54 protein-coding genes (1 of these 54 cut by a window edge) are annotated in these 56281 nt (G+C 64.9%); 23 read left to right on the plus strand and 31 right to left on the minus strand.

Translation table 11 applies throughout. The annotated features are described in order from the left end of the window. Window positions 1-278: 278 nt before the first annotated feature. Window positions 279-950 carry a response regulator transcription factor gene (locus AC0L3B_RS18975; RefSeq protein WP_204513207.1) on the minus strand — a complete coding sequence of 224 codons (672 nt, stop codon included), beginning with the start codon at window positions 948-950 and terminating at the stop codon, window positions 279-281. Between the two features lie 342 nt (window positions 951-1292). Here AC0L3B_RS18975 and AC0L3B_RS18980 point away from each other — a divergent pair, with 342 nt between their 5' ends. After that, a complete protein-coding gene (locus AC0L3B_RS18980; RefSeq protein WP_018459988.1) occupies window positions 1293-2918 on the plus strand; it encodes an MFS transporter in 1626 nt (541 codons plus the stop codon). 61 nt (window positions 2919-2979) lie between these two features. Here the strand turns inward: AC0L3B_RS18980 and AC0L3B_RS18985 are convergent, their stop codons facing one another. Together AC0L3B_RS18985 and AC0L3B_RS18990 are read right to left on the minus strand one after the other, a co-directional pair. Further along, on the minus strand, window positions 2980-3453 hold the full coding sequence (locus AC0L3B_RS18985) for a secondary thiamine-phosphate synthase enzyme YjbQ (RefSeq protein WP_026233919.1): 474 nt from the start codon (window positions 3451-3453) through the stop codon (window positions 2980-2982). A 133-nt stretch (window positions 3454-3586) separates the two neighbouring features. Beyond that, the gene (locus AC0L3B_RS18990; protein ID WP_085357799.1) at window positions 3587-4117 is read right to left on the minus strand and encodes a hypothetical protein; all 531 of its coding nucleotides are present in this window, start codon (window positions 4115-4117) and stop codon (window positions 3587-3589) included. Between the two features lie 390 nt (window positions 4118-4507). On the opposite strand from AC0L3B_RS18990, the gene AC0L3B_RS18995 reads away from it, so the two are divergent. The 5 genes from AC0L3B_RS18995 to AC0L3B_RS19015 all read left to right on the plus strand — a co-directional run bounded on the left by AC0L3B_RS18995 (window position 4508) and on the right by AC0L3B_RS19015 (window position 7145). Further along, window positions 4508-4882: an AtpZ/AtpI family protein gene (locus AC0L3B_RS18995; RefSeq protein ID WP_018459992.1), complete on the plus strand. Its 375-nt coding sequence runs from the start codon at window positions 4508-4510 to the stop codon at window positions 4880-4882. A 114-nt stretch (window positions 4883-4996) separates the two neighbouring features. After that, the gene (locus AC0L3B_RS19000) at window positions 4997-5746 is read left to right on the plus strand and encodes a F0F1 ATP synthase subunit A (protein WP_018459993.1); all 750 of its coding nucleotides are present in this window, start codon (window positions 4997-4999) and stop codon (window positions 5744-5746) included. A 53-nt stretch (window positions 5747-5799) separates the two neighbouring features. After that, window positions 5800-6030, plus strand: coding sequence for a F0F1 ATP synthase subunit C (locus AC0L3B_RS19005; RefSeq protein WP_007599451.1), 231 nt, complete (start codon window positions 5800-5802; stop codon window positions 6028-6030). Between the two features lie 60 nt (window positions 6031-6090). Then, entirely contained in the window at window positions 6091-6654 is a 564-nt protein-coding gene (locus AC0L3B_RS19010) for a F0F1 ATP synthase subunit B family protein (RefSeq protein WP_018459994.1), read from the plus strand. A gap of 5 nt (window positions 6655-6659) precedes the next feature. Next, the gene (locus AC0L3B_RS19015; RefSeq protein ID WP_473380892.1) at window positions 6660-7145 is read left to right on the plus strand and encodes a F0F1 ATP synthase subunit B family protein; all 486 of its coding nucleotides are present in this window, start codon (window positions 6660-6662) and stop codon (window positions 7143-7145) included. A gap of 200 nt (window positions 7146-7345) precedes the next feature. Here the strand turns inward: AC0L3B_RS19015 and AC0L3B_RS19020 are convergent, their stop codons facing one another. The 5 genes from AC0L3B_RS19020 to AC0L3B_RS19040 all read right to left on the minus strand — a co-directional run bounded on the left by AC0L3B_RS19020 (window position 7346) and on the right by AC0L3B_RS19040 (window position 12673). Further along, window positions 7346-8002, minus strand: coding sequence for a hypothetical protein (locus AC0L3B_RS19020; protein ID WP_018459996.1), 657 nt, complete (start codon window positions 8000-8002; stop codon window positions 7346-7348). A 121-nt stretch (window positions 8003-8123) separates the two neighbouring features. After that, window positions 8124-8711, minus strand: coding sequence for a GNAT family N-acetyltransferase (locus AC0L3B_RS19025; protein ID WP_007599447.1), 588 nt, complete (start codon window positions 8709-8711; stop codon window positions 8124-8126). Between the two features lie 39 nt (window positions 8712-8750). Continuing rightward, window positions 8751-10040, minus strand: coding sequence for a M16 family metallopeptidase (locus AC0L3B_RS19030; RefSeq protein ID WP_007599446.1), 1290 nt, complete (start codon window positions 10038-10040; stop codon window positions 8751-8753). After that, on the minus strand, window positions 10037-11455 hold the full coding sequence (thrC, locus tag AC0L3B_RS19035) for a threonine synthase (protein WP_377791511.1): 1419 nt from the start codon (window positions 11453-11455) through the stop codon (window positions 10037-10039). The genes AC0L3B_RS19030 and thrC overlap by 4 nt, the downstream gene beginning before the upstream one ends. A 573-nt stretch (window positions 11456-12028) precedes the next feature. Continuing rightward, entirely contained in the window at window positions 12029-12673 is a 645-nt protein-coding gene (locus AC0L3B_RS19040) for a response regulator transcription factor (RefSeq protein ID WP_018459998.1), read from the minus strand. Window positions 12674-12758: 85 nt separating this feature from the next. On the opposite strand from AC0L3B_RS19040, the gene AC0L3B_RS19045 reads away from it, so the two are divergent. Further along, the gene (locus AC0L3B_RS19045; RefSeq protein ID WP_377791513.1) at window positions 12759-14099 is read left to right on the plus strand and encodes a histidine kinase; all 1341 of its coding nucleotides are present in this window, start codon (window positions 12759-12761) and stop codon (window positions 14097-14099) included. A gap of 91 nt (window positions 14100-14190) precedes the next feature. Here AC0L3B_RS19045 and AC0L3B_RS19050 read toward each other — a convergent pair whose 3' ends face one another. The 9 genes from AC0L3B_RS19050 to coxB form a co-directional block, all read right to left on the minus strand. After that, entirely contained in the window at window positions 14191-14556 is a 366-nt protein-coding gene (locus AC0L3B_RS19050) for a nuclear transport factor 2 family protein (protein ID WP_026233921.1), read from the minus strand. Window positions 14557-14670: 114 nt separating this feature from the next. Next, window positions 14671-15423, minus strand: a complete 753-nt coding sequence (locus AC0L3B_RS19055; protein WP_473380893.1) for an SURF1 family protein — start codon at window positions 15421-15423, stop codon at window positions 14671-14673. Next, on the minus strand, window positions 15420-15821 hold the full coding sequence (locus AC0L3B_RS19060; RefSeq protein WP_085351972.1) for a DUF983 domain-containing protein: 402 nt from the start codon (window positions 15819-15821) through the stop codon (window positions 15420-15422). The genes AC0L3B_RS19055 and AC0L3B_RS19060 overlap by 4 nt, the downstream gene beginning before the upstream one ends. Window positions 15822-15919: 98 nt before the next feature. Then, window positions 15920-16816 (minus strand): cytochrome c oxidase subunit 3, encoded by an 897-nt coding sequence (locus tag AC0L3B_RS19065; protein ID WP_085351973.1) that lies wholly within the window; start codon window positions 16814-16816, stop codon window positions 15920-15922. Window positions 16817-16894: 78 nt separating this feature from the next. Then, the gene (locus AC0L3B_RS19070; protein WP_018460004.1) at window positions 16895-17545 is read right to left on the minus strand and encodes a cytochrome c oxidase assembly protein; all 651 of its coding nucleotides are present in this window, start codon (window positions 17543-17545) and stop codon (window positions 16895-16897) included. Between the two features lie 5 nt (window positions 17546-17550). Beyond that, window positions 17551-17727, minus strand: coding sequence for a hypothetical protein (locus AC0L3B_RS19075; RefSeq protein ID WP_026233922.1), 177 nt, complete (start codon window positions 17725-17727; stop codon window positions 17551-17553). Beyond that, window positions 17724-18668 (minus strand): heme o synthase, encoded by a 945-nt coding sequence (locus tag AC0L3B_RS19080; RefSeq protein WP_085357795.1) that lies wholly within the window; start codon window positions 18666-18668, stop codon window positions 17724-17726. The genes AC0L3B_RS19075 and AC0L3B_RS19080 overlap by 4 nt, the downstream gene beginning before the upstream one ends. Window positions 18669-18728: 60 nt before the next feature. Further along, window positions 18729-20354, minus strand: coding sequence for a cytochrome c oxidase subunit I (gene ctaD / locus AC0L3B_RS19085; protein WP_007605061.1), 1626 nt, complete (start codon window positions 20352-20354; stop codon window positions 18729-18731). Between the two features lie 87 nt (window positions 20355-20441). Beyond that, window positions 20442-21281: a cytochrome c oxidase subunit II gene (gene coxB, locus AC0L3B_RS19090; protein ID WP_018460007.1), complete on the minus strand. Its 840-nt coding sequence runs from the start codon at window positions 21279-21281 to the stop codon at window positions 20442-20444. A 449-nt stretch (window positions 21282-21730) separates the two neighbouring features. On the opposite strand from coxB, the gene AC0L3B_RS19095 reads away from it, so the two are divergent. From AC0L3B_RS19095 to AC0L3B_RS19115, 5 genes are all read left to right on the plus strand, one after another. Further along, complete coding sequence (locus AC0L3B_RS19095; protein ID WP_026233923.1) at window positions 21731-22276, plus strand: invasion associated locus B family protein; 546 nt, start codon at window positions 21731-21733, stop codon at window positions 22274-22276. A gap of 118 nt (window positions 22277-22394) precedes the next feature. After that, the gene (gene tldD / locus AC0L3B_RS19100; RefSeq protein ID WP_026233924.1) at window positions 22395-23822 is read left to right on the plus strand and encodes a metalloprotease TldD; all 1428 of its coding nucleotides are present in this window, start codon (window positions 22395-22397) and stop codon (window positions 23820-23822) included. After that, window positions 23819-24595: a signal peptidase I gene (gene lepB / locus AC0L3B_RS19105; RefSeq protein ID WP_018460010.1), complete on the plus strand. Its 777-nt coding sequence runs from the start codon at window positions 23819-23821 to the stop codon at window positions 24593-24595. Before tldD ends, lepB begins: the two co-directional genes overlap by 4 nt. Before the next feature lie 9 nt (window positions 24596-24604). Beyond that, window positions 24605-24952 (plus strand): MmcQ/YjbR family DNA-binding protein, encoded by a 348-nt coding sequence (locus tag AC0L3B_RS19110; protein ID WP_018460011.1) that lies wholly within the window; start codon window positions 24605-24607, stop codon window positions 24950-24952. 8 nt (window positions 24953-24960) lie between these two features. Beyond that, window positions 24961-25527, plus strand: coding sequence for a nucleotidyltransferase family protein (locus tag AC0L3B_RS19115; protein WP_085351978.1), 567 nt, complete (start codon window positions 24961-24963; stop codon window positions 25525-25527). A 6-nt stretch (window positions 25528-25533) separates the two neighbouring features. Here the strand turns inward: AC0L3B_RS19115 and AC0L3B_RS19120 are convergent, their stop codons facing one another. From AC0L3B_RS19120 to AC0L3B_RS19130, 3 genes are all read right to left on the minus strand, one after another. Beyond that, the gene (locus AC0L3B_RS19120) at window positions 25534-26106 is read right to left on the minus strand and encodes a PAN domain-containing protein (protein WP_473380894.1); all 573 of its coding nucleotides are present in this window, start codon (window positions 26104-26106) and stop codon (window positions 25534-25536) included. Between the two features lie 111 nt (window positions 26107-26217). Beyond that, entirely contained in the window at window positions 26218-27588 is a 1371-nt protein-coding gene (locus AC0L3B_RS19125) for a glutamate--cysteine ligase (protein WP_018460014.1), read from the minus strand. Window positions 27589-27687: 99 nt separating this feature from the next. Then, on the minus strand, window positions 27688-28182 hold the full coding sequence (locus tag AC0L3B_RS19130; RefSeq protein WP_007599417.1) for a MarR family winged helix-turn-helix transcriptional regulator: 495 nt from the start codon (window positions 28180-28182) through the stop codon (window positions 27688-27690). A gap of 126 nt (window positions 28183-28308) precedes the next feature. On the opposite strand from AC0L3B_RS19130, the gene gstA reads away from it, so the two are divergent. Then, window positions 28309-28923: a glutathione transferase GstA gene (gene gstA, locus AC0L3B_RS19135; protein ID WP_018460015.1), complete on the plus strand. Its 615-nt coding sequence runs from the start codon at window positions 28309-28311 to the stop codon at window positions 28921-28923. 71 nt (window positions 28924-28994) lie between these two features. On the opposite strand, the gene AC0L3B_RS19140 is transcribed toward gstA, so the two are convergent. The 4 genes from AC0L3B_RS19140 to AC0L3B_RS19155 are packed head-to-tail and all read right to left on the minus strand — an operon-like array spanning window position 28995 to window position 34708. Continuing rightward, complete coding sequence (locus tag AC0L3B_RS19140; protein WP_085351979.1) at window positions 28995-31208, minus strand: FAD-dependent oxidoreductase; 2214 nt, start codon at window positions 31206-31208, stop codon at window positions 28995-28997. Window positions 31209-31226: 18 nt separating this feature from the next. Further along, window positions 31227-32435 carry an acetyl-CoA C-acetyltransferase gene (locus AC0L3B_RS19145; protein WP_018460017.1) on the minus strand — a complete coding sequence of 403 codons (1209 nt, stop codon included), beginning with the start codon at window positions 32433-32435 and terminating at the stop codon, window positions 31227-31229. A 57-nt stretch (window positions 32436-32492) separates the two neighbouring features. Then, on the minus strand, window positions 32493-34283 hold the full coding sequence (locus AC0L3B_RS19150) for an acyl-CoA dehydrogenase C-terminal domain-containing protein (RefSeq protein ID WP_018460018.1): 1791 nt from the start codon (window positions 34281-34283) through the stop codon (window positions 32493-32495). 38 nt (window positions 34284-34321) lie between these two features. Then, on the minus strand, window positions 34322-34708 hold the full coding sequence (locus AC0L3B_RS19155) for a nuclear transport factor 2 family protein (protein ID WP_018460019.1): 387 nt from the start codon (window positions 34706-34708) through the stop codon (window positions 34322-34324). Window positions 34709-34908: 200 nt separating this feature from the next. On the opposite strand from AC0L3B_RS19155, the gene AC0L3B_RS19160 reads away from it, so the two are divergent. The 4 genes from AC0L3B_RS19160 (at window position 34909) to AC0L3B_RS19175 (ending at window position 41302) form a co-directional block, all read left to right on the plus strand. Then, a complete protein-coding gene (locus AC0L3B_RS19160) occupies window positions 34909-35499 on the plus strand; it encodes a PadR family transcriptional regulator (RefSeq protein ID WP_018460020.1) in 591 nt (196 codons plus the stop codon). 360 nt (window positions 35500-35859) lie between these two features. Next, the gene (locus AC0L3B_RS19165) at window positions 35860-39300 is read left to right on the plus strand and encodes a tetratricopeptide repeat protein (RefSeq protein WP_473380895.1); all 3441 of its coding nucleotides are present in this window, start codon (window positions 35860-35862) and stop codon (window positions 39298-39300) included. 317 nt (window positions 39301-39617) lie between these two features. Then, window positions 39618-40535 carry a sulfite exporter TauE/SafE family protein gene (locus AC0L3B_RS19170; protein ID WP_018460022.1) on the plus strand — a complete coding sequence of 306 codons (918 nt, stop codon included), beginning with the start codon at window positions 39618-39620 and terminating at the stop codon, window positions 40533-40535. After that, window positions 40532-41302: a TIGR02186 family protein gene (locus tag AC0L3B_RS19175; RefSeq protein WP_018460023.1), complete on the plus strand. Its 771-nt coding sequence runs from the start codon at window positions 40532-40534 to the stop codon at window positions 41300-41302. Before AC0L3B_RS19170 ends, AC0L3B_RS19175 begins: the two co-directional genes overlap by 4 nt. 143 nt (window positions 41303-41445) lie before the next feature. On the opposite strand, the gene AC0L3B_RS19180 is transcribed toward AC0L3B_RS19175, so the two are convergent. Both AC0L3B_RS19180 and AC0L3B_RS19185 read right to left on the minus strand, forming a co-directional pair. Further along, a complete protein-coding gene (locus AC0L3B_RS19180) occupies window positions 41446-42222 on the minus strand; it encodes an MBL fold metallo-hydrolase (protein WP_377791519.1) in 777 nt (258 codons plus the stop codon). 12 nt (window positions 42223-42234) lie between these two features. Then, the gene (locus AC0L3B_RS19185; protein WP_473380896.1) at window positions 42235-43146 is read right to left on the minus strand and encodes a DMT family transporter; all 912 of its coding nucleotides are present in this window, start codon (window positions 43144-43146) and stop codon (window positions 42235-42237) included. Between the two features lie 99 nt (window positions 43147-43245). On the opposite strand from AC0L3B_RS19185, the gene AC0L3B_RS19190 reads away from it, so the two are divergent. Continuing rightward, window positions 43246-44109 (plus strand): LysR family transcriptional regulator, encoded by an 864-nt coding sequence (locus AC0L3B_RS19190; protein WP_473380897.1) that lies wholly within the window; start codon window positions 43246-43248, stop codon window positions 44107-44109. Here AC0L3B_RS19190 and pdeM read toward each other — a convergent pair. The 4 genes from pdeM to AC0L3B_RS19210 all read right to left on the minus strand — a co-directional run bounded on the left by pdeM (window position 44106) and on the right by AC0L3B_RS19210 (window position 49820). Next, window positions 44106-44777 (minus strand): ligase-associated DNA damage response endonuclease PdeM, encoded by a 672-nt coding sequence (pdeM, locus tag AC0L3B_RS19195; RefSeq protein WP_018460027.1) that lies wholly within the window; start codon window positions 44775-44777, stop codon window positions 44106-44108. The two genes, AC0L3B_RS19190 and pdeM, sit on opposite strands and share 4 nt — an antisense overlap. Window positions 44778-44830: 53 nt before the next feature. Continuing rightward, window positions 44831-47407 carry a ligase-associated DNA damage response DEXH box helicase gene (locus AC0L3B_RS19200; RefSeq protein WP_473380898.1) on the minus strand — a complete coding sequence of 859 codons (2577 nt, stop codon included), beginning with the start codon at window positions 47405-47407 and terminating at the stop codon, window positions 44831-44833. 142 nt (window positions 47408-47549) lie between these two features. Next, on the minus strand, window positions 47550-48779 hold the full coding sequence (locus AC0L3B_RS19205; RefSeq protein WP_473380899.1) for an ABC transporter substrate-binding protein: 1230 nt from the start codon (window positions 48777-48779) through the stop codon (window positions 47550-47552). A 114-nt stretch (window positions 48780-48893) separates the two neighbouring features. After that, the gene (locus AC0L3B_RS19210) at window positions 48894-49820 is read right to left on the minus strand and encodes a methyltransferase domain-containing protein (protein ID WP_018460030.1); all 927 of its coding nucleotides are present in this window, start codon (window positions 49818-49820) and stop codon (window positions 48894-48896) included. A 65-nt stretch (window positions 49821-49885) separates the two neighbouring features. On the opposite strand from AC0L3B_RS19210, the gene AC0L3B_RS19215 reads away from it, so the two are divergent. From AC0L3B_RS19215 to AC0L3B_RS19235, 5 genes are all read left to right on the plus strand, one after another. Further along, window positions 49886-50923: a ligase-associated DNA damage response exonuclease gene (locus AC0L3B_RS19215; RefSeq protein ID WP_018460031.1), complete on the plus strand. Its 1038-nt coding sequence runs from the start codon at window positions 49886-49888 to the stop codon at window positions 50921-50923. After that, window positions 50920-52578, plus strand: a complete 1659-nt coding sequence (locus tag AC0L3B_RS19220; protein WP_473380900.1) for an ATP-dependent DNA ligase — start codon at window positions 50920-50922, stop codon at window positions 52576-52578. The genes AC0L3B_RS19215 and AC0L3B_RS19220 overlap by 4 nt, the downstream gene beginning before the upstream one ends. Window positions 52579-52697: 119 nt before the next feature. Next, a complete protein-coding gene (locus AC0L3B_RS19225; protein ID WP_018460033.1) occupies window positions 52698-53000 on the plus strand; it encodes a DUF6460 domain-containing protein in 303 nt (100 codons plus the stop codon). Window positions 53001-53021: 21 nt separating this feature from the next. Continuing rightward, entirely contained in the window at window positions 53022-53756 is a 735-nt protein-coding gene (locus tag AC0L3B_RS19230) for an MBL fold metallo-hydrolase (RefSeq protein ID WP_018460034.1), read from the plus strand. A gap of 1 nt (window position 53757) precedes the next feature. Next, complete coding sequence (locus AC0L3B_RS19235) at window positions 53758-55083, plus strand: MATE family efflux transporter (protein ID WP_473380901.1); 1326 nt, start codon at window positions 53758-53760, stop codon at window positions 55081-55083. Between the two features lie 132 nt (window positions 55084-55215). Here the strand turns inward: AC0L3B_RS19235 and AC0L3B_RS19240 are convergent, their stop codons facing one another. Beyond that, a protein-coding gene (locus tag AC0L3B_RS19240; protein WP_018460036.1) for a quinone-dependent dihydroorotate dehydrogenase crosses the window boundary here: on the minus strand, window positions 55216-56281 show its 3' portion. Its footprint extends 32 nt past the window's final position; only the last 1066 of its 1098 coding nucleotides appear in the window; the start codon falls outside the window, past its right edge — the gene reads right to left on this strand; its stop codon occupies window positions 55216-55218.

Here is a 56281-nt window from a genome sequence, read left to right on the forward strand (position 1 = left end):
ACGCTGCCGCGTCCACCGCAAGCCCGGCTCGCGAACATGACGACCACAAGATCGCCCCTCAAGGATGAGCCGGGATGCGCGACACATACGCCATTTCCGAATTTCGGTAAAGTGGAATATTTTTGCGGCGGCGGATTGACGGGGGCGACACAGAGGAGGTCCGGTAGCCCGGATGAGCGAAGCTATATCCGGGGTTTTCGCTAGCTAGCCGCACTAGCGGTCCCGGATGTCGCTTCGCTCATCCGGGCTACAGGCTGCGAGAGGCGCTCGCTACAGGCTCACCCCGTCGGGGTACCCTGCTTCCATTGGCCGCCGGCGATTTTCGCGGCGGCGATCACGGCTTGGGTCCGACTTTCGACGCCGAGCTTTTGCAGGATCGCCGAGACATGCGCCTTGATGGTGGCCTCGGAGACGCCGAGCTCATAGGCGATCTGCTTGTTGAGCAATCCCTCCGACAGCATCATCAGAACCCGGACCTGCTGCGGCGTCAGCGTCACCAGCCGGTCGCGCAGGCGCGTCATGTCGGGGTCGGCGACTGCCGACAGATCAGTGTCGGCGGGAACCCAGACGTCGCCCTCCATTACCTTGAGGATCGCGTCGCGCAAGGTGTCGACGCCGAAGCGCTTCGGGATGAACCCGGAGGCGCCGAAGTCGAGCGAGCGGCGGATGGTGGCGCTGTCGTCGGACGCCGAGACGATCACCACCGGAATAGCCGGATATTGCGCGCGCAGATAGATCAGGCCGGAAAAGCCGGAGATCCCGGGCATCGACAGGTCGAGCAGGATCAGGTCGACGTCGGAGGTCTGTTCCAAAAGCTTGGTCAGATCCTCGAACGATCCAGCCTCGTCGATCCTGGCCGAGCTCAGGACGCCCGTCACCGCCTGCCGCAACGCGTCGCGGAACAATGGGTGGTCATCGGCAATGACGAGATGGGTCGAGGGAGCGTTCATCGTTCTCTTGCTGGCAATCGCACCGGGCCAGTAAGCCGGCGCGGGGCCCTGGTCAATTCTTTCCCGACCAGCCGTGGCATGCAAGTGGACATTATCCCTTTGCGGCAACGGGGTTAATTCACAGGCCGGCCCTATGCTGCCGGATGGAAGGCTCGCAGTGTCAGGCGAGCGTCAGTGTGAAAGGCCGAAAGTCGTATTGGGGCGGGTTTCACGCCAATGTTACCTTGGGGCAAGGCTTGGGTTGATCCGGCATGACCGGACATCCAGGGCGCGAGGGAACGATTTTTCGGGGAGCGACTCAACATGTCGACAATGGCTGTGTCTCAAGCAGGCGCGGGAGGGATGACGAAGGACGAACGGTTCGTCATTCTCGCCTCCTCGCTCGGTACCGTCTTCGAGTGGTACGATTTCTATCTCTACGGTTCGCTGGCCGGCATCATCGGCGCGCAGTTCTTCTCGGCCTATCCGCCGGCAACCCGCGACATCTTCGCGCTGCTGGCCTTCGCGGCCGGCTTCCTGGTGCGCCCGTTCGGCGCGATCGTGTTCGGCCGTGTCGGCGACATCGTCGGCCGCAAATACACTTTCCTCGTCACCATCCTGATCATGGGTCTGTCGACTTTCATCGTCGGCCTGCTGCCCAACGCTGCCACCATCGGCATCGCGGCCCCGATCATCCTGATCGCGCTGCGTCTCGCCCAGGGCCTCGCGCTCGGCGGTGAATATGGCGGTGCGGCCACCTACGTCGCGGAGCATGCTCCGAACGGCAAGCGCGGTTACTACACCTCCTTCATCCAGACCACGGCGACGCTCGGCCTGTTCCTGTCGCTGCTGGTGATCCTGTTCACGCGCTCCGCGCTCGGCGAACCCGACTTCGCGGCATGGGGCTGGCGCATTCCGTTCCTGGTCTCCGTGCTGCTGCTCGGCGTTTCGGTCTGGATCCGGCTTCGCCTCAACGAATCCCCGATCTTCCAGAAGATGAAGGACGAGGGGAAGAGCTCGAAGGCCCCGCTGACGGAAGCCTTCGGCAACTGGCAGAACGGCAAGCTCGTGCTGCTGGCGCTGTTTGGCGGCGTGATGGGCCAAGGCGTGGTCTGGTACACTGGCCAATTCTACGCGCTGTTCTTCCTGCAATCGATCCTCAAGGTCGACGGCTACACCGCCAACCTGCTGATCGCCTGGTCGCTTCTGCTCGGGACCGGCTTCTTCATCGTGTTCGGCGTGCTCTCCGACAAGATCGGCCGCAAGCCGATCATCCTCGGCGGCTGCCTGATCGCGGCGCTGACCTTCTTCCCGATCTTCAAGATGATCACCACCAATGCCAACCCGGCGCTGGAAAAGGCGATCGAGTCGGTCAAGGTCGACGTGGTGGCAGATCCCGCAGGTTGCGGCGACTTGTTCAATCCGGTCGGCACCCGCGTCTTCACCTCGCCTTGCGACACGGCACGTGCCTACCTGTCGCAGTCGTCGGTCAAGTACTCGACCACGCCAGGTGCGGCAGGCTCCGGCGTGAAGGTGATGGTCAACGGCAAGGAAGTTCCCTACGCCAACGCCAAGGACGGCAATCCGGCAGTGCTCGCCGCCGTGCAGGGAGCCGGCTATCCGAAGGCCGGAGATGCGGGCATCGTGAAGATGGCGCATCCGTTCGACATCTTCCGTCCGCAGGTGGCCGCGGTCGTCGGATTGCTGTTCGTCCTGGTGCTCTTCGTCACCATGGTGTACGGCCCGATCGCCGCGATGCTGGTCGAACTGTTCCCGACCCGCATCCGCTACACCTCGATGTCGCTGCCCTACCATATCGGTAACGGCTGGTTCGGCGGCCTGCTGCCGGCAACCGCCTTCGCCATCGTGGCCTCGACGGGCGATATCTATGCGGGCCTCTGGTATCCGGTCATCTTCGCGTCGATTACCGTCGTGATCGGCTTGTTCTTCCTGCCGGAGACCAAGGACGTCGATATCAAGTCGACCTGATCGACGCAGATCGAGATCAACACCAACCGGCCGCGGTCTCCGCGGCCGGTTTTGTTTTGGCCTACTGATTGCTACCGAGGAATTGCAGCACCACCTCGCGCCGGTGCGGGCGGGCGCGATGCTCGATCAGATAGATCGCCTGCCAGGTGCCAAGCGCGAGCTTGCCGCTCAGGACCGGCACATGAAGCGAAGTCTGGGTCAGCATTGTCTTGACGTGCGCCGGCATGTCGTCCGGTCCCTCGGCATCATGCGTCCAGCCGGCGTTCTCGGGCGCGAGCCGGGACAGAGCCGTGGTGAGATCCACGAGCACGGAAGGGTCGGCGTTCTCCTGGATCGTCAGCGATGCGGAGGTGTGACGAACGAACAGCGTCAACGCGCCGTCTCGCGCGCCTGCCTCCGCCACGAACTTCGCAGCTTCAGCGGTGAGATCGGTGAAGCCGCGGCCGGGCGTCTGCACGGTCAGCAGCGACGATGCGATGGTGGTGGCTTGCACCGACGATGGCGCCGAGCGCGTGATGGATTTGGCTGATGTCATCATCACTCTCTCAATTCGGAAAGCTGCCGTAGGTGGGCAAAGCGAAGCGTGCCCACCGACTCACGCAACGAAAACAAAAATGGTGGGCACGGCGCGTCGCGGCCTTGCCCACCCTACCGCATCTCGCCACGCGCTAAATCTTCCCCGACACGTCCTTCTGCACGCGGTTGGCCATGTCGATCAGCCGGCGCCAAGCCCTTTCCAGGAATGACATCACGCGATCGACGTCCTGGTCGCTCGGCAGCGGGATCTCGATCCTGCGCTCGCCCTCGGCGGCCTTTGGTGCTTGCGGCTGCGCCTTCTTGAGCGGATCCGTTTTCGGCAGCGCCTCGTCGATCTTGCCTGACACGGTCGGCCCCGCCGCAAGCCGTCCCTTCAGCGTCTCGACTTCGGCCTGGAGCCTGCCGATCTCGGCGTCGAGCGCGGTACGTTCATCGGGCACCGCGTAGCAGGCCCAGCCGGCGCCGCTGCGGGTGCAGGTCGACACCGTGCCGGTGCGGCTGTCGAGCCGCAGCACCCCCTCGGGGATGGGCGTCATGCTGTAGCGGCCGTTTTCGCTGTCGGGCGCGGATTGCGCGGCGAGGCAGCCGCCGCTGATGGTCAACACCGCGGCGAACGCCGCCGCCACCAGCCATGATGCTGTGGATGAATTCGCTGCTCTCATCGCGTTCTCCGCCACGACGCGCCGGTAGCACGTCCAAAGATGGCGCTCATAAAGGTGGCACGTCTCGCAATTCTACACCCCGGCGAGGCGATCCGCCGCCCAAAACGCGCCTTTGACATGAACGATCACGGCGCCCCCTTTGATCCCGGCAGCCGGGCGAAATGGCGACGGCATCCGCCGATCCAGCGGAGACCTGCTGCGGTGCGGCGTCACGCTGTGTGCAGCGCTGCCGCCCGCGCCGATATTGCAAGATAAATCAAATACATAACAGGAATGGACACAATCGTGACTTGGCTTGACTTGATTATGGGCCATCAGTATGGTCCGCGCGGCTTTTGAGGGTGGCGGGCGTAATTTCCATTCAACCGCGGCGTTTCGGGTCTTCGTTGCATGACACAGGGCACGGGACACGGCGAGAATGGAGATCGCGATAGATCGCCCGAGGAAGCTGCGCTTTCCGAACGGCTCGGAAATCTTGATCAGCGGTTGTCCGAATTTCGCGGCCGCCACGTCAAGACCGAGCAACCCGCAGGTGACGGTGAGGACAGAGCGGCCAGAGCCTCGGCGATGGCGCTTGGTTTTCGGTTATCCTCCGAGTTGGTCGCCGGGGTCGTTGTCGGAGCGGGGATTGGCTGGGGTTTCGACCGCTTGCTGTCGACGTCGCCTTTCGGATTCATCGTGTTCCTGCTGCTGGGCTTCGTCGCCGGCGTGGTGAATGTGGTGAGAACGGCAGGCGCGGGTCAAAACAGGCGCGGTGGTTCTTAGGCGGTCCACACCAGGAGAGGAATGATCGTGCCGGCTCGTGCCGGTACGGGCCGGGCCCGACCGGCAGACCGAGACCCGCCGGCATCGCCCGGCAGACCAAGAGATGCCGCGCTGATGAAAATCGATCCGATCCACCAGTTCAACATCGAGCCTCTCTTCACCCTGGGCCATATCGGCAACCACACGATCGCCTTCACCAACTCGTCGCTCTACATGCTGGTGGCGGTCGCGATCATCTCGATCCTGATGCTCGCCAGCGGCACGCAGCTGGTTCCCGGCCGGCTGCAGTCGGTCGCCGAGATCTCCTACGAGTTCGTCGCCTCGACCATCCGCTCGACGGCCGGCGCGGAAGGCATGAAGTTCTTCCCGCTGATCTTCTCGCTGTTCATGTTCATCTGCGTTTCGAACCTGGTCGGCATTATCCCCTACACCTTCACGATCTCGAGCCATCTGATCGTCACCGCGGCGCTCGCGCTGCTGGTCTTCTTCACGGTCCTGATCTACGGCATTGCCAAGAACGGCCTGAAATTCTTCTCGATCTTCGTGCCCCACGGGGTCCCCGGCTACATCCTGCCGCTGGTGATGTTCATCGAGATCCTGTCGTTCTTCCTGCGGCCGGTTTCCCACAGCGTCCGTCTGTTCGCCAACATGCTGGCCGGCCACATCGCGCTGAAGGTGTTCGCGGGCTTCGTCGCCATGCTCGGCTTCTCGCTCGGCGCCCTTGGCTGGGTCGGCGGCGTGCTGCCGCTGGCGCTCACGGTCGCGCTGTACGCTCTCGAGATTCTGGTCGCGTTCCTGCAAGCCTATGTGTTTGCGATCCTGACCTGCATCTACCTCAACGACGCCATTCATCCGGGACACTGAGCGGTCCGGGGAATTTCCACCCAAAACCCAATCTTTCTTCCAAGGAGTCTAAAATGGATCCGGCAGCAGCAAAACTTATCGGCGCGGGCATCGCATGCATCGGCATGGGCGGCGCGGGCGTCGGCGTCGGCGTGATCTTCGGCAACTACCTCGCCGCGGCCGTTCGCAACCCCTCGGCCGCTCAGGGCCAGTTCGGCAATCTGATCTTCGGCTTCGCCGTGACCGAAGCGCTCGGCATTTTCTCGCTGCTGATCGCGCTGCTGCTGCTGTTCGTTCCGCTCTGAGAACGATTTTTCGCGCCGCTTCAACCGAGGCGACGCGCATGACTGCAACAGGAGTACTCCATGGCTGAAAGTCATGGCGGGGCGAAAAGTCCGGCGGCGGGCGCCCACACCGGGTCCGAAGGCGGTCACGGTGGCGGTTTTCCGCCGTTCGAGAGCGGCACTTATGCTTCACAGCTGGTGTCGCTCGCGATCTTCTTCGTCGCGCTTTACGTGATCGTGTCCAAGCTCGCTCTGCCGCGCGTCGGCGGTGCGATCGAGGCGCGTCAGAACAAGATCGAGGGCGACCTCGCCGAAGCGCAGAAGCTGAAGGACCAGTCCGAAGCGGCGCTGAAGGCCTATGAAAACGAGCTTGCTTCGGCACGCTCGCGCGCGCAGGCCATCGGCAACGAATCCCGCGACAAGGCAAATGCGCAGGCGGACGCCGAGCGCAAGGCCTTGGAAGAGCAACTGGCGGCCAAGCTCGCCGAGGCAGAGAAGACCATCGCCTCGACCCGTGCGACCGCCATGAGCAACGTCCGCGGCATCGCGGCCGATGCGGCAGGCACCATCGTGCAGCAGCTCACGGGCGTGGTTCCGGACGCGGCATTGGTCAATGCCGCCGTTGATGCGTCCTTGAAGGGTTAATCGATATGTTCTTCGATCCTGAAACCTGGGTCGCCATCGCCTTCGTGATCCTGATGGCCGTGTTCGGCTATCTCGGAGTCTTCAAGAAGGCCATGACTGCGCTCGACCATCGCGCCGATCGCATCAAGGCCGAGCTCGACGACGCGACGCGCCTCAAGCAGGAAGCCGCCAAGGTGCTCGCCGACTACAAGGCGCGCACCGCCTCGGCCGAACGCGAGGCCGCCGACATCATCGCCAACGCGAAGAGCGAAGCCGAGCGCATCGCAACCGAGGCCAAGGCCAAGGTGGAAGATTTCGTCGCTCGCCGCACCAAGACCGCGGAGGGCAAGATCGCGCTCGCCGAGGCTCAGGCGGTGGCCGATGTTCGCGCCGCAGCGGCCGAAGCCGCCGTCCAGGCCGCCTCCACGATCCTGTCGAAGTCGGTCAGGGGCCAGGTCGCCGACGATCTGCTCGCCAAGGGCATCACCGAAGTCAGGCAGAAGCTGAACTGAGGGATATCGCCTTCACCTATCAAAAAGCCGGCGCGATCAGCGCCGGCTTTTTTGTTTGTCGGGCACTGCATCGGCAAATCTGATGTCATCGCCCGCGAAGGCGGGCGATCCAGTATTCCAGAGACAGCCCTGATAGATCGAGAAGCCGCGGCGTACTGGATGCCCCGCCTTCGCGGGGCATGACGACTATCTTGACGTGGTTACTTCTTCTTCGCCCGCGCCTTCGGCTCGGGTGATAGCGCCTGCGGATCGAAGCCGACATAGAAGATGTAGCTATCGGCGTCCTTGGCCGAAGGCATCGGGTAGACCAGATCCTCGGCCACGAAGGTGAACGGCACGCTGCCGCCCTCCGACATTCCGACCGTGGTCCGGTAGGCCTTGGAAGCGATCACCTTCTCGCCGACGCCGCCCTGCACCACGGCGACGCGCAGCGGCACCTCGACGCTCGCAGGCGCGCCGGCGGGTCCGGCAATGACGCGGCCCTGGATGCCGATCCGGGCCGTGATATCGCCGCCATTGCGGGCGCATTCGCGCGCCATCTTGGTGATGGTGGCCTGGAAGCGGATCTCGTTGCCGACGGCCGGCTTCCCGGTGGCACCGACCGCGTAGGTGGAGGCTCCGGCACGCACCGTGACTTGCGGGCAATCAAGATCGTCATCAGCCGCCGGCTGGCCCGGCGCAGGCGCCGGCTTGGGTTGGGCCGGCTCGTCCGACTTGCCGCCGAACAGGCCCTTGAATCGATCGGTCAGCGACTGCGCCGCGACCGGCGAGATGGAGACGAGCGCAACTGACAACGCCAGCGCGACCGCCGCCCCCCGCCGCAACGCATTCCGGGATGACCGAAGCTCCTGCACCATCAACACCCATACTCCTGACGACATCCCGGCCGATCACCGGCCGGGTTGCGCCGTTATATCGTCAAAACCGGCGAACCCAAGGCAGCAAACAAGGAGACTTTGGCCGCATCAATCAACGGGCTCAGCCGCGGAAATCCTCGTGCAGCAGGCCGAACAGCAAATGGTCCTGCCAGACCCCGTTGATGCAGAGATAGCGCCGCGCCAGCCCCTCGCGGGAGAAACCGCACTTCTCCAGCACCCGGATCGAGGGCGCATTGGTCGGGATGCAGGCGGCCTCGACCCGGTGCAGATTGAGCTCGCCGAACAGCGTCGGCAGCAGCACCCGCAGCGCGGCCGTCATGTAGCCGCGCTGGGCGTGGGGCTTGCCGACCCAATAGCCGATGGTGCCGGCCTGGACGATGCCGCGGCGGACATTGGCGAGCGTGATGCCGCCGACCATGGCGCCGTCGAGCTCCCGGAAGATCAGAAAGGGATAGGACCGGTCCGCGGCGATGTCCTCGGAATAGCGGCGCAGGCGACGGCGGAAACCGGAGCGGGTGAGATCATCCGACGGCCAGATCGGCTCCCAGGGGGTCAGGTAATCGCGGCTGGACTCGCGCAGATGGGCCCATTGCAGGAAGTCCGACATCTGAGGCGCGCGTAGCAACAGGCCGTTGCCGCGCGGCGCGAGAGCGGCGGGTCCACTGGATGGCAGGCGAAAGAGGGCCATGGTGATGCTTCCCGGGGCGGATCAACCCGTGCGCGGCTCCTAATGCAGCCGCGCCTTGGCGCGTGCCCGGGTCAATCCTTCCGCAAAAGACACCGCCGTGTCCAGACCCCTGCCACTGCCCAATGCGACAACCGCAGGGCGGCTGCGCGAAAGCAGCGCACGCGCCGCATCCCGGGTCGATTCGACGCTGACGGCGTCGATCCGGGCCACCAGCTCCTCGGCGGTCTGGGGCCGGCCATAGGCCAGCACATGCCGGGCGAGTTGCTCGGCGCGGGACGAGCAGCTCTCCAGCGCCATCAGCAGCCCCGCCTTCATTTGCGCCTTGGCCCGCGCGATCTCGACCTCGGTCAGGGTCTCGACCGAATCATTCATGATGTCGACCACGACCTCCATCATCTCGGGCGCATCGGCCGGATCGGTGCCGGTGTAGAGGCCGAAGAAGCCGGTGTCGGTATAGGGGGCATGGAACGAGTAGATTGAGTAACAGAGGCCGCGCTTCTCGCGCACCTCCTGGAACAGCCGCGACGACATCCCGCCGCCGAGGATGTTGGTAAAGACCTGGAGCGAGAACAGCGACAGATCGGTCTGCGGCACGCCCTCCAGGGCCAAGGTCAGATGCGCCTGCTCGAGCTCGCGATGCACCACCTTGGTGCCGCCCTTGCCGAATTGTGCGGGTTGCGGCTTGGGACCCGCTGTCCCCTCAAAACTGGCAAAGCGCTGCTCGACCTCGGCGACCACCTGCTTGTGATCGACCGCGCCGGCGGCCGCCACCACCATGTCAGGGCCGCGGTAGTGCGTCGACAGATAGTCGCGCAGCGAGTCGCGGCTGAAGGCACGCAAGGTCTTCGCAGTGCCGAGCAGCGAGCGGCCCATCGGCTGGTCGGGATAGCAGAGCTCGTTGAGATGCTCGAACACGACGTCGTCAGGCGTGTCCTGCGCCGCGCCGATCTCCTGCACGATGACGTTCTTCTCGCGCTCGAGTTCGTCGGGCTCGAAGGCGGGATTGGCCAGGATGTCGGCGAGCACGTCGAGTGCGAGCGGCACGTCGGCCTTCAGCACCCGCGCATAATAGGACGTGGTCTCGGTCGAGGTGCCGGCATTGAGGTCGCCGCCGACCGCCTCGATCTCCTCGACGATCTCGCGCGAGGAGCGCTTCGTCGTGCCCTTGAATGCCATATGTTCCAGAAGATGCGAGATGCCGTGCTCGTTGGGCTTCTCGTCGCGCCCGCCGACGCCGGCCCAGACGCCGAGCGCCGCGGTCTCGAGATGAGGCATCTTGTCGGTGACGACAGTGAGGCCGGACGCAAGCTTGGAAATCTCGACGCTCATCCGGCAACTCCCTGTTTCGCGGCGCGGCTGACCGACAGCACGAACCGCTCGACCTCGGTCTGGTCGTTCTTCATCACCTTCATGTGTTCGGATTTGGTCATCAGACCATCGAGCCAGGCCGGCAGTTGCGGCCGCTGGCCGCAGGCCGCTTCGACCGCATCGGGGAATTTGGCCGGATGGGCGGTGGACAGCACGATGCTGGGAACCGTCCTGTCCGTGGTGTCGCGGTCGGCGACCGCAAGCGCGACCGCGGTGTGGGGATCGACCAGCTCGCCGGCCTCGCGCCAGGCGGCGCGGATCGCGGCCGCGGTCTCGGTCTGGTCGGCCCGGCCTGCGTCGAACCCCTCGCGGATCGCGGCCAGCGTCGCATCGGGCAGCACGAAGCGTCCCGATTGCTTCAGTGAATCCATCAGACGGCGCACGCCGGCGGCATCGCGCCCGCCAGCCTCGAACAGCAGCCGCTCGAAATTCGAGGAGATCTGAATGTCCATCGACGGCGAAGCCGTCGCGTGGACCTCGCGCACCTCGTAGATCCCGGTCTTCAGCGTGCGCGCCAGGATGTCGTTGACGTTGGCGGCGATGCCCAGGGTCCGCACCGGAAGACCCATGCGCTTGGCGACATAGCCGGCGAAGATGTCGCCGAAATTGCCGGTCGGCACGACGAAGTCCACCGCGCGCGCGGGTGCACCGGCGGCAACGGCGGAGGTGAAATAGTAGACCACTTGGGCGACGATGCGCGCCCAATTGATGGAATTGACGCCGGACAGCGACGTCGCATCGCGGAAGCGATGGTTGTTGAACATCGCCTTCACGAGGGCCTGGCAATCGTCGAAATTGCCCTCGACGGCAAGCGCATGGACGTTGGCCGCGCCCGTCGTCGTCATCATTCGCCGCTGCACCTCGGAGATGCGGCCTTGCGGGAACAGCACGATGAGATCGACATTTTCGAGTCCTGCGAACGCGTCGACCGCAGCACCGCCGGTGTCGCCCGAGGTCGCGACCACGATGGTGGTGCGCTGGCCGCGCTGGGCGAGCACGTGGTCCATCAGCCGCGAGATCAGCTGCATCGCCACGTCCTTAAAGGCGAGCGTCGGGCCGTGGAACAGCTCCAGCACGAACTGGTGCGGCGCCATCTGGCGCAGCGGCACCACCGCCGGATGGCGGAAGGTGGCGTAGGCCTCGTTCGCCATACGGCCGAGCTCGGCGTCCGAGATCTCGCCGGCGACGAAAGGGCGGATCACCTCGACCGCGACCTCCCAATAGGGACGCCCGAAAAAGCCGGCGATGGCGTCAGGCGAGAGTTGCGGCCAGGTGGCCGGCACATACAGGCCGCCGTCGCGAGCGAGCCCGGTCAGCATCACGTCGCAGAAGCCGAGTTCGGGGGCCTCGCCCCGGGTCGAGATATAACGAGTCAAACTGCCCTCCAAAGGCCGGCCGAGCCTGGACTCGGTCCGCAAGCCTTTGATTTTACGAAATTACTTGTTAACAGCCAGAGGCTTTGGGCCACCATAAAGTGTTTTGCGGCATCAGGAAACCGCTTCGCGCCTGGGGCCGTCCAAGGAAAAAGGCTGCCAACGAAAAGCGCTGCCAACGAAAAGGGCTGCGGCAATGCCGCAGCCCTCTCTTGGAAGGTCTGTCGTTGTGTGCAGACCGGTTTGGCGTCTTGGGGTCACCGACCCGCAAAAACTGTTCGCGCAAGCTTTCGTCGGCTGTCACGATAACGTCAAGGGACAAAACGGAATGTGTGAGAAAATGTTCCTGTTTTTCCCGACACGTTTCGGCGCGGGCAAACGTTCGCCAGCAGCTTGGCGTCACGCATTACCATTATATCCCGAACGACAGCACAGTTCGGGAACGAACGACGGCTGCGCTCATTGTGTCGGCGGATGGTGTCGGCGCTATCCAAGCATTGCCCGGCTGAGCGGCGAGACCGGTCCGCCCGCCGAACCGGCAGCATCCTGGTGCAGCCGGTTCGGTGCCCCGAGGCGTCAGTTCATCCCGATTTCCACCGCGATCCGGATCAGGTCGGAATGGTTCTTGGCACCGAGCTTCTGCTTGAGCAGAGAGGTGGTGTTGGCGACGGTCTTGTAGGAGATGCCGAGCGCCTCGGCGACCTCGACGATCTTGTCGCCTCGCCCCAACAGGCGAAGAATCTCGAGCTCCCGCGGCGTCATCTGCGAGGCAGGATTGGCCTTGATCGCCGCGCCGGAAAACGTCACGGCTTCCGCGAGCTGCGGTGAGATGAAATTGTCGCCCGCAACCACCTTGCGCACCGCCTTGAGCAGGATCCGGGGATCGTCGCCCTTGGAGACGTAGCCCTGGGCCCCGAGCTCGACCGCCCGCACCACGAAGGCTGGATCATCGTTCATGCTGAACATGATGATCTTGGCGTCGGGATCGTCCTTGCGAATGCGCCGCATCAGTTCAAAGCCGGAGACGTCGGGCAGGCTGATGTCGATCACAGTGACGTCGGGCCGCCTGCTGACATAGGCGCGATGCCCGGATTTGGCGTCGGTCGCCTCGTCGATCCGGATCGAATGGTCGGAGGAGAACAGGGTGCGGCAACCGGACAACACCACGGGATGGTCGTCGACAATCAGGACGCGGGTCGCCGGCTTGGCAGTATCTTGCATTGTAACTCTCTAGTTTTTCGATTCATAAACCGACGGGAACAAATGGAAAGAGCAAAATCCCCTGATGCGCGTTAGAATTGACCTAATGTGGCAACGGCTGTCCTTCAGTACACAATTGTTTCTGCCGCTCGGCCTGCTGTTCATGGCGGCGCTGATCATGGGCGGCGTCCTGCTGCACGTCTTCACGACCGGTCAGCTCGCCGAGGAGAACCAGCCGGCCCAACGATCGACCAAAGCCGTGGCCGAGGCCCTCAACAACGCTCTGCGTTCATCCGACCATCCGCGAAGGACCCTGGATGACTTCGTCCGGATGCTGGACGAGTCCTCAGATATTCAATTCCTTCCTGCAGGAGCGGTTGCTCCTCCCTTTGCGTCGAGGGGCCTGCAAGGTTCGCATGGCCCACCAAAATGGTTCGTCAGTCTCCTTTCCATTCCGGACTTGCACATCGCATTTCCGGTATCCCTCAACGGCGAGCATTTCGGCGACATCGTGTTTGTGCCGGACCTGTCCGCAGCGCTGTTCGAGACCTGGGTGGGCTTCCTCGCCTTGGCCGGCTTCGTCGTCGCGCTGACCGGGCTGACAGGGATCGTCGCCTATGTGTTTGCGGGATCAGCCCTGCGACCACTGCAGGATCTTGGCGCAGGCCTCACGCGGCTACGACGCGGCGACTACGCAACACCGATCTCGGTCGGGGGACCGCCGGAAATCCGGCAAAGCTGCGAGGAGGCCAATGCGCTGGCCGAAACGCTGGCGCAGTTGAGCCAGGACAATCGCGACCTGCTGCACCGCCTGGTCTCGCTCCAGGACGACGAGCGGCGCGATCTCGCGCGCGAACTGCACGACGAACTCGGTCCGCTGCTGTTCGGCATCCGCGTCGGCACGATCGCATTGGTCGATGCCTCGCCCCCGGCGGGAAATCTCAGCAGTTCGGCGCAGGAGGTGTTGCAATCGGTCGAGGCGCTCCAGCAGACCAACCGCCGCATCCTCGACCGGTTGCGACCGCTCTACATCGAGGAATTGGGTCTGGAGACCAGTGTGCAGACGCTGCTCCGAAATTTTCGCAAGCAGGCGCCGTCTATCGACCTGACGGACACGGTCGATCCGAATCTCAACGCGATCGACGGGCCGCTGGCTCAAACCGTCTATCGCGTGATTCAGGAGGCGCTGACCAACGTGCTGCGTCATGCCGGCGCCAGCCATGCCCATGTGCAGGCGACCTTCGCCGGCGAGACGGTCGTCATCGAGATTTCCGACGACGGCGGCGGCTTTCCCGAAGGGAATCTGTTCGGCCGCGGCCTGACCGGCATGCATGAGCGCGTGCGCGCACTCAGCGGATCGCTGTCACTGCTGCGCGTGGACGACAGAACCTATGTGCGCTGCCGCCTTCCCGCCGAACCGGCACGCGAGGCGCCGGTCAGCGATTGAAGCGCTTTCGAGCGAAGTGGATACCGGTTCGCGTGAAGAAAACGCCAAAACAGAATCTGGTGTTCGGCTCTGATTAATCAGAACGGAAACTCTAGCACGCACAGCCAAGCTGCGCGTTCTGTCGCGCCGGCTCGCACAGCGTGGTGCGGATCTTGCCGTCGGGGCTGAAACAAAACGAGGCGCGAATGCGCAACGCGCCGGCGACGGAATATTCGAGATCGACGCCGTGGGGTGCAGGATGGATTTCCTCCAACCCGAAACCGGCCGACGAGAAAGCGCTGAGCCGCGGCTGCCAATAGGCTTCGAGCTCGCTCCGGCCGCGATAGCGCTGCGTGCCGTTGCACGTGCATTCGACCTGGGCGTCGTCCGCATAGAGGTCGAGGAGCGTCGCGAGGTCGCCCTTCCTGCAGGCATCCACCCAATCGACGACAATTCCCATCTGGTCGAAATCACTCACGCTGCAATCCTGTCTGCCGCGGAAAATTACTGGCGGCTTAGGACCACACTCGTGAATGTGCGCTGAATGGTAAACCCCGGGCGATACCGGGTTCCCTAAGTGGATCTACGGAGCTCAGCCCCGCCGCCGCCCTCTTGCCCACACGGCGAAGGCGATGAGCACGGCGCCTGCAAGGGTGAACCAGGTGATGGCGTATTGCAGGTGATCGTCCTTGAGATGGACGTCGAGCGGCCCCGGCCGCGGAATGCCGTTCTCGGGCGCCGGCTGCTCGAGGTCGACATAGAACGGCGCAACCGCGCCCCAGGCCAGCGCGCTCGCGATCGCCACGTGATCGCGCACGAACCACAGCCGCTTGCCGCGGTTCTCCGCCGGGGTCAGCCAGCCCGGTGCCTCGGGGAAGCGCAGATAGCCGGTGAACGAGACCGCCTGCCCGGTGACGAGCTTCCTGACCGCGCGATCCTCGACGCTGCGATCCTGCATGGTGTTTTCGACGAAGCCCGCATCGATCACCACCGTCTCGCCGCTCGGCAGCCGCGCCGGCAGGAAGGCCCAGGTGCCGGGGCCCGACGCGTCCTTACGCACGGCGGATCCGGAGGAATAGACCATCGCATCGGGCAACGGCGCGTAGGTCGCGGTAAAGCTGACACGGCGGAATTCATCGCGCGCGGGACTTAGCGCGGCCCATCGTGCCGGCGGCGGCAGAGCGACCGGTGCCTCCGCGAGGCGCTCGGTCAGTGCGGCGATCAGCTCGTGCTTGGCGATGCGGCGCTGCAATTGCCAGACGCCGAGCGTGACGCAGACCGCGGTCAGGAAAAGCGTGAACAGCGCGAAGCCGGCCACGCGGGGCTTGCGCGCGGTCTCGTTCATTTCGCGCGGTCGACCAGCCGGCCCGGCGCCGCCTTATGGTGGAATTGCAGTGCGATCAGCAGCGACTTCATCGCGCGCAACGGCAGCAGGGTAGTCGCAAGGATCAGCGGCAGCCACAGCACCGCGTGCAGCCAGTACGGCGGCTGGTACTTGACCTCGACGACGAGCGCGCAGCCGACCACGATCGCGCCGGCCAGCATGATGATGAAGATCGCCGGACCGTCACCGGAATCGATGAAGGCGTAGTCGAGGCCGCAACGCTCGCAACAAGGCGCAAGCGTCAGGAAGCCTGCATAGAGCTTGCCCTGGCCACAGCGCGGGCATTTGCAGGCAAGTCCGCGCAGCGCGCTTTGCAGGACGGTGGCTTGCGGCTCGGACGTATTGGCGGCTTCGTTCATGGCAAAAGGGTCTATCACAGTTTCTGCCGAAACCCCTGCGCGCAAAAAAGCAAAAGGGCGGCCCGGGGCCGCCCTTTCTCGATCGGAAGTCAGCCCGCTCAGTGCGCGCCGTGGGCCATGGTCTCGGCGCCGTGTCCCCAGACATAGATGCACAGGAACAGGAACAGCCAGACCACGTCGACGAAGTGCCAGTACCAGGCGGCGAACTCGAAACCGAGATGCTGGGTCGGCGTGAAGTGGCCAGCATAGGCGCGGAACAGGCACACCAGCAGGAAGATGGTGCCGACCAGCACATGGAAACCGTGGAAGCCGGTCGCCATGAAGAAGGTCGCGCCGTAGACGTTGCCGCCGAAGGAGAATGCCGCGTGGCTGTACTCATAGGCCTGCACGCAGGTGAAAAGCGCGCCGAGCACGACGGTGAGGATCAGGCCATATTTCAGGCCCTGGCGATCGTTCTCGAGCAGCGCATGGTGGGCCCAGGTCACCGTGGTGCCTGACGTGAGCAGGATCAGCGTGTTCAGGAGCGGCAGATGCCAGGGATCGAAGGTCTCGATGCCGTGCGGCGGCCAGGTGCCCGGCACGGTGCAGGCGCCGGCCGCGGTCCCGAGACCACAGCCGAACACCGCATCGCGGGTAGCGTGGACGGCGTCGGCCGGGAATAGCGCCGCATTGAAATAGGCCCAGAACCAGGCGACGAAGAACATCACCTCCGAGGCGATGAACAGGATCATGCCGTAGCGGTGATGCAGCTGCACGACGCGGGTGTGGTCGCCCTTGTACTGGGCTTCCCTGATCACGTCGCCCCACCAGCTCGCCATGGTGTAGAGCACACCGACGGTGCCGACACCGAAGATGATCGGCGCAGCCGAGAACATGTGGTGCATCCAGGTGATCGCGCCGACCGCCATGATGAAGGCCGAGATGGAGCCGACGACGGGCCATGGCGATGGATCGACCAGATGGTAGTCGTGATGCTTGGTTTGCGCCGTTGCCATTTGCGGTCTCGCTCCTCAATCCCGTGCCTGTCAGGCACTTATCCCCTTATTTCCAACCCCGGCGCGTGAGCCCGGCGATCAGAGATTTCCCTTGCGTTTGTCGTCTTCGCTGGCCGCGAGCGGCTTCACCACCGGATCCTTCACCGGATAGAACGTGTAGGACAGCGTGATCGTGTTGAGACCGTCGTTCTCGTGGTCGTCGGCAATCGACGGATCGACATAGAACACGACCGGCATCTCGCGCTTCTCGCCCGGCGCCATGGTCTGCTCGGTGAAGCAGAAGCAGTTGATCTTCTGGAAATAGGATCCGACCGTCAACGGCGCGACATTGTAGGCGGCCTGGCCTGCGGTGGTCCGCGCGGCCTGGTTGGTCACCGTGTAGAAGACGGTCACGACCTGGCCTATATTGACCTCGATCTCGCTCTGCTCGGGCTCGAACTTCCAGGGCAGGCCGGGCGCGACGTTGGAATCGAAGCGCACCGCGATCTTGCGTGCGATCGGGCCGCTGGCCGGCGCCGAGGTCGCGACCTGGGTCGTGCCGTTGAAGCCGGTGGCGCGGCAGAACCAGTTGTAGAACGGCACCGCCGCGTAGGAGGCGCCGACCATCAGCGCGACCACGCCGCCGCAGATCGAGGCGACCACCACGTCGCGGCCAAGCCCCCTGGCAGGCCTGCGCCCCTTGGTGGCCGTCCGGCTCTGATCCCGCGATATGGTCGGCTTCTGATCCATGTTTCCTACATCGGCCGGACGAGCACGGCCGGCCCCTTGACCATGGTCACGGCAAAGAACAGCACTACGAGCACGCCGAGCGCGAGTGCGATCGCGATCGAGCGCTGACGACGGCTCTTCTTCTGCGCCTCGGTGAGGACGATTCCGTCTATCTCGGGTTTGTCGGCCATCCCTGTGATCATGCGCCCCCTACCATCGGCGCAAGCGCCCGGAACACGACCTCGGCCAGCAAGGTCGCAAACAGCGCGAACAGATAAAGGATGGAGAACGCAAACAGCTTGCGGGTCGCCCGCAGCGATTGGCTGCGCTCGCGACGGATATAGACGTTGATGGCGAACCCCAGCATGCCTGCGCCGAGGATCAGCGAGACGATGCCGTAGATGGCGTCGAAGTAGCCGAGCGCCCAGGGCGCGGCCGCGACCGCGATCAGCACGATGGTATAGAGCAGGATCTGAAGCCGCGTCGCGTCGGGACCGGCGACGTTGGGCAGCATCGGAATGCCGGCGCGCGCGTAGTCGTCGGAGCGGAACAGCGCCAGCGCCCAGAAGTGCGGCGGCGTCCAGAAGAAGATGATGGCGAACAGCAGCAGCGGCTCGACATCGACCGTGCCTGTGACCGCGGCCCAGGCCACCACGGGCGGCAGCGCGCCGGCGGCACCGCCGATCACGATGTTCTGCGCGGTCCAGCGCTTCAGGCCGATCGTGTAGATCACGACGTAGAAGAAGATGGTGAAGGCGAGCAGCGCGCCCGCGATCCAGTTGACCAGGATGCCGAGCGTCATCACCGAGAAGAAGGCGAGCGTCATGCCGAAGGTCATCGCCTCGGGACGGGTGATGCGGCCGCGCGGAATCGGCCGGTTCGCCGTGCGCGACATCTTGGCATCGATGTCGCCTTCGAGCGCCATGTTGAGCGCGCCGGACGCGCCGGCGCCGACCGCGATGCAGAGCAGCGAGGTGATGGCCAGCACCGGGTGGAAATGCCCGGGCGCCATCGCCATTCCGACCAGCGCGGTGAAGATCACCAGCGACATCACCCGCGGCTTCAGGAGCGCGATGTAATCGCCAACCTCCGCTTCGGAGATGCGGGGATTGATGTCGATGGCGTTGTGGTCGAGGACGGACACTAGACTGACTCGCTTGGTTGTCGAGCCGCGGCGCCCGTCACGGGCGCCGCGAGCATTGGCTTACTGCACGCGGGGCAGCACTTCGAACTGGTGGAAGGGCGGCGGCGAGGGCAGCGTCCATTCCAGCGTGGTCGCACCTGCACCCCACGGATTGTCGCCAGCCGGCACCTTCTTCGCGAAGGCGTCGATCACGCAGTAGAGGAAGATCAGCACGCCGAAGCCGGAGATGTAGGAGCCGACCGACGAGACCAGGTTCCAGCCCGCGAACGCGTCGGGATAATCGACATAGCGGCGAGGCATGCCCGACAGACCGAGGAAGTGCTGCGGGAAGAACACCAGGTTCACGCCGATGAAGGTGACCCAGAAGTGCGCCTTGGCGAGCCCTTCATTGTACATGTAGCCGGACATCTTCGGGAACCAGTAGTACCAGCCGGCGAAGATTCCGAACACCGCACCGAGCGACAGCACGTAGTGGAAGTGCGCGACCACGTAGTAGGTCTCCTGGAGCACGCGGTCGACGCCGGCATTCGCCAGCACCACGCCGGTGACGCCGCCGACGGTGAACAGGAAGATGAATCCCACCGCCCAGATCATCGGCGCGCGGAACTCGATCGAGCCGCCCCACATCGTGGCGATCCACGAGAAGATCTTCACGCCGGTCGGGACCGCGATGACCATCGTGGCGGCGACGAAATAGGCCTGCGTCGCCGAGGACATGCCGACCGTGTACATGTGGTGCGCCCACACCACGAAGCCGATGCCGCCGATCGCGACCATGGCGTAGGCCATGCCGAGATAGCCGAACACGGGCTTGCGCGAGAAGGTCGAGACGATCTGGCTGACCATGCCGAAGGCGGGCAGGATCAGGATGTACACTTCGGGGTGACCGAAGAACCAGAACAGATGCTGGAACAGCACGGGATCGCCGCCGCCTTCCGGATTGAAGAACGTCGTGCCGAAATTGCGGTCAGTGAGCAGCATCGTGATCGCACCGGCGAGCACCGGCAGCGACAACAGCAGCAGGAACACCGTCACCAGGATCGACCACACAAACAGCGGCATCTTGTGCAGGGTCATGCCCGGCGCGCGCATGTTGAAGATCGTGGTGATGAAATTGATGGCGCCCAGGATCGAGGAAGCGCCCGCCAGATGCAGCGACAGGATCGCGAAGTCCACCGCCGGGCCCGGATGGCCCGAGCTCGACAGCGGCGCGTACATGGTCCAGCCGGCGCCGACGCCGTTGGCGCCCGGCTCGCCCTCGACGAAGGTCGACATCAGCAACAGCGCGAACGAGGCCGGCAGCAGCCAGAACGAGATGTTGTTCATGCGCGGGAACGCCATGTCGGGCGCGCCGATCATGAGCGGCACGAACCAGTTGCCGAAGCCGCCAATCATCGCGGGCATGACCATGAAGAAGATCATGATCAGGCCGTGGGAGGTCACGAACACATTGTAGGTGTGCGTTTCGTGGAAGATCTGCACGCCCGGATACATCAGCTCGGCACGGATCGCGATCGACATCGCGGCGCCGATAACGCCGGCGATGACCGCGAAGATCAGGTACATCGTGCCGATGTCCTTGTGGTTGGTCGAATAGACGTAGCGCCGCCATCCGGTCGGATGGGCGTGCTCGTCATGTCCGTGGTCTTGCGCGTGATCGCCGTGTGCCGCTGCGCTCGTTGCCATTTTCTAATCCTGCCTTGCGTCCCGATCGGACCTCTGGAGGTCCCGCCTTATGTCGCTTTCAGTTTCCTCGAACCCTGCGCCCGGCGCTCACTGCGTCGGGCCGGCCGTGGAGGCGTAGGTGCTGGTGCCGCCGCTCGCATATTTCTTCTTCGCGGTCTCGACCCAGGAGGCGAACTCCTGGTCGCTCACCACACGGATCGCGATCGGCATGAAGGCGTGGTCCTTGCCGCACAATTCCGAGCACTGGCCGTAGAACATGCCGGTCTTGGTGGCCTTGAACCAGGTTTCGTTGAGCCGGCCCGGAATGGCGTCGATCTTGACGCCGAAGGCCGGCAGCGCAAAGGCATGAATCACGTCGGCCCCGGTCACCTGAACCCGAACCACCTTGTTGACGGGCACCACCATCTCATTGTCGACGCCGAGCAGACGGGGCTGCTTGTCCTGGGCCATCAGCGAGTCGAACTCGAACTTGCCGTTATCAGGATAGGCGTAGGACCAGTACCACTGCTTGCCGGTCGCCTTGATGGTCAGATCCGCCTTCGGCACGTCGAGCTCGAGGAACAGGAGGCGGAACGACGGCACCGAAATGCCGACCAGGATCAACACCGGCACGAGCGTCCACGCCACCTCGATCAGCGTGTTGTGCGTGGTCCGCGACGGCACCGGATTGGCTCTCGCGTTGAACTTCACGACAACGATCACGAGCAGCGCCAGAACGAACAGCGTGATCAGCGTGATCAGCACGAACAGGAAATTGTGGAACCAGACGATGTTGTCCATCACCGGGGACCCGGACTGCTGAAGCGTCCACTCCCACGCAGCCGGCTGCCCCAGCTCGGCAAATGCCGCACCGCCCGTCGCCAGCGTCAGACCCGCCACGGCCAATCCCAGCAAGTGCCGGCCCACCGGGCCCATCGACATCTTCATGCCGTTCGCGCTCCCCTAACGAAATCACCCCAAGTGCATTCCCCTATTTTCGGGAAACGCTTTATTCGATCCCCCCGTCTGACAAACCGCCGCGCAAGAATACCTCTAAGAGGAATTGGGGCCAGATCGCTAGAACGCCGAAATCAAGCCTCTCAAACCATAATTCTTGATCTATCGCAATGCAGTCTTGAGCCTCGTCTGTCAGCCATCACCCGCAAGATATTTCCTAGTAACATCAGACAAAAATACCATTTCCCGGGATGCTGCCGCTTGACAGCGGAATTGCCCGCGGTAGGCACTTGGCGCACAGCCGCACAGGAACCTGATTCGTGCGGGCGATTGCGGCCGGGGCGGCGTGGAATTTGCTTGCGAATCGCCTTCAAGACGCCGTCATTCCCGTATCAGTCCGCCTGACGCGAGCGACCCAGGCGAGCAGAGGGACCGACCCGATGGGGTTTTCGAGATCCATGGCAAGGCGGGCTAAAAGCCAGGCTGGCAGCCTCACGATGCTGGCCGCTCTGCTGGCGGCGGTCGTCGTCCTGGCGCTTCCGGGCCTCGCCCATGCGCAGGGCGCGGTGCGCTCCGTCCATGGCGACTGGCAGATCCGCTGCGACACCCCGCCGGGCGCCCAGTCCGAGCAATGCGCCCTGATCCAGAGCGTGGTGGCCGAAGACCGCTCCAACGCCGGCCTGACCGTGATCGTTCTCAAGACCGCCGACCAGAAGAGCCGCCTGATGCGGGTGGTCGCCCCCCTCGGCGTTCTCCTGCCCTCCGGCCTCGGCCTCAAGCTCGACAACCAGGACGTAGGCCGTGCCGGCTTTGTCCGCTGCCTGCCCAATGGCTGCGTCGCCGAGGTCGTCATGGACGACAAGCTGCTCGGCCAGCTCCGCACTGCCAAGACCGCGACCTTCATCATCTTCGAGACCCCGGAAGAAGGCATCGGCTTCCCGCTCAGCCTGAACGGGCTCGGCGAGGGCTATGACAAGCTGCCGTAGTGCGAAGGGCGGTTAGGCCCGCGAATCCTATTGTTTCCGTAATGTGAGACTTGGCGCCCTCGCGGAAGTGCCGGGAAACCATTATCTTGCCTCACATCCCCCGATAATGGACGGACGCATGACCAACCCTGCCACAACCTCCCTGCTCGACCGCGCCAATCTCGACCGCGACCAGGTTCGCAACGAGCTCGCGCGCGGGCTTGCCGGTGCCGACGACGGCGAATTGTTCCTGGAATACAGCCAGACCGAAGCGCTGATGTTCGACAATGGCCGGCTGAAGCAGGCGACCTACGATACCTCGCAGGGTTTTGGCCTGCGCGCCGTCAAGGACGACGCCGTCGGCTACGCGCATTCCTCCGACGTGTCGCTGCCGGCGCTGATTCGCGCTGCGGACGCGGTCGCGGCCGTGCGCGGCGGTTATTCCGGCAGCTTCGCCGCGCCTCCTGCGCATACCAACGTGCGGCTTTATAGTGACGACAATCCGCTCGATGCCCCCGGCTTCGAGACCAAGGTCAAACTGCTCGCCGAGATCGACGCTTATCTGCGCGACAAGGATCCGCGGGTGCGGCAGGTCAGCGTCAGCCTGGGCGCGACCTGGCAGGTGGTCGAGATCCTGCGGCCCGACGGCGAGAGCTATCGCGACATCCGCCCGCTCGTGCGCGTCAACGTCTCCGTCGTCGCCGGTCAGGGCGACCGCCAGGAGAGCGGCAGCAAGGGCTATGGCGGCCGCGCCGGCTACGCCGAATTCATCGAAAGCAAGAACTGGCGCGACGCCGCCGACGGCGCGTTGCGTGAGGCTCTGGTCAACCTGGAATCGATTCCCGCCCCCGCCGGCGAGATGGACGTCGTGCTCGGGGCCGGCTGGCCCGGCGTGATGCTGCATGAGGCGGTTGGCCATGGCCTCGAAGGTGACTTCAACCGCAAGAAGACGTCCGCGTTTGCCGGCCTGATGGGCCAGCAGGTCGCGGCCAAGGGCGTGACCGTGGTCGACGACGGCACGATTGCCTCGCGCCGCGGCTCGCTGTCGATCGACGATGAGGGAACGCCGACCAACCGCACCGTGCTGATCGAGGACGGCGTCCTGGTCGGCTACATGCAGGACCGTCAGAACGCCCGCCTGATGAACATGAAGCCGACCGGCAACGGCCGCCGCCAGGGCTATGCCCACGTGCCGATGCCGCGCATGACCAACACCTACATGCTGGCGGGCGACCGCGATCCGGCCGAGATCCTCGCGTCGGTGAAGAACGGCGTCTTCGCCGCGAATTTCGGCGGCGGCCAGGTGGATATCACCTCGGGCAAATACGTGTTTCAGTGCACCGAGGCTTACAAGATCGAGAACGGCAAGATCGGTGCGCCCCTGAAGGGCGCCATGCTGATCGGCAACGGGCCGACCGACCTGCATCGCATCCGCATGATCGGCAACGACCTCGCGCTCGATACCGGCATCGGCACCTGCGGCAAGAACGGTCAGGGCGTGCCGGTCGGCGTCGGCCAGCCGTCGCTGTTGATGGAACGCATTACGGTGGGTGGAACAGGCGGATGAGCGTCGAGAAGATAACTGTCACCACCAAGCGGAAGAGCAGCGGCTGGGGCGGCCAGCTGGTGCAGCTCGCCGGCATCGTCGCGGCGGTGTTCATCGCCAAGGGTGCGCTGGCCGAGCCGTTCTACGTGCCGTCGGGCTCGATGGAGCCGACGCTGTTGATCGGCGACGCCTTGATCGCCTCGAAATTCCCCTACGGCTACGGCACCTCGTCGCTGCCGATCCAGATCAACCTGCCCGAGAGCGGCCGCGTCTTCGCGGAAACGCCGAAGCAGGGCGACGTCGTGGTCTTCCGCTGGCCCGGCGACCGCTCGCAGGCCTGGGTCAAGCGCGTCGTGGGCCTGCCCGGCGACCGCATCCAGCTGCGCCAGGGCCAGCTCTTCGTCAACGATCGCCCCGCCGAGTTGAAGCCGGACGGCGTTGGTGCCGCCGAGGACGACAATGGCGGCAGCGAACCCGCCTATCGCTATGTCGAGACGCTGCCGAACGGCGTCTCGCATCTGATCTTCAAGATGCGTGACAACGGTCCGCTCGACAACACGCAGGAAGTGACGGTGCCGGCAGGCCATCTCTTCGTGCTCGGCGACAACCGCGACAATTCCGCCGACAGCCGCGTGCCCTTGCGCTCCGGCGGCGTCGGCATGTTGCCGATCGACAATCTGGTCGGCCGCGCAGACGCCGTGCTCGGATCCTGGGATCTCGGTATCCGGGGCCAGCCGGTGTGGACCTGGCTGTCCGGATTTCGCATGGCGCGGTTTTTCACCGCCGTGCATTGAACCGATCTCATGACCTTCGACGACGTCAGAAAATTCGCACTGACGTGGCCGGAGGTCGAGGACGGTACCTCCTACGGCACGCCCGCACTAAAGGTGCGCAAGAAGATGCTGGCGCGTCTGAAGGAAGATGGCGACAGCCTGGTGATGCCGGACGTCCCGGTCGACGAGCGCGCGATGCTGGTCGAGAGCCAGCCAAAAATCTTCTACTTCACCGATCACTACGCCGATTATCCGATAGTGCTGATCCGCCTGTCCAAGGCAAAGCGCGCGATCGTGGAGTCGCTGCTGCGGCGGCGTTGGCGCGCGCTGGCTTCGAAGGCGGCGCGAGCGGATTATGATGCACGCGTGAGCGCGTGACGACTGTCATGGATGAGGCCCGCTTCCTCGCGCTGGCGCTAAAGAACCCGATTAACGTCGCGATTCTCGATGAGCTCCACCAGCTCGCGCTGCCCGATGCGTGGCTGGTCTCGGGATGTCTCGTGCAATCGGTTTGGAACGTGCTCACCGGCCGTGCGATCGATTACGGCATTGCCGATTACGACGTCTTCTACTTCGACCCTGACACCTCCTGGGACGCGGAGGACGTCGTGATCCGCAAGCTGCAAGCGCGCCTCGATCATCTCGGCGTCAAGATCGAGACCCGCAACCAGGCACGCGTGCATCTGTGGTATCCGGCCAAGCACGGCCTGCCCTATCCGCCGCTGTCGTGCTCGACTGACGGTATCGACCGTTTCCTCACACAGAACACGCAAGTGGGCGTGCGGCGCTCGGACGACGGTTTCGACGTTTATGCGCCGCACGGCTTCGATGACGTGGCCGGCTTGATTGCACGCCCCAATCCAAGCCCGAATTTCTCCGCAGCGAATTACGCGGTAAAGGCCGCGAGATGGAGGGCGTTGTGGCCCGAGCTTACGGTGATTGCGCCGGAATGATCCGAGCTATCTCACCACGCCCGACGTGAATCCCGCCTTCCGCCGCGGCGGCTTGATCTCCTTTTTCAGGAAACAGCGCGCTTCGCGTCCCGTGTAGCCCGGGCGGGCATAGGTGAAGGCGCGGCATTTGTTGTCGGCGGTGCAGACGGCCTTGCAGGCTTCTTCGCCTTCGCCGTCCTTCATCTCGAAATTGCGCAAATCGCCGCCGGGGCGGTCGATGGAGGTCTCCACGCCTTCGACACGCGGCTCGATCACACCGGCGCCGCGCACGCCGGAGATGCAGCAGCTTCCCGGCACGCGCGCAGGCACCGTGTTCTTCAGCCAGCACACCGCCGAGCCGCCTTCGATGTCAGGATAGTTGAAGCTCCACGAGCGGCAACGGCGGTCGCGCTCGCACAGCAGCGCGCAATCCTCGGGATCGCCCGACGTGACCGGAGAGCTGAAATAATCTCCGCCTGGCCGGTCGAACGCCGTCTGGGCGCGCGCAGGCCAGCTCGCAAACACGAGCGGAAGCAACGCGGCGCAGGCTACGACGCCTGCCAGGACGCTTGCCATGACGGCCAGGCGGCCCTTCCCCATCGGAACAGCTTTCGAGTTATTGACGACGCTCGGGTTTTTCAGCTGGCCATTTGATCGCCGCAAACCTGTACGGGCGATGAACGGCCCGAGTCCGATCGTTTTGCCTTGGGTCTAGAACGCGTATTCCGCGTAGGCCGGTTCCACCGAGCGGTTCCAGGGACCGTTGAACTTGTCGAGCATCTCCTCAGCCGGCGTGCGGCCGGAATCGATAATGCGATCGAGCGGCTCCAGATGCCTGGTCTCGTCGCGGCCAAGCTGGTCGATCCGGCCGCGCCGGCGCAAGCCGGCATGCGCCAGAACGAGGCACTCCTTGGCGATCTCGAACAGATAGCGGTCCTTGATTCGCGACTTGAACCCGAAGCGTGGCACGTCGTCGCGCAGCGCCTGACGCTCATGCGCGGTCCAGTGCTTCACGAGGTCCCAGGCGGCATCCAGCGACACATCGTCGTAGAGCAACCCGGCCCAGAACGCCGATAGCGCCGGCAGACGGCCCCACGGGCCACCGTCGGAGCCGCGCATCTCGAGATAGCGCTTGAGCCGCACCTCCGGGAAAATCGTCGAAAGATGGTTGGCCCAGTCCGACAGCGTCGGGCGTTCCCCGGGCAAATTGTTGTTGCGGCCATCGAAGAAGGCGCGGAACGAGGAGCCCGAGACGTCGATGTAGTCCTCGTCGCGCTTGACGAAATACATGGGCACGTCGAGCGCGTAGTCGACATAGCGCTCGAAGCCCATGCCGTCCTCGAATGCCCACGGCATCATGCCGGCGCGCGCGTTGTCGGTGTCGCGCCAGATCTCGGACCGGAAGGAGAGAAAGCCGTTTGGCTTGCCCTCGGTAAACGGCGAATTGGCGAACAAGGCGGTTGCGGCCGGCTGGAGCGCGAGCGAGACACGCAGCTTCTTGACCATGTCCGCTTCGGAGGAGAAGTCGAGATTGGTCTGTACCGTGCAGGTCCGGTACATCATGTCGAGGCCGTACTGGCCGACCTTCGGCATGTAATTGGTCATGATCTTGTAGCGGCCCTTGGGCATCACCGGGATGTCGGCGCGCGACCAGGACGGCGTCATGCCGAGCCCGAGGAAGCCGATTCCGAGCGGCGTTGCGATCTCGCGCACCTGCGCCAGATGCGCCATCAGCTCACTCTGGGTCTGGTGCACGTTCTCGACGGGGGCACCCGAGAGTTCGAACTGCCCGCCAGGCTCGAGCGAGATCGCGCCGCCGCCAGTGACGTCGTAGAGGCCGATGATGTTGCCCTTCTCCATGATCGGCTCCCAGCCGAGCAGGAGTTTCATGCCTTCGAGCAGCGCGCCGATACCGCGCGCGCCCTCGTAGGGCACCGGACGGTGGCCTTCGAGCGTGAACGGCGTCTTCTCGTGCTCGGTGCCCATGCGGAATTCGGACGGGTCCTTGCAACCAGCCTCGAACCACGCGACGAGTTCGTCGCGCGATTGCAGCGGCGTCATATCGATCTGGTCTCGCGCCATATCAGACTCTAATCAAAAGCGCTTCGATCGAACGCGCGTGGGTGACAGGGATGGTCCGCGCAGCCACCGGCTGCACGGACGAGCTGGTTTGCCGCGCGATCATCGCAACGGCGTGGTTTCGTTGACGTGGGCAGGCGGCAGTTTCATCTCGCCGCACGAGCAGCCCAGACGGTCGAGCAGACCGCTGAGCTTCACGGCATCCGCATCGGACAGCTTCGAACCGACATATTTCTCGATCGCGGCCGAATAGGCGCCCCACATCCGCTTCTGCAATTCGCGGCCGGCTTCCGTGATCTCCACGAACTGGCCGCGCTTGTCGATCTTGCATTCACGCCGCGAGGCGAGGCCTTCGTCGACCAGGCGGTCGATCAGCCGCGATGTCGAATATTGCGGGATCAGCATCTGCCGTTCGAGTTCGACCGGCCGGAGCTCGCCCGAGGGCGCCCGTGACAGTTCGAGCAGCGCGTCATACCATGCGAGCGGCGGGAAGCCGGCCTTCTTCAGGTCCTGCTCGACGCAATTGAGCACACGGCTCTGCACCCGCATCAAGCGGATCCAGGCGGAAGTCGCCTCGGTCGATGGTTTGCGTTTCATGGTCCCGCTCAAGCTCGTCGCCCGTCTCTTACCCTATTCGATGCACCTGCATCAATCTTGACTATTTCAAGCAGATGCATGTAGTCGTTCTTTCGCCTGAACCAAGCAACAAGAGGAGGAAATTCCATGAAATTGTACTATTCGCCCGGTGCGTGCTCGCTGTCCCCCCATATCGCGCTCCTGGAAGCCGGCCTGCCCTATGAACTGGTCAAGGTCGATATTCGGGCCAAGAAGCTCGAAAACGGTGAGGATTATCTGAAGCTGAACCCCAAGGGCCAGGTCCCTGCGCTGGGCCTCGATAGCGGAGAGATCGTGACCGAAGGCCCGGTGATTGTCCAGATGATCGCCGATCAGGCCTCAGCCAAGGCGCTGGCGCCGGCCCACGGCAGCGCCGAGCGCTACAAGCTGCTCGAATGGCTGAACTTCCTCACCTCGGAGGTCCACAAGAGCTTCGGCCCGATGTTCGCGCCGACGCTGAACGACGAGGCCAAGGCCTTCTTCAAGGACCGCGTCATGGGCAAGCTGAAATACATCGACAGCCAGCTCGCCGGCCGCGACTACCTCATGGGCAAGCAGTTCACGGTGGCCGACGGTTATCTCTTCACGATGCTGACCTGGGGCGACCGGATGAAGTTCGACCTCTCGGCGATGCCGAACCTTGCCGCGTACAAGACCCGCGTCGCGGCGCGGCCGCAGGTGCAGGAAGCGATGAAGAAGGAAGGGCTGATCCAGGCTGCCTGAGCGCACATGCGAAAGGCCGGATCGAAAATCCGGCCTTTCGTATTTTTTATCCCGGCTACGGGTTCAGAGAATCACGCCGCCGCCTTCTTCGGAGCGAAGCGGCCGTAGAAGGTTTCTCCCTTCGCGGCCATCTCCTCAAGGAGCTTCGGCGGGGTGAAGCGCGAGCCGTATTTCGCTTCCAGCTTGTGGCAAAGCTCGACGAATTTTTTCGGGCCCATGAAGTCGATATAGGACAGCGTGCCACCGGTGAACGGCGCGAAGCCGAAGCCGAGGATCGAGCCGACATCCGCTTCGCGCGGATCGGTGATGACGTGGTCCTCAACGGTGCGCGCGGCCTCCACCGCCTGCACTACCAGGAAGCGCTGCTTCAACTCCTCAACGTCGAGGGTATCGGGATCGAGCTGCTTGGGCTGCAGCGCGGACAAGCCCGGCCACAGGCTCTTCTGGCCCTTGCCCTTCTCGGGGTAATCGTAAAAACCCTTGCTGTTCTTGCGGCCCAGACGGCCCTGCTTCTCGACCATCTCCACCATCAGCTTCTTCTGATCGGGATTGATGGCGTTGGGGCCGAGGTCGGCTTCCGTCGCCTTCATGATCTTGAGCCCGAGGTCGAGCGCGACCTCGTCCGACAGCGAGAGCGGGCCGACCGGCATGCCGGCCATCTTGGCACAGTTCTCGATCATCGCCGGCGGCACGCCCTCGAGGAACATCTCGTTGCCCTCGGCGACGTAGCGGCCGACGCAGCGATTGGCGAAGAAGCCTCTGGAGTCGTTGACGACGATCGGCGTCTTGCCGATCTGCCGGACGTAGTCGAGCGCGGTCGCGATCGCGAGATCGCCGGTGTTCTTGCCCTGGATGATCTCGACCAGCATCATCTTCTCGACCGGCGAGAAGAAGTGGATGCCGACGAACCTGCCTTGGTCCTTGAAGGATTCCGCCAGCGAGGTGATCGGAAGCGTCGAGGTGTTGGACGCGAAGATCACGTCCGGCTTCATGTGCTCCTGCGCCTTGGCAAAGGTATCAGCCTTGACCTTGCGGTCCTCGAACACGGCCTCGATGACGAGATCGACGTCCTTGAGCGCGGAATAGTCCGCGGTCGCCGTGATGCGCGCGAGCAGCGCTTCTGCGTCGCCGGGCTTGGCGCGGCCCTTCTTGATCTGCTCCTCGATCACCTTTTGCGCATGCGCCTTGCCCTTGTCGGCGCTCTCCTGGTCGCGATCGATCAGGACGACGTCGAGACCGGCACGGGCTGAGACATAGCCGACGCTCGCGCCCATGAAGCCGGCGCCGATCACGGCGATCTTCTTCACCTTGGTCGGCGGCACATCCTTCGGACGGCGCGCGCCCTTGTTGAGCTCCTGCATCGACAGGAACAGGCTGCGGATCATCGCAGCCGCTTCCTTCGAGCGCAGCACCGAGGTGAAGTAGCGCGACTCGACACGGAGCGCGGCGTCGATCGGCAGCTGCAGGCCCTCGTAGACGCAACTCATGATCGCGCGTGCGGCCGGATAATTGTCGTAGGTCTCGCGGCGATAGATCGCGTTGCCGGCCGGGAACATCATCATGCCGGCCTTGGAGAACACCGGACCGCCCGGCAGCTTGAAGCCCTTCTCGTCCCAGGGCGCAACAGCCTTGCCGCCGCCCTTGATCCAGTCCTTTGCCGCCTTGACGAGGTCGGCGGCGGGAACGATGGCGTGGATCAGATTCAGCGCCTTGGCTTTCTCGATCGTGACCGGATCGCCCTTGAGCAGGATCGTCATCGCGTCCTGCGGCGGCACCAGGCGCGGCACGCGCTGCGTGCCGCCGGCGCCCGGGAACAGGCCGACCTTGACCTCGGGCAGACCGAGGCGGGTCTTGGGATTCTCCGCCGCCACGCGATAGTGGCAGCACAGCGTAATCTCGAAACCGCCGCCGAGCGCGAGGCCGTTGATCGCCGCCGCCCACGGCTTGCCGGAGGTTTCGATCGAGCGCAGCACCTGCGAGAAGCGCCGGCTCTGCTCGAACAGCATCTGGTTCGCGGCCGTCTCGCCCTGCTCCCCAAACACTTTTGCGTAGGCCTGATTCATGCCCTCGAGCATGGAAAGATCGGCACCCGCGCAGAACGCCTCCTTGGCGGAGGTGATGACGACCCCCTTCACCACGGCGTCGGCCGTGGTCGCCTTGACGATCGCGTCGAGCTCGCTGGTCGATGTCTCGTCGAGCACGTTCATCGAACGGCCCGGGATGTCCCAGGTCACGAGCGCGATGCCGTCGGAATCGGTCTCAACCTTGAAGTTCTTGTAAGCCATGCTGGTTGCTCCCTGCCCTTAGACGCGTTCGATGATGGTCGCGGTGCCCATGCCGCCGCCGATGCACAGCGTCACCAGTGCGGTCGCCTTGTTGGTGCGCTCGAGCTCGTCGAGCACCGTCCCGAGGATCATGGCACCGGTCGCGCCGAGCGGATGGCCGAGCGCGATCGCACCGCCATTGACGTTGATCTTGGCGTTGTCGATGTCGAAGGCCTGGATGTAGCGCAGCACAACCGAGGCGAAGGCCTCGTTGAGCTCGAACAGGTCGATGTCCGACTTCTTCATGCCCGAGCGCGCGAACAGCTTTTCGGTGACATCAACCGGACCGGTCAGCATCATCGCGGGCTCCGAGCCGATATTGGCGAATGCGCGGATCCTTGCACGCGGCTTCAGTCCGTACTTGCCGCCGGCTTCCTTGCTGCCGAGCAAAACGGCGCCGGCACCATCGACAATGCCCGACGAATTGCCGGCGTGGTGCACGTAATTGACGCGTTCGATTTCCGGATGCGACTGCACCGCGACGCCATCGAAGCCGCCCATCTGCGCCATCATCGTGAACGCCGGCTGCAGCTGCGCCAGCGACTGCATCGTCGTCGAAGGACGCATATGCTCGTCCTTGGCGAGGATGGTGAGGCCGTTGATGTCCTTCACCGGGACGACCGACTTGTCAAAGCGGCCTTCTTCCCAGGACTTCGCCGCACGCTGCTGGCTCTGCACCGCATAGGCGTCGACGTCGTCACGCGAGAAGCCGTATTTGGTCGCGATCAGATCGGCCGAGACACCCTGCGGCATGAAATAGGCCGGCACTGCCATCGAGGGGTCCATCGGCCAGGCGCCGCCGGAAGCGCCGATGCCGACGCGGCTCATCGATTCGGCGCCGCCGCCGATCACGAGCTCGTGCTGGCCGCTCATCACCTGGGCTGCGGCAAAATTCACGGCATCGAGGCCGGAGGCGCAGAAGCGGCTGATCTGGACGCCCGGCACCGCTTCGCCGAGGCCCGCCTTCAGCGCGGCAAAGCGCGCGATGTCGGAGCCGGCTTCGCCGACCGGATCGACCACGCCGAGAATGACGTCATCGACGGAATCTTCGGGGAGGTTGTTGCGGTCCTTCAGCGCCTTGAGCGGCACGGTCGCGAGCGCGAGCGCGGTGACTTCGTGCAGCGCGCCGTCCGCCTTGCCGCGGCCGCGCGGGGTGCGGACGTGGTCGTAGATGAATGCCTCAGGCATGACGCCCTCCTGATGTGATGATCTTGTGGTCGTGATCCGGTCGCAGCGAAAGCGGCTTCAGAACGCTTCCGCCGGCAGTTCCATGATGGTGGCGCAGCCGGCCTGGATGCGCGCGAGATTGGCGGCGGTCTCCGGCAGCATCCGCTCCATGAAAAAACGGCCGGTGACGAGCTTGGTCGAGAGATAGGGCGTCGCACCGCTCTCGGCAATCTTGGCTTGCGTCACCTTCGCCATCTTCGCCCACATATAGCCGAGCGCGACGAAGCCGAAGAGATTGAGGTAATCGGTTGCGGCGGCACCGGCATTGTCGGGCTTGGCCATCGCGTTCTGCATCAGCCAGGTGGTGGCCTGCTGGAGATGGCCGAGCGAGGCCGAGAGCGGAGTGATGTAGGGCTTCATCGCCTCGTCGCCGCCGTTCTCCTTGGCGAAGGCCATGACCTCGCCGAAGAACGCCATGATGGCGCGGCCGCCGTCGCGCGGCAGCTTGCGGCCGACGAGGTCGAGCGCCTGGATGCCGTTGGCGCCTTCGTAGATCATGGCGATGCGGGCATCGCGCACGAACTGCTCCATGCCCTGCTCGGCGATATAGCCGTGGCCGCCATACATCTGCTGCGCCTGCACCGCGTTGGCGAAGCCGTAATCGGTGAGAAAGCCCTTCAGCACCGGCGTCATCAGGCCCATGTGATCATCGGCGGCCTGGCGGTCCTTGGGATCCTCGGAGCGATGGGCGACGTCGCTCTTCAGCGCGGTCCACATCACGAAGGCGCGCGCGGCCTCGTTGAAGGCGCGGATCGACAGCAGCGTGCGGCGCACGTCGGGATGGACGATGATCGGATCGGCCGGCTTGTCCGGCGCCTTGGCACCGGTGAGCGAACGGCCCTGGATGCGATCCCGCGCATAGGCGACCGCGTTCTGATAGGCCACTTCCGACTGCGCGAGACCCTGCACGGCGACGCCGAGGCGGGCCTCGTTCATCATCACGAACATGCCCTGCATGCCCTTGTTCTCTTCGCCGATCAGCCAGCCGGTGGCGTTGTCGTAGTTCATCACGCAGGTGGAATTGCCGTGAATGCCCATCTTGTGCTCGATCGAGCCGCAGACCACGCCGTTGCGTGCGCCGACCGAACCATCGGCATTGACCAGGAATTTCGGCACCACGAACAGCGACACGCCCTTGATGCCGGCGGGCGCGCCCTCAATGCGGGCAAGCACGAGGTGGATGATGTTGGGCGCGAGGTCATGCTCGCCGGCCGAGATGAAGATCTTGGTGCCCGTGATCTTGAAGCTGCCGTCGGCCTGCCGCACCGCCTTGGTGCGGAGCATGCCGAGATCGGTGCCGCAATGCGGCTCGGTCAAGTTCATGGTGCCGGTCCACTCGCCCGCCACCATCTTCGGCACGTAGGTCTGCTTCTGCTCCGGCGTGCCGTGGACGATCAGCGCCGCGGTCGCGCCCATGGTGAGGCCGCCATACATCGAGAACGCCATGTTGGCGGAGATCTGGAATTCGTTGACCGCCTGGCTCAGCGTCACCGGGAGGCCCTGGCCGCCGAACTCGGTCGGCGCCGACAGGCCGAGCCAGCCGCCTTCGGCGACCTGCTTGAACGCCTCCTTGAATCCCGTCGGCGTGGTGACGCTGCCGTCATCGGCGCGCTTGCAGCCTTCGAGATCGCCCACGCGATTGAGCGGCTGCAGCACTTCTTCGGCAAGCTTGGCAGCTTCGCCGAGAATGGCTTCACGCACGTCGCTCGACGCGTCGGAGAAGCCGGCCAGATTGTCGTAGCGGTCGATCTGGAAGACGTCGTTGAGCAGGAAGTTCACGTCTTCGACGGGGGCTTTGTAGATCGGCATGGTGGTCTCCCGGCAGGCCTTGAAGTGACGGTGTTGGCTTAGGATTGAGTGGCGGCCAACTGCTCGGCCATCAGGCGATGCAGCATGTTGATGGCCTTGAGCGGCCGCACCATCACCTTGAAATGCGTGATGCGGCCCTCGCCGTCGAAACTGATGATGTCGACGCCGTTGATCTCGATGCCGTCGATCATGGTCTTGAATTCGAGCACGGCGCCGCTCTCACTCTTCCATTCACCGACATAGCTGAAGCCGGGACCGCCAAGCACCTTCTCAGCGCTGGCCAGATATTTGAAGGTGATGTCGCGGCCGCGCTGCGGCGCGTGCACGACGGGGCTTTCGAAGACGGCGTCGGGATGCAGCAAGTCCCAGAGCGCTGCCCGGTCATGCGACTTCATGTAGCCGTACCAGGACTCGAGGCCGGTCATTCAGGTGCCTCCCTAAAAGGCTCGGGCAAAAAAACGCGAAAACAACCCCATGCACAGTAGCGCGAAGGTTGATTCCATTGGGGTTTTCGGGGCGGTTTTGCCCTCGTTATTGGGTCGCCTCATATGCACATTGACGCATATGCGCCGATGCGCATAAAGTCAAGCCAATTGGTTAAGATCGACAACAGGAGGACCGGGTCATGGCTTTGGGCGACGCAATCCTCGCTTGCCTGACGGAACGTCCAATGACGGGCTACGAGCTCGCCAAGACATTTGATTCCTCGATCGGCTTCTTCTGGAAGGCCGACCACCAGCAGATCTACCGCGAGCTCTCCAAGCTGCGCGACCGCGGCTACATCCAGGGCCGCGAGGTCGTGCAAACCGGCAAACCCAATAAACTGATCTATACGCTGACTCCGGAGGGCCGAACAGCGCTGCGGCACTGGGCCGCGCGGCCAAGCACGCCCCCTTCCATCAAGGACGATCTCCTGGTGCGGTTGCATGCGCTCGACAGCATCGGCCTCGAGCCCATGCGCACCGACCTGATGGCCCGGCTCGAGCACCACCGCGATCGCCACGAGAACTACGAGCGCATCCTGAAGAAGCGCTTCCCGGAAGGGGCGGCGTCCGGCGTGCTCGACCTCGGTAACCTGCTGCTGCTTCAGCTCGGCGCCCGGCACGAGCAGATGGTGGCCGATTTCTGCGAAGAGGCGCTCGAGGCCCTGTCGGCGATGAGCGCAAGCGGCACCGTGGTGCCGCTGGAGGATGGCAAGCGCGAGGGCAAGGGCTGAGGGGCTGGCCAGACGCCATGACGTGCCGTTGCGTATTATTCCGCTGTCATCGCCCGCCTTGTGCGCAATTGCGCACGGGGGCGGGCGATCCAGTATTCCAGAGGCTGCGCGGCTGGAATCGAGAGGCTGCGGGTACTGGATGCCCCGCTTTCGCGGGGCATGACAGCGGTGGGTGTCGCACCCCGCCGCCCAACTTTAAGACACCGTCAACGGGTTCCTTAACCCGTTATTTACCGTAACAGACAAAAGTCGGTTTTCGAGGCAGACGACCCGCGCCAAATCCGATTGTCTTTGCAACCGGCACGCGAGGGAAGACTGGAGGCGCCGGATGGGGCGCCGGAGTCGGAACCGGACAGAGTCATGAATTCGCGCGTATCGTGGAGTGTTGACGGCATCGATCCATCCGTCCGGGAGCGGGCCGAAGCTGCTGCGCGTCGCGCCGGCATGTCACTCAACGATTGGCTGAACTCCACGCTCGGCGAGACCGCCCCGCCAAACTTTCGCGGACTTTACGACCAGCGCCCGCAAGCCCAGAACGTCCCGAGCCAGGTACCGACTCAAGTACCGAGCCAGGAAAGCCGCGAAGTTGCCGACATCCACCAGCGGCTCGACGCAATCACCCAGCAGATCGAGCGGATTTCCAAGCCCGCGCCGCGGCAAGATCCTTCGCGACAAGATACTCCGCGACAAGACGTTTCGCGCGAGCAGGGCGTTGCGCGCCAGCTCAACGACGCGATCTCGCGGCTCGATGCAAGGCTGTCGCAAATCTCAAAGCCGCAGCAGGCTCCGGCACCGCGACAGGCCCCCGTTGAAACGCGCCAGCGCCAGGCTGATGCGGTCGAGCGCGCGGCAGCACAGGTCTATCGCAACTCACCGCCCCTGAGCCCCGCTTCGTTCGACGTCGCGGTGGCCGAGATCACCGCACGGCAGAGCGAGCTCGACGGCTTTACGCCCAGGCAGATGCCGCCGCGCGCCGCGCCGCCGATCGCGCCCGCGGCAGCTCCTTACGCGCCCCCGATGGCGCCGCCCGCGCCTGCCTATGCTCCGCCGCCACCCCAGCCGGGGCCGGATTTCTCTGCGCTCGAGCGCCATCTGCTCAAGATCACGAGCCAGATCGAATCGCTGCAGCGCCCTGACAATACCGAGCAGGCGATCAACACGTTCCGCAGCGAGCTTGCGGAGATCCGCAACGCCATCACCGAGGCGATGCCGCGCCGCGCGATCGAATCGATCGAGAACGAGATCCGCTCGCTGCATCGGCGCATCGACGAGACCCGCTCCAACGGCACCGACGGTCAGGTCCTGTCCGGCATCGAGCACGCGCTGTCCGAGATCAAGCAGGTGCTCCGCACGCTGACGCCGGCCGAGCAGCTCACCGGCTATGACGAGGCGATCCGCAATCTCGGCGCCAAGCTCGATCTGATCCTGCGCGCCAATGACGATCCGTCGACGGTCCGCCAGCTCGAAGGCGCGATCTCGGCGCTGCGTGGCATCGTCTCCAACGTTGCCTCCAACGAAGCGCTGGCACGGCTCTCGGACGACGTGCAGCTGCTGTCGTCCAAGGTCGACCAGGTCACCCGTGCGTCCGGCCAAGGCGACAGTTTTGCGCTGCTGGAACAGCGCATCGCGGCGCTCACCGCCGCTCTGGAAACGCGCGAGCGCCCTCAACCATCCGAGAGCAGCGAGCAGCTCGAAAGCGCGATCCGCGCCCTGTCCGACCGTTTCGATCGCATGCAGGTCGGCAACGACTCGGCTTCGACCTTCGCTCATCTTGAACAGCGGGTCTCGTATCTGCTGGAGCGGCTCGAGGCCGCCTCCGATCCGCGCAACGGAAATTTCAGCCGCGTCGAGGACGGGCTGCACGACATCCTGCGCCACCTGGAGCGGCAGCAGGCGACCTATTCCGCGCTGGCGGAGAGCCGCAACTCCGCGCCGCCCGCCGATTCCGGCATGGTCGATCTCGTCAAGCGCGAGCTCTCCGACATCCGCTTCAGCCAGGCCGAGACCAACCGGACCACCCAGGATTCGCTGGAGGCCGTCCACAACGCCCTTGGCCACGTCGTCGATCGTCTCTCGATGATCGAGGGCGATCTTCGCAATGTGCGCACCGCGCCGCCCGCCCCTGCGGCGCAGCCGATGCCGATGCCGATGGCCGCTCCCATGGCGCCCGCGCCGATGGCGCACGAGCCGCGGCCGCAGCAACAGCAGCACCCGAAATACGATCCGAAGCCCGAGCTGCCCAATCCAGCCGCCGCGCAGGCGGCGCACGCCGCCTTCGCCGCCGCGCCGCGCGAATTCCAAGCCGCCGCGCCGGCGGCGCCGCCGCCGCCGATGCCGATGGCACCGCCGGTTCCGCCACGCGCGATCAGCGAAATCCTGGAGCCGCATACCGCGCCCACGCGCGCCGCGCTTGCGCCCGAACTGCCGCCGGATCATCCGCTCGAGCCGGGCACAAGGCCGGGTGGCCGCGTCGCCACGCCGTCCGAGCGCATCGCTGCGTCCGAAAGCGCAATCAGCGAAATCCCGGCCGCGCCCAAGGAGCCGGTGTCGTCGTCGAGCTTCATCGCTGCCGCGCGCCGCGCAGCGCAAGCCGCCGCCGCGCAGCCACCCGAGAAAACCGGCCGGGCCGCCAAGGCGTCTGCCGGCCGCGCCAAGGACAAGGGCCAGGAAGGCGGGTCGACCATCACCTCGAAGATCCGCTCGCTGCTGGTCGGCGCGAGCGTGGTCGTGATCGTGCTCGGCACCTTCAAGATGGCGATGAACCTGCTCGATGGCAGCAGCTCGTCGCCAGCGCCGCAGGCGATGGAGAATACGTCGAGCGAGCCCGCGCCGCGAGCCCTGCCGTCCATTGAGAACAAGCCCGCCGCGCCAGAGCAGGTCACGCCCTCGATGACCTCGCCGACGCCGATCGGAAAGCAGTCGCAGAACAATGCCGCGCCGGGGTCCGTGACGAGCCCGAGCGGCACCGCTACGGTCGAAATCCCGCAAACCGCGGCGCCAACCCCGCCTGCGGCGTCGAGCGACGTCACCGGCGCGCTGTCGGGCACGAGCCGCGCGAAACTCGCGATGATCCAGGTGCCGCCGAGCGAAAAGCTGCCTGACGGCATCGGTGGCCCCGGCTTGCGCACCGCCGCGATGAAGGGCGATGCGACCGCGGCCTACGAGATCGGCGTGCGCTTTGCCGAGGGCAAGGGCGTGGCCGCGAATTACGACGAAGCCGCCAAATGGTACGACCGTGCGGCGCAGGCCGGCGTCGTGCCCGCAACCTTCCGCCTCGGGACACTCTACGAAAAGGGTCTTGGCGTGAAGAAGGACGCCGACATCGCCCGCCGCTACTACACGCAGGCGGCCGAGCGCGGCAACGCCAAGGCGATGCACAATCTCGCGGTGCTCGACGCCGATGGCGGCGGACGCGGAGCCAATTACAAGAGCGCGGCACTGTGGTTCCGGAAGGCCGCCGACCGCGGCGTCGCCGACAGCCAGTTCAACCTCGGCATCCTCTATGCCCGCGGCATCGGGGTCGAGCAGAACCTCGCCGAGTCCTATAAATGGTTCACGCTCGCCGCCGCCCAGGGCGATGCGGACGCGGCCGGCAAGCGCGACGACGTCGCCAAGCGGCTCGACCCGCAATCGCTCGCCGCCGCCAAGCTCGCGATCCAGACCTTCAGCGCCGAACCGCAGCCCGACGACGCCGTCAATGTTGCGGCCCCGAACGGCGGCTGGGACAGCGCCCCGCAGGCCAACGCGAAGCCTGCGCCGAAGCCGGTTGCCGCCAAGCGCGCGGCCTCGGCTGTGCATTAATCGGTTTAGTACGCTTTCTCCTCTTGTCGTCGCCCGGCTTGACCGGGCGACCCAGTATTCCAGAGGCGTCGGTTGGATACGGAGAAGCTGCGGCGTAGTGGATGCCCCGGTCAAGCCGGGGCATGACGGCGGAGAAGGTGGCGGAATGCTCGGTTCGCTGCGAGCCGTGATCTGATCTCTCTAAGCCCATTCACCACGCCCGAAATTCCTGGTCCCGCCGGCCACCGAATTCCGCTATTGAAGGGCGCGGCAATCGTTCTGCCCTCCTGCGAGCATTCCGCGCAATCGATCCGTCTCGCGGGAAGCGTGGTCTCTCGATGCAGCTCTATCTCCCGATCGCCGATCTTCCGGTCAATGTCTTCCTCGTGCTAGCGATGGGCGCGGCGGTCGGCTTCGTCTCCGGCATGTTCGGGATCGGCGGCGGCTTCCTGATGACGCCGCTTTTGATCTTCATCGGCATCACGCCGGCGGTCGCGGTCGCCTCCGTCGCGAGCCACATCGCCGCCTCGTCCTTTTCCGGCGCGCTCGCCTATTGGCGGCGACGCGCGATCGACCCGGCGCTGGCAAGCGTGCTGTTATGCGGCGGCGTGACCGGGACGGCGCTGGGCGTGTGGACCTTCACGCAGCTGCGTGCGCTCGGCCAGCTCGATCTGATGATCGCACTGTCCTACGTCGTGCTGCTCACCACCGTCGGCAGCCTGATGTTCTCCGAAGGCCTGCGCGCCCTAATGCGGACCCGGCGCGGCGCGGTGCCGCCACGACGCACCCACAACTGGATCCATGGCCTGCCGCTGAAGATGCGGTTCAAGCGTTCCAAGATATACCTCTCGGTCATTCCGGTCGTGATCATCGGCGTCCTGATCGGCTTCATCGGCGCCATCATGGGCATCGGCGGCGGCTTCATCCTGGTGCCGATCATGATCTATCTGCTGCGGGTGCCGACCTCGACGGTGATCGGCACCTCGATGGTCCTGACGCTGGTCACGATGCTGTTTGCGACCCTGCTGCATGCGGTGACCAATCACCTCGTCGACGCGGTGCTGGCGCTGATCCTGATGGTCGGCGGTGTCACCGGCGCGCAGTTCGGCGCACGCGCCGGTCAGAAGATCCGCGGCGAGCAGCTGCGGCTGCTGCTCGGCCTCTTGATCCTCTCGGTCGGCGTTCGCTTCGCCATCGAGCTGGTGATCCGGCCCGAAGACCTCTTCACCATCCGCGAGCTGGGGGTGAACGGATGATGCGCACAGCTCTCGCGGTCCTGCTCGTTCTGCTGCTCGGCTCCGTCGCACGCGCCGAGCGGCTGATCGTGTCGGTCTCCAACCATCGCGTCACGGTGACGCCGAATTATTCCGGCGAGGAGCTGGTGCTGTTCGGCTCGGTCGAGAAGGACGCCTCCACGCCCGCCGATCGCAAGAGCTACGATCTCGTCGTCACCGTGATGGGCCCGCGCGCCGAGATGGTGACGCGGCGCAAGGAGCGCACCTTCGGGATCTGGATCAACACCGACTACCGCCAGTTCCTGGAGGTGCCGAGCTATCTCGCGCTATTTGCCAACCGCTCCTTCGATGTCATCACCTCGCCCGAGATCGCGCGGCGCCAGCAGATCGGGCTTAACAACGTGCTGCTGACCCAGCGTGTCAGCGGCGACTATGCCGATGTGGTGCCGAACGACGTGTTCCGCTCCGCCTTCATCCGCCTGCGCACCCAGCGCGGTCTCTACCGCGAGGATCCGAGCGCGGTGACGTTCCTGACACCGACCCTGTTCCGCACCGGCATTCCACTGCCGGCGGAGGTGCCGATCGGCACCTATGAGGTGGAGATCAAGCTGTTTGCCGACGGCGCGTTCATCGGCAAGACCGAGACCGCGTTCGAGATCGTCAAGGTCGGCTTCGAGCAGTTCGTCGCGACCACGGCGCGGCAGAACGGCCTGATCTACGGGCTGGTTACGGCGGCGATGGCGCTGATGACGGGATGGATGGCCTCGATCGTGTTTCGGAAGGATTGAGGAGACTACGCTCTCTCCTCTCGTCGTCGCCCGGCTCGACCGGGCGACCCAGTATTCCAGAGGCCTGCGTTAGGCGACTCGCTCTCACAATTACCGCCGCGGCGTACTGGATGCCCGGTCAAGCCGGGGCATGACAGTCGGGGCTACGGCGCCTGCACCACCGTCGGCACGCCGGGCTCGAGCAATCGCAGCCGCGTCCCGAAGCCGAGCACGTCGAAGGTCTTGCGCAGATCCTCGCTGTTCTGGCGGAAATGCGCCCAACCCTCCGTATGAACCGGCACGATCATCGCATCGGGGAAGGCGCGCGCGGTCTCGATGGTGTCGTTGGTGTCCATGGTCAGATGGAACGGCCCGCGCGTTTGCGCGGCGCCGGCGAAAGGCATCACCACGCCGCATTTGAAACGGCGCGCGACCTCGGCGACGCCGTCGAACCAGGTGGTGTCGCCGCTGATGTAGACCGATGTGGTGTCGGTCCGGCTCGACGACACCACGAAGCCGATGACGTCGCCTGACAGCGGCTCGATGCCGGCCGGCCCGTGACGCGCCGGGGTCGCAGTAATCGTCAGCGAGTTGCCGTCACGATCTTTCAGATGCGCCGTGCCCCACGGCGCCAAACCTTCGACATGCCCGCCGAGGCGCAGCGCGCCGGCCTCGGTGGTCAGCACGCGCTTCACATGTTTGAGAAAGTCGCGGCCGGAATTGTCGAGATTGTCCGAATGCTGGTCGTGGCTGAGCAGCACGGCATCGATCGGGCCGATCGCATCGGCCTTGAGCGCAGGGCCGATCGTCTTCTCCAGCTTCACATGCGGCAGCTGATAGGCGGTGTGCGCGTCATCGAAGGTCGGATCGGTGAGCAAACGGAAGCCATCGATCTCGATCAGCGCAGTGGGACCGCCGATCAGGGTGATGGAAATGGGCATGATGGACTCCTCTTACGAGACGGATTTGGCGGGCCGCGTCACCAGGTAGATGCCGAGTGCGACCGGAATGATTCCGAGCAGATCGCGCGCCTCCACATGCTCGCCGAGCACGAGATACGCAAACAGCATGCCGAGCGGCGGCATCAGGAAATGATAGGCACTGGCAGCCGTCGCGCCACACACTTTCAAGAGATGAAACCAGAGCCAGTACGCCAGGATCGAGCCGCCGAGCACGAGGAAGGCGAAGGCGCCGATCAGGCCCGGCGTGAAGTCGATGGCATGAACGTCGGCGAAGGTGAGCGCCACCGGCGTCAGCACGATGCCGGCGGCAAGATTCTGCACGCCATTGCCGACCCACAGCGAGCCCTTCGGCGCGAGCAGCTTGAACAAAATGGTGCCGGCAACGAGAGAGGCGAGCGAGGCCAGCGTGAACACGATGCCGTGCAGCGAGTCGGTGCCGACCGACAGGCGGTGCCAGACGATCAAGGTCACGCCGGTGATGCCGAGCAGGAGGCCGCTCGCCTTGCGCCAGGTCATGCCTTCGCCGAGCAGCAGCGCGGCGAGGCCCGCCGTGAACACCGGATTGGCCGACACGATCAGGCCGCCGAGGCCGGCGGAGACCGATTGCAGCCCGGTGTAGCCGAGGCCGAGATAGAGCGCGTTGTTGGCGACGCCGAGCACGGCAAAGATCGCGGCATCGCGCCAGGACAGCGACCAGTCGTCGCCGCGGACCAGCGTGGTACCGAGGATCAAGATGCCGGCGAGCGAGAAGCGCGCGGCGAGCAGGATCAGCGGCGGGCAATGGGTCACGCCGATCTTGCCGGCGACGAAGGCGTAGCTCCAGAGCAGGCAGAACAGGCCGATGGCCAGCGGCAGCGTGTTGAAGCGGCTGCGCGGAACGGCAAGCGAAGGGGCGAGCGACATGAGGGGCATTCTCCTGAGCCCTCGATCTAGGGAGCCGGCTTGTCATTTGGAAATTAAATGATTAACTTCCAGCCAGTGGATTTTCGAATGGAGGCAGCCATGCTCGATCTGGAGCTCCTGCGCAGCTTCGTGTCGGTGGTCGATGCCGGCGGCTTCACCCGCGCCGGCGAGCGCGTCCATCGGACGCAATCGACCGTCAGCCAGCAGATCAAGCGGCTGGAGGAGGATGTCGGCCAGGTTCTGCTGCATCGTGACGGGAAGGACGTGCGTCCAACCGAAGCCGGCGAACGATTGCTGTCCTATGCGCGGCGGCTGTTGTCGCTTGCGGAAGAGGCGCGCGACGTGCTGCGCCAGCCTGACGGCGAAGGCGCGATCCGGCTCGGCATCCCCGAGGATTTCGCGGCGTATCGGCTGGCGAAGCTGCTTGGCGCCTTCTCGCGCTCGCATCCGGGCCTACGGCTCGATGTGCGCGCCGACCAGAGCAAGAATCTCGCCCGCGACCTCGATCGCGGCGAGCTCGATCTCGCGCTGTTCAAGCGCTCGGCCGGTGAGAAAGGCGCGATTGCGGTGTGGCCGGAGCAGGTGCATTGGGTGACCAGCAAGAGCCATCCGATCCACGCCGATGTCGCCTCCGTGCCGCTGATCGGCTTTCCGCTCGGCTGCCTCTACCGCGCCGGCGCCATCCATGCACTGGAAAGCGCGGGCCGCATTTGGCACATGTCCTATACGTCATCGAGCCTCGCCGGCATCCAGGCCGCGGTCGCGGCCGGCATGGGCTTGAGCATCCTGTCGGAGATGGCGATCCAGTCCGACCACCGCGTGCTGAGCGCGAAGGACGGCTTTGCGCCGATCAACCGAACCGAAGTGGCGCTGATGGCCGCGCCGGGCGCAAGTCCCGCGACGTTGCGGCTGGCAGATCGGCTGGCGGAGTTCTGCGACGACGTGCAGGCGAATGCGGCTTAGCTGCACCGTGACGCGGCGATCGCGTGGACGCGGCGGTCGCCGAGCAGGTGCGCGACAAAGCCGTTCATTGGAAAGATCTTTGCAAACGCCACATCGCGGATGCTGAGGCCGCCGGCATAGGCGCCGAAGGCGGGCATCACGGCACGCTCGCCGTCACAGGCGAAACAGCGGCGCTCCATCGAGCGGCCGCGCGCGGAGACACGCGCCTTGGGATGCAGATGGCCGGCGATCTCGCCGCTCGCGCCCGTCGGCTCGTGGCGGAAGGTGATCGGACCGATCGCAACTTCGTCGGCGACGGTGCCGCCGAGATCACGCGGCAGCGCCGGATCGTGATTGCCTGAGATCCAGATCCAGTCGCGGCCAGCCTGCAAGGCGGCGACCGCGTCGCGATCCTCCGCCGACAGCCGTCCATGCGCCGTGCGATCGTGAAAACTGTCGCCGAGCGCGATGACGATTCGGGGATCATGGCGGGAGATGACAGCAGCGAGACGACTGAGCGTCGCGATGGTGTCGTAAGGCGGCAACAGCACGCCGCGCATGGCGAAGCTGGAACCTTTTTCCAGATGCAGGTCGGAGACGACGAGCAGGCGCTGCTCTTCCCAGAATAGCGCGCCGGAGAGATCGGCCGCGAAGGTCACGCTGCTGATGCTGACATTCGAAACGCGCATGTCCTCGATATCCCCTGAAACCAGCGCGCCTGCCCCCACGTCAAAACCTGCTGTTATCCCATCGCCTCTTTGACGAGCTCGTCGGCGGCCTCCGTCAGGAGCTCGTCTCCAGCTTCGCCATAGACTGACTCGCGGCCGATTTCCAGCATCACGGGGACGGCGAGCGGGGAGACGTGGTCGAGTTCCCGATGCGTGATGCGGCCCCGGATGCGGGTGAGCATGTCGCTGAGGCGGCGCAGATCGAGCAGGCCAGTGGCGGCATCGGCGCGGGCGGCGCGCAACAGCACGTGATCGGCCTGGTGCTTGCGCAGGACGTCGTAAACGAGATCGGTCGAGAACAGCACCTGACGGCGGCTCTTCTCCTCACCGGTGTGCCGCCGCGCAATCAGGCCGGAGATGATCGCGCAATTGCGGAACGTGCGCTTCATCAGCGCGGATTCGGCAAGCCACGCTTCGAGGTCGTCGCCGAGCATGTCGGGATCGAACAGCGCGTCGAGGTCGATCCTGCCGTCCCGGATCATGGAGGACATGTCGCCGAGCGCCCAGACCGCGATCGCATATTCGTTGGCGACGAAACCGAGCGGCCGGGCGCGGGCGCGCTCCAGCCGGCGCGTCAAGAGCATGCCGAGCGTCTGATGCGCGAGACGGCCTTCGAAGGGATAGCAGACGATGTAATGCTTGTTGGCGCGGGGAAAACTCTCGACCAGCAGCTCGCGCACCGCCGGCACGCGCGAGACGTCCTTTTGCAGCGACAGCCAGTCGCGCACCTGCTCCGGCAAGGCGCCCCACGCGCGCCCGTCATCGAGCAGGCGGCGAACCCGTTCGGCAAGATAGGTCGAGAGCGGAAACTTGCCGCCCATATAGGACGGCACTTTCGGGTCCTTGTCGTTGGCGCGCGAGACATAGACCTGGTCTTCGACCAGGGTTTCGTAGCGCACCACCTCGCCTGAGAACACGAAGGTGTCGCCCGGGCTGAGACCCTCGATGAAGGCTTCCTCGATCTCGCCGAGCAGCCTGCCGCCGCGCGCGATCACGCCGGTCGACCCGCCTGCTTTTCCTTGACCTCCGCCGCGCGAGCGCACCAGCCGCACCTTGAGCATGTCGTCCTCGACGATGGTGCCGACATTCATCCGGTAGCTCTGCCGCACCCTGGGATTGGCGACGCGCCAGCGTCCCTCCTTGTCCTGCTTGATACGCGCGAAACGCTCATAGGTCTTCAGCGCGTAGCCGCCGGAGGCGACGAAATCGACCACGTCGTCGAAGTCCTGCCGCGTGAGATCGGCGTAGGGCGCGGCGGTGCGCACCTCACCGTAAAGCTCGTCGGAGAAAAACGGCTCGCCGCAGGCGCAGCCGAGCACGTGCTGGGCCAGCACATCGAGCGCACCCAGGCGCAGCGGCGGCGTGTCCTGCGCATTCTCCGCGATGGCGTCGATCGCGACGCGGCACTCCAGCACCTCGAATCGGTTCGCGGGCACCAGCACCGCGCGCGAGGCTTCGTCGAGCCGGTGGTTGGCGCGGCCGATGCGCTGCATCAGGCGCGAGGAGCCCTTGGGCGCGCCGATATTGACGACGAGATCGACGTCGCCCCAGTCGACGCCGAGATCGAGCGAGGAGGTACAGACCACGCCGCGCAATCTGCCCGCTGACATGGCGTCCTCGACCTTGCGGCGCTGGGCGACGTTGAGCGAGCCGTGATGCAGCGCGATGGCAAGATTGTCGTCGTTCATGCTCCAGAGGTTCTGGAACAGCATCTCGGCCTGGCTGCGGGTATTGACGAAGACCAGCGTGGTCTTGTTCGCCTTGATCAGCTCGTAGATCTCGGGAAGCGCATGGCGCGCGCTGTGGCCGGCCCAGGGCAGGCGTTCGCGCGTGTCCATCATCTCGACCAGCGGCGGTGCGGCGCCGCCGGCAAGGACGATGTCGGCCGCCGCTTCCTTGCCGCCGGGCTGCGGCACCAGGAAGCGCGCCAGCGATTCAGGCTCGGCCACGGTCGCCGACAGGCCGATGGCGCGCATCTGCGGCGCCAATCGCCACAGCCGCGCGAGCCCAAGGGAGAGCAGATCACCGCGCTTGGACGTCACCAGCGCATGCAGCTCGTCGAGCACGATGCGCTTCAAGGAGGAAAACAGAAACGGCGCATCATCGGAGGACAGCAGCAGCGCAAGCTGCTCCGGCGTCGTCAGCAAAATGTCCGGCGGATAGCGCCGCTGCCGCTGCCGCCGCGACGTTGGGGTGTCGCCGGTGCGGGTCTCGATTTTGATCGGCAGCGCCATCTCGGCGACGGGACGCTCGAGGTTGCGCGCGATATCGACCGCGAGCGCCTTGAGCGGCGAGATGTAGAGCGTGTGCAGGCCGCCGGTGCGTTGCAGACTGCGGCCGGTGGAGATCACCGATTTCGCCGAAGCTTTGGGCGCGGAGCTCAGCTCCAGCAGCGTCGGCAGGAATCCCGCCAGCGTCTTGCCGGCGCCGGTGGGCGCGATCAGCAATGCGGATCGGTCCTCGCGCGCCTTTTCCAGCAGCGCCAATTGATGCGCGCGCGGCGACCAGCCGCGGGCCGCGAACCACGCCTTGAAGCGGTCGGGCAACAGCGCGGCAGGCTCGGCCGGGATTTTGCGGATGCGGGGCGGCACGGCATCACAGGTAAGCCGTGGGGACGGGTTCGTCGAGGGGGTGGGCAGGACGCGCCGACAGGCGTCATGGCCGGGCTTGTCCCGGGCATGACGAGCGTGAAGCTACCGCCCATTCAACGCTCCACGCATTCGCGGAGAGCCCCTACTCCGACATCGGCTTGTCGGAGATGTCCCAGTCCTTGCCGGTGAAGGTGGAGATGAAGAGCGTCTTCATCGGCGTGTAATCGTCAGGCGTGTAGTCGTAGGTGACGCCGTCGAGGAAATAAGGCGAGTGGAAGCCTTTGAGGTTGGAAGCCTGCTTCAGCACGTTGGCGCGGGTGAGCTCGTCGCCGCAGCGGCGCAGGATCTCGCCCATGGTGACGGCCTGGCCGTAGCCGGCGAAGGCGATGGTGTTGTCTTGATCGATCGCCGGCGTGTACTTCTTGCGCAGCTCCTCGAACGCCATGACGTCGGGGTCCTTCTCCCATTTGGGCAGGCCGACTTCCTTGTTGTAGCGGATGGCGACGATGCCGGCGGCGTTCTCGAGGCCCGCGGCATTGAGGATGGAGCGGCCGGTCGAGCCGGCCGACAGCAGCTGCAGCGGCTTCCAGCCGAGCTCGGCCACCTTCCGGATCGACTGCGACGAGGCCTTGCCGGTGGAGATGTTGTAGAAGACGTCCGCACCCGACTTCGAGAGGTTGATGAGCTGGGAATCGACCGTCGGATCGGTCAGATCGTAGGTCTGCTCCATGATCACCTTGGCGGTACCGCCGGCGTCTTCCAGAACCTTCTTGAAGGGGCCGAGGAAATCGCGGCCGAAATCGTCGTTCTGGTAGAGGATGCCGACCTTCGCGTTCGGCTTCACGCTGACGACGTGCCGGGCCAGGATGCGCGCCTCGGTCGGATAGAGCGGCAGGCCCGCCATCGTCCATTTGAACTCTTTCGGATTATTCCACTTCGACGCGCCGGTGTTGAGCAGCAGCTGCGGCACGCCCTTCGAGTTGAGGTATTTGTGCACGGCGGTCTGCGGCGCGGTGCCGAGCGAGCCGTAGAGCGCGAGCACCTCCTCCTGCTCGACCAGGCGCCGCGTCGCCTCGACGCATTTCGGCGCGCTGTAGGCATCATCCATGGTGAGGAATTTGACCTTACGTCCGTTGATGCCGCCCTTTTCGTTCAGCATCTGGAAATAGGCCTCGCCGACGCGACCGAGCACGCCGTAGAGCGAGCCGGGGCCGGAATGCGGCACGGTCTGCCCGATCTTGATCTCGGTGTCGCTGGCGCCGGAATCGTATTTCTTCTCCGCGGCCCAGACTGAGGGCGCGGGCAAGGTGGAGGCCGCGATGGTCGCGAGCGCGGCGGCGCTGAAATCGCGCCGCGATGGATTCCTGGTCATTGTTTGTTTCTCCCTGGTGCGCGCATTGTGCTGGCATCGCCGCACGGCTCGCAAGTGGGAAGTCGCGGCTTTGCGACGCAATGACGCTTAAAGCGCCGCTTATAGCGCCTAAACTCAAGTTTTCTCGGCGACCACGACGAGGCCGCCCACCGGTTCGTTGTTCTCGGTGCGTGGCGAGGCCTGCTCCAATGTGAGGAGCTTGAGGCCGGCCTTCGCCATCGCATCGCGCACATATTCCGCCGAATGGGCATAGCGCAGGCCTTCGCCGAGAACGATGCCGCTGCCGTCATGGGTCTCCAGCGTGAACGCAAGCACGCCGCCGGGCGCGAGCACGCGCCTGGCTTCGCCGAGCACCGGTGCGAGATCGGGGAGATAGACGAACGCATCGGCAGCGACGACGAGGTTTGCGCTCGCCTCGCTCCTGCTGCGCAGGCCTTCGATCATGTCGGCGACTTCGAGCTCGGCATAGAGGCCGGTGGCTCGCGCCTCCTTGACCATGCCGGGCGACAGATCGATGCCGATGAACTGGTCGACCTGTTTGGCGAAGGCGGCGGCCGCGAGCCCCGTACCGCAGCCGAGATCGATGGCGCGCTTGAACAGGGCGGGCTTCTTCGCGGCGACGCGGGCAGCCACCACCGCCTTGAAGATCAGCGACGGCGCGCGATAGCCGAGATCGTTGATCAGCACGTGCTCGAAGCGCGGGGCGTATTGATCGAACAAGGCCTGCACATAGGCCTTGGGCATCTCGGACAATTGCGCATCGCCGAGGCGTATCAGATGCAGATGAGCGCCATGCTGATCGCTCGGGTCGGACTCGCGCGATTTGCGAAAGGCCGCAATGGCCTTGTCGCGCTCGCCGAGTTGCGCGCGGATTTCGCCGAGCGTGAACCAGGCCGAGGTGAAATTCGGCGCAATCTCGATGGTCTGCTCCAGCAGGTCGGCGGCGGCCGCCAGATCGCCCTTGAGCTGGAGGTCGCGCGCGAACTCGAAGCGGCGGTCGGCCATGAGATCGCCGGAGGTCAGGAACAAGCGCAGGGGCATTGTGGGAACCAGGGAACGAAGCGGTGATGACTCGAAGATGCGGGGTCGCGACCTATATAACAGGCATGCGTCCGCAAGACATCCTGCTGCCAGTTGCCGCCGGCCTATGCTGTAAGCCGGGCGGCTTCCATATCGACCCCGTCCGGCCGGTCGAGCGGGCCGTGATCACCCACGGCCATTCCGACCATGCCCGCGCCGGCCACGGCGCGGTGCTGGCGACGCAGGAAACGCTGGACATGATGCGGCTGCGCTATGGCGAGAATTTTGCCGGCTCCACCCAAGCAATCCACTATGGCGAGGAGATCCGGCTCGGCGACGTCAGCGCGAAGTTTCACCCGGCCGGCCATGTGCTCGGTTCGGCGCAGGTCGCGGTCACCTGCAAGGACACCTGCATCGTCGCCTCCGGCGACTACAAGGATGCGCCCGACCCGACCTGCACGCCGTTCGAGCTCGTACGCTGCGACGTCTTCATCACCGAGGCAACGTTCGGCCTGCCGGTGTTTCGCCATGGCGATGCGGCCGACGAGGTCAAGAAGCTGCTGGCGTCGGTGGCGCTATTTCCGGAGCGCGCGCATCTCGTCGGCGCCTATTCGCTTGGCAAGGCGCAGCGCGTGATCGCTCTGCTGCGCCAAGCGGGTTACGACGCGCCGATCTATCTGCATGGCGCGATGGAGAAGATCACGCATTACTATCAGAGCCGCGGAATCGAGCTCGGCGAGTTGCGGCCGGCGAAGGGCGTCAAGAAGGCGGCGCTCGCCGGCACCATCACGCTGGCGCCGCCCTCTGCAACATCCGATCTCTGGACCCGCCGGTTTCCCGATCCCGTCACGGCATTCGCCTCTGGCTGGATGCGGGTGCGCGCCCGCGCGCGGCAACGCGGCATCGAGCTGCCGCTGGTGATCTCGGATCACGCCGATTGGGACGGCCTCACCGCCACGATCGCCGCGACCGGTGCCGGCGAGATCTGGGTTACCCATGGCCAGGAAGACGCGCTGGTGCATTGGTGCCAAAGCAAGGGTTTGCGGTCGCGGCCGCTCGATCTCGTCGGCTATGGCGACGAGGAGGAGACCGAGACGCCGCTCGCTGACGAGGCCGAAGCATGAACCGCTTCGCCGAACTTCTCGACCGCCTCGCCTACGAACCCGGCCGCAACAACAAGCTGCGGCTGATCACGAGTTATTTTCGCGAGGTCGCCGATCCCGATCGCGGCTACGCGCTGGCCGCGCTGACCGGTGCGCTGAGTTTCAAGCACGCAAAACCTTCTCTGCTGCGCGATCTTATCGCCCAGCGAACTGACCCGGTCTTGTTCGGCCTATCCTGGGACTATGTAGGCGATCTCTCCGAGACAATCGCGCTGATGTGGCCGAAGGCCGTGGGTGTCCACAACAACCCACCTCCCCCAACCCTCACCGAGGTCGTCACCACCCTGCGCACCCTCGGCAAGACCGAGCTGCCGAAGCAGCTCGAGCGCTGGCTCGACGAATTGGATGAGACCGGCCGCTGGGCGCTGTTGAAGCTCGTCACCGGCGCGTTGCGCATCGGCATCTCCGCGCGCCTGGCAAAGACCGCGGCCGCCGCGCTCGGCGACAAGGACCCGCATGAGGTCGAGCTGATCTGGCCCGGTCTCGCGCCGCCTTATCTCGACCTGTTCGCCTGGCTGGAAGGCCGCGGCGACAAGCCAGTCAATCGCGATCCCGCGCCGTTCCGTCCTGTCATGCTGGCGCATGCGATCGAGGACACCGATTTCGCTGCACTCAATCCCGCCGACTACATCGCCGAATGGAAATGGGACGGCATCCGCGTGCAGGCGGTGGCCGGCCGCGACGAGCACGGCCACATCACCGCTCGGCTCTATTCGCGCACCGGCGAGGACATCACCGGGAGCTTTCCGGACCTCGTGCCGTCGCTGCGGCTGCCCGGCGCCATCGACGGCGAGCTTCTGATCCTGCGCGAAGGGCGCGTGCAAAGTTTCAATGTTCTGCAGCAGCGGCTCAACCGCAAGGTCGTGTCTCCGAAGCTGATCAAGGAATTTCCGATTCATCTGCGCGCCTACGATCTGCTCGGCGACGACGAGAACGATTTGCGCGAGCTGCCTTTCGCGGAGCGGCGCGAACGGCTGGAGACCTTCATCGGCAAGCTCGACGATCCCCGCATCAATCTGTCGCCCACCGTCGCCTTCGCAAGCTGGGAGGCGCTGACCGCAGCACGCGCCGATCCCGCCAGCGCTGGTGCGGGCGAGGACGCGGACGCCGTCGAAGGCGTGATGCTGAAGCGGCGCGACGCACCCTATCTGCCGGGGCGGCCGAAGGGACAATGGTGGAAATGGAAGCGCGATCCGCACATCATCGACGCCGTGCTGATGTATGCGCAGCGCGGCCACGGCAAGCGCTCGTCCTACTATTCCGACTACACCTTCGGCGTTTGGACCGCAGGGCCGGGCAGTGACGAACTGGTGCCGGTCGGAAAAGCCTATTTCGGCTTCACGGACGAGGAACTGCTCCAGATCGACCGCTTCGTGCGTCGCAATACCACCGAAAAATTCGGCCCCGTCCGCCACGTCGTGCACGAGCCAGACAAGGGGCTGGTGCTGGAGGTCGCCTTCGAGGGGCTGCAGCGCTCACCACGGCACAAATCCGGCGTCGCGATGCGCTTTCCCCGCATCAGCCGGCTGCGCTGGGACAAGCCGCCGCGGGAGGCCGACCGGCTGGAAACGCTGGAAAAGATGCTGAAAGCGGAGGCGGCCGAGGTTGAGGCTTAAGAAGCCCCGGGCGTGTGCTTGCCCGAATTAAAATCCCGTAAGCCGATTGACGCCCCCTCACAGGTTCCCCATGTCCCCGCCTTGCCCTATGATAGGTCGAATCCCCTGAGGAGTTTGAGATGGCCCACGACGTCAGAGATTTGCCGGCCGGCCGCAGTGACGGCCTGCACCGCTTTCTCGGCGGCTCGCCGCTGGCGGTCGCGTTTCGCCTGGTGCTGCTCTCGATCCTCGTCGGCGTCGTGCTGGCGGCGATCGGCTTCGACCCCTGGAATATCATCTTAAGCATTCGTCTTCTGTTCCAGCGTTTGTGGGATCTCGGCTTCGATACCGTGAACTGGCTGTGGCGCTACTTCCTGCTCGGCGCTGTCATCGTGATTCCGATCTGGCTGCTGATGCGCGTTTTCGGCGCGCCACGCAGGTAAAGGATTTGGAGCTGGCGGCCGATGCAATTGCGCTTTGTCGGCTGCGGCGACGCCTTCGGATCCGGCGGCAGGCTCAATACCTGCTTCCACGTCTCGGGGCGCGAAGCCAACTTCCTGATCGATTGCGGCGCGTCGGCTTTGCCGGCACTGAAGCGGCTGGAGATCGACCGCAATGAGATCGATCTCATCCTGATCACGCATTTCCACGGCGACCATTTTGCCGGGCTGCCGTTTGTCCTGCTCGACGCACAATTCTCGCGGCGGACGCGGCCGCTCACGATCGCCGGCCCCAAAGGCATCGAGACGCGGCTGCGTGAGGTGATGGAGGCTCTGTTCGAGCACTCCTCGAAGACGAAACAGCGCTTCGAGCTGTCCGTCGTCGAGCTCGCGCCCGAGCAGAGCCAAAGCTTCGGCGCGGTGACGGTGACGCCCTATCCCGTCGTGCACGGCGAATCCGGTGGACCGTTCCTCGCTTATCGCGTCGAAGCCGAGGGTCGCACGCTGGCCTACAGCGCCGATACCGAATGGACGGAGACGCTCATTCCGCTGGCGCATGGCGCCGACCTTTTCATCGCCGAAGCCTATATGTACGAGAAGGTGGTCAAGAATCACCTCAGCCTGACGACCTTGGAACAGCACCTTCCCGAAATCGGCGCAAAACGCCTCGTGCTCACCCATATGAGCGAAGACGTGCTGTCGCGCCTCGACGACATCGCCCATCTCGCCGCCGAAGACGGCATGGTGCTCGTGTTCTGACATGCACGCACCCGTTCACTTGAAGATCGGTTCCCGTCAGGTCTTCGCCATCGCAGGCCCGGCGATGGTCGCCAACCTCACCACGCCACTGATCGGCGTGGTCTCGACCACCGCGATCGGACGGCTGGACGACGCCGCGCTGCTCGGCGGCGTCGCCATCGCGTCCGTCATCTTCGATTGCCTGTTCTGGCTGTTCGGTTTCCTGCGCATGAGCACGCTCGCCTTCACGGCGCAGGCGCTCGGCGCCGGCGAGACGCGCGAGCTGACCGCGATCCTGGTGCGCGGCTTCATCGTCGCCGGCTTGATCGGCGTAGCACTGATCGCGCTGCAACTGCCGCTGGCCACCGTGCTGTTCGACCTGATGGGCGGCAGCGAAGGCGTCACGCGCGCGGCGAAAACCTACTTCGTGATCCGGATCTGGTCGGCGCCGCTGGCGCTCGTCAATTATGTTATCCTGGGCTGGCTGGTCGGCCAGGGTCGCGCCAACCCGGCGCTCGCGCTCCAAATCGTCATCAATCTCGTCAACGCGGCGGCGACGATCCTGCTGGTGCTGGTCTACGACACCGGCATCGCAGGTGCTGCGATCGCAGCGCTGCTGTCTGAAGCGGCCGGATTCGGCCTCGGCATGATCGTCTGCCGCCGCTATGCGGACGGTGGGTTCGCGGTGCCGTACGCAGAGCTGTTCGACCGGGCCAAGCTGATGCGGCTGCTGGCCGTGAATTCCGACATCCTGATCCGTACCGCGGCGCTGATCGCCGTGTTCTTGTTCTTCACCGCCAAGGGCGCGCGGGCCGGCGACGTCACGCTGGCCGCGAATTCCGTGCTCAACAATTTTCTGCTGGTCAGCGCCTTCTTTCTCGATGGTCTAGCGAACGCAGCCCAGCAGCTTTGCGGCCGTACGCTCGGCGCACGCGACGCCAGGGGATTTGCTGATTCGACCCGGCTGGTGCTGCTATGGGGGCTCGGCTTCGCGCTGGTCGTGTCCGCGCTATTCGCGGTATTCGGGCCGAACTTAATCGATTTCATGACGGCGAGCGAAAGCGTCCGTCGCGGCGCGCGGGAATTCCTGCCGTTCGTCGTGCTCGCGCCGATTCCCGGCGTGTTCGCCTTCGGCTTCGACGGCATCTATATCGGCGCGACCTGGGCGCGTGAGATGCGCAATCTGATGCTGGCCTCGCTCGCGATCTTCCTCGCCACATGGTGGGCGCTGCAATCGTTCGGCAATGCCGGGCTGTGGAGCGCGCTGATCGCCTCCTACGTCTCGCGCGGCGGCTTGCAGGCCGCGCGCTATCCGGCGCTGTACAGGAAGACGTTTTCGAGGTCGTAGCTCTCGTGTCCCGGACACGCTGCAGGGTGAAACGCTGCTGCGCGGAGCCGGGACCCAGAATGCCGCGAGCGTGGGCCCCGGTTCAGCAGTGCATCACTAACGTGCTGCGCTGCGCTCGGGGCACGAGACCGCCTACATCCCCGGCCAGTCTTCCGCCGTCAGCGTGGCGGCGTCGGAGCCGACGATCTCGGAGAGAGAATCCCGCCCCGTCCGCAATAGGGTCGAGGCGAGGTCACGCTTGATCTCGTCGACGATGCCGAGGCCCTTGTAGACCAGCGACGAATAGAGCTGGATCAGGCTCGCGCCGGCGCGGATCTTCGTCAGCGCGGCGCCGCCCGAGTCCACCCCCCCGACACCGATCAGGGGGAATGCGCCCTCGACGCGCACATAGGTCTCCGCGACCATCCGCGTCGACAGCCGGAACAGCGGCCGGCCGGACAGGCCGCCCTGCTCCTTGGCGCGCATCTCCTCGCGCAGCGTACTCGGCCGCGCGATCGTGGTGTTCGATACGATCATGCCATCGACCCGGCGCGAGCGCGCAACCTGCACGACGTCGTCGAGCTGGGCGAGGCTCAAATCCGGCGCGATCTTGAGCAGCACCGGCGTGTCGCCGGCGCTCTCGCGCACCCGCTGGCGCGCGTCGATCACCCTGGCGAGGAGATCGTCGAGCAGCGCGCCTTCCTGCAGATTGCGCAGGCCCGGCGTGTTCGGCGAGGAGACGTTGACGGTGAAATAGCTCGCGACCGGCGCAAAGGTCTCGATCAGCTTGACGTAATCGTTGACCCGATCGGGCGAATCCTTGTTGGCGCCGACATTGACGCCGACGATGCCGCCGTGCTGCGCGCGCGCCGCAAGCCGGCGCAGGGCTGTCTCCGCACCGTCATTGTTGAAGCCCATGCGGTTGATCACGGCCTCGTCGCGCTCCAGACGAAATAGCCGCGGTCGCGGATTGCCGCTTTGCGGCTTCGGCGTCACCGAGCCGATCTCGACGAAGCCGAAGCCGAGCCGCAGCAGCGCATCCGGCACTTCGGCGCTCTTGTCGAAGCCTGCGGCCATGCCGATCGGATTGGGGAAGTTGAGCCCGAACGCACGCACCGCAAGCTTGGGATCGTCAGCGTGCGGCTTGCCCGGCGGCAGGAAGCGCAGGCCCTGGATCGCGAGGCGATGCGCATCCTCCGGATCGAGCCAACGCAACACC

It is taken from the genome of Bradyrhizobium sp. Kon56 (assembly GCF_055807635.1).

Coding starts and splice junctions, on each gene's coding strand:
- AC0L3B_RS18975 (WP_204513207.1), bottom strand. CDS start 950: ATGAACGCTCCCTCGACCCATCTCGTCATTGCCGATGACCACCCATTG.
- AC0L3B_RS18980 (WP_018459988.1), top strand. CDS start 1,293: ATGACGAAGGACGAACGGTTCGTCATTCTCGCCTCCTCGCTCGGTACC.
- AC0L3B_RS18985 (WP_026233919.1), bottom strand. CDS start 3,453: ATGACATCAGCCAAATCCATCACGCGCTCGGCGCCATCGTCGGTGCAA.
- AC0L3B_RS18990 (WP_085357799.1), bottom strand. CDS start 4,117: ATGAGAGCAGCGAATTCATCCACAGCATCATGGCTGGTGGCGGCGGCG.
- AC0L3B_RS18995 (WP_018459992.1), top strand. CDS start 4,508: ATGACACAGGGCACGGGACACGGCGAGAATGGAGATCGCGATAGATCG.
- AC0L3B_RS19000 (WP_018459993.1), top strand. CDS start 4,997: ATGAAAATCGATCCGATCCACCAGTTCAACATCGAGCCTCTCTTCACC.
- AC0L3B_RS19005 (WP_007599451.1), top strand. CDS start 5,800: ATGGATCCGGCAGCAGCAAAACTTATCGGCGCGGGCATCGCATGCATC.
- AC0L3B_RS19010 (WP_018459994.1), top strand. CDS start 6,091: ATGGCTGAAAGTCATGGCGGGGCGAAAAGTCCGGCGGCGGGCGCCCAC.
- AC0L3B_RS19015 (WP_473380892.1), top strand. CDS start 6,660: ATGTTCTTCGATCCTGAAACCTGGGTCGCCATCGCCTTCGTGATCCTG.
- AC0L3B_RS19020 (WP_018459996.1), bottom strand. CDS start 8,002: ATGGTGCAGGAGCTTCGGTCATCCCGGAATGCGTTGCGGCGGGGGGCG.
- AC0L3B_RS19025 (WP_007599447.1), bottom strand. CDS start 8,711: ATGGCCCTCTTTCGCCTGCCATCCAGTGGACCCGCCGCTCTCGCGCCG.
- AC0L3B_RS19030 (WP_007599446.1), bottom strand. CDS start 10,040: ATGAGCGTCGAGATTTCCAAGCTTGCGTCCGGCCTCACTGTCGTCACC.
- AC0L3B_RS19040 (WP_018459998.1), bottom strand. CDS start 12,673: ATGCAAGATACTGCCAAGCCGGCGACCCGCGTCCTGATTGTCGACGAC.
- AC0L3B_RS19045 (WP_377791513.1), top strand. CDS start 12,759: ATGTGGCAACGGCTGTCCTTCAGTACACAATTGTTTCTGCCGCTCGGC.
- AC0L3B_RS19055 (WP_473380893.1), bottom strand. CDS start 15,423: ATGAACGAGACCGCGCGCAAGCCCCGCGTGGCCGGCTTCGCGCTGTTC.
- AC0L3B_RS19060 (WP_085351972.1), bottom strand. CDS start 15,821: ATGAACGAAGCCGCCAATACGTCCGAGCCGCAAGCCACCGTCCTGCAA.
- AC0L3B_RS19065 (WP_085351973.1), bottom strand. CDS start 16,816: ATGGCAACGGCGCAAACCAAGCATCACGACTACCATCTGGTCGATCCA.
- AC0L3B_RS19070 (WP_018460004.1), bottom strand. CDS start 17,545: ATGGATCAGAAGCCGACCATATCGCGGGATCAGAGCCGGACGGCCACC.
- AC0L3B_RS19075 (WP_026233922.1), bottom strand. CDS start 17,727: ATGATCACAGGGATGGCCGACAAACCCGAGATAGACGGAATCGTCCTC.
- ctaD (WP_007605061.1), bottom strand. CDS start 20,354: ATGGCAACGAGCGCAGCGGCACACGGCGATCACGCGCAAGACCACGGA.
- coxB (WP_018460007.1), bottom strand. CDS start 21,281: ATGAAGATGTCGATGGGCCCGGTGGGCCGGCACTTGCTGGGATTGGCC.
- AC0L3B_RS19095 (WP_026233923.1), top strand. CDS start 21,731: ATGGGGTTTTCGAGATCCATGGCAAGGCGGGCTAAAAGCCAGGCTGGC.
- tldD (WP_026233924.1), top strand. CDS start 22,395: ATGACCAACCCTGCCACAACCTCCCTGCTCGACCGCGCCAATCTCGAC.
- lepB (WP_018460010.1), top strand. CDS start 23,819: ATGAGCGTCGAGAAGATAACTGTCACCACCAAGCGGAAGAGCAGCGGC.
- AC0L3B_RS19110 (WP_018460011.1), top strand. CDS start 24,605: ATGACCTTCGACGACGTCAGAAAATTCGCACTGACGTGGCCGGAGGTC.
- AC0L3B_RS19115 (WP_085351978.1), top strand. CDS start 24,961: ATGGATGAGGCCCGCTTCCTCGCGCTGGCGCTAAAGAACCCGATTAAC.
- AC0L3B_RS19120 (WP_473380894.1), bottom strand. CDS start 26,106: ATGGGGAAGGGCCGCCTGGCCGTCATGGCAAGCGTCCTGGCAGGCGTC.
- AC0L3B_RS19125 (WP_018460014.1), bottom strand. CDS start 27,588: ATGGCGCGAGACCAGATCGATATGACGCCGCTGCAATCGCGCGACGAA.
- AC0L3B_RS19130 (WP_007599417.1), bottom strand. CDS start 28,182: ATGAAACGCAAACCATCGACCGAGGCGACTTCCGCCTGGATCCGCTTG.
- gstA (WP_018460015.1), top strand. CDS start 28,309: ATGAAATTGTACTATTCGCCCGGTGCGTGCTCGCTGTCCCCCCATATC.
- AC0L3B_RS19140 (WP_085351979.1), bottom strand. CDS start 31,208: ATGGCTTACAAGAACTTCAAGGTTGAGACCGATTCCGACGGCATCGCG.
- AC0L3B_RS19145 (WP_018460017.1), bottom strand. CDS start 32,435: ATGCCTGAGGCATTCATCTACGACCACGTCCGCACCCCGCGCGGCCGC.
- AC0L3B_RS19150 (WP_018460018.1), bottom strand. CDS start 34,283: ATGCCGATCTACAAAGCCCCCGTCGAAGACGTGAACTTCCTGCTCAAC.
- AC0L3B_RS19155 (WP_018460019.1), bottom strand. CDS start 34,708: ATGACCGGCCTCGAGTCCTGGTACGGCTACATGAAGTCGCATGACCGG.
- AC0L3B_RS19160 (WP_018460020.1), top strand. CDS start 34,909: ATGGCTTTGGGCGACGCAATCCTCGCTTGCCTGACGGAACGTCCAATG.
- AC0L3B_RS19165 (WP_473380895.1), top strand. CDS start 35,860: ATGAATTCGCGCGTATCGTGGAGTGTTGACGGCATCGATCCATCCGTC.
- AC0L3B_RS19170 (WP_018460022.1), top strand. CDS start 39,618: ATGCAGCTCTATCTCCCGATCGCCGATCTTCCGGTCAATGTCTTCCTC.
- AC0L3B_RS19175 (WP_018460023.1), top strand. CDS start 40,532: ATGATGCGCACAGCTCTCGCGGTCCTGCTCGTTCTGCTGCTCGGCTCC.
- AC0L3B_RS19180 (WP_377791519.1), bottom strand. CDS start 42,222: ATGCCCATTTCCATCACCCTGATCGGCGGTCCCACTGCGCTGATCGAG.
- AC0L3B_RS19185 (WP_473380896.1), bottom strand. CDS start 43,146: ATGTCGCTCGCCCCTTCGCTTGCCGTTCCGCGCAGCCGCTTCAACACG.
- AC0L3B_RS19190 (WP_473380897.1), top strand. CDS start 43,246: ATGCTCGATCTGGAGCTCCTGCGCAGCTTCGTGTCGGTGGTCGATGCC.
- pdeM (WP_018460027.1), bottom strand. CDS start 44,777: ATGCGCGTTTCGAATGTCAGCATCAGCAGCGTGACCTTCGCGGCCGAT.
- AC0L3B_RS19205 (WP_473380899.1), bottom strand. CDS start 48,779: ATGACCAGGAATCCATCGCGGCGCGATTTCAGCGCCGCCGCGCTCGCG.
- AC0L3B_RS19210 (WP_018460030.1), bottom strand. CDS start 49,820: ATGCCCCTGCGCTTGTTCCTGACCTCCGGCGATCTCATGGCCGACCGC.
- AC0L3B_RS19215 (WP_018460031.1), top strand. CDS start 49,886: ATGCGTCCGCAAGACATCCTGCTGCCAGTTGCCGCCGGCCTATGCTGT.
- AC0L3B_RS19220 (WP_473380900.1), top strand. CDS start 50,920: ATGAACCGCTTCGCCGAACTTCTCGACCGCCTCGCCTACGAACCCGGC.
- AC0L3B_RS19225 (WP_018460033.1), top strand. CDS start 52,698: ATGGCCCACGACGTCAGAGATTTGCCGGCCGGCCGCAGTGACGGCCTG.
- AC0L3B_RS19230 (WP_018460034.1), top strand. CDS start 53,022: ATGCAATTGCGCTTTGTCGGCTGCGGCGACGCCTTCGGATCCGGCGGC.
- AC0L3B_RS19235 (WP_473380901.1), top strand. CDS start 53,758: ATGCACGCACCCGTTCACTTGAAGATCGGTTCCCGTCAGGTCTTCGCC.